Consider the following 57,468-nt stretch of genomic DNA (forward strand, 5'->3'; position numbering starts at 1 on the left):
CACGCGGCGTCACGCGCCTTGATTGGCCCGCCGTGGCAGACCTTCGCGACGCCAGAAATAGGGTGAACAGGCCCTAGGCCAGGAAGTCCTCGATCAGCTGCGCCACGCGCTGCGGCTGGTCGTGGTGCAGCATGTGGCCCGCGTCGTCGAGCTGCGCGATGCGCACCGAGGGCACGGACTTCAGCCGCTCGTGGAATTCGGCGAGCGTGTAGCGCGCCTTCCACCAGCCGTGCAGGCTGTCGTCCGAGGCCTCGATCATCAGCGTCGGCGCGGTGATGCGCGCATAGAGCGCCAGTGTTTCGTCGACGCGGAAGATGTTGGCGTTGACGATCTTGTGCGCGGCCTCGCCGAGGATCTGCCAGCGCGTGCTGCCGTCGGCCTGGGCCTGCGGCGCCGACCAGTGGCCGGCCAGCCAGTCGGCCTTGTCCTGCGTGAGGCGCGGGTTGGTCTTCATGAGGCGGCGCGCCACGCCGTCCACCACCGAATAGCCCGCGAGCGCCTTCTCGCCGCGGTGCAGGCCCTTGAGCTCGTCGATCCACTGGCCGTAGCGCGCGGGCGCCTCGGCGGGCTGGCGCGCGGGCATGCCGAAGCCTTCGAGGTTGACGAGGCGGCGGATGCGCGCCGGGCGCACGCCCGCGTAGTGCATCGCCACATTGCCGCCCATGCTGTGGCCCACGAGGTCGACCGGGCGGGCATCGTCACCTTCGCCGGCGTAGTGGTCGAGCAGCCATTCGAGGTCGGCCAGGTAGTCGGGCAGCCAGTAGTTGTCGACCCCGCCGCCGTCGGTGAGGCCGAAGCCGCGCCAGTCGGGGGCGATGATGAAGCGGTCGTCCTTCAGCGCATCGACCACGAACTGCCAGGAGGCCGCCACGTCCATCCAGCCATGCACCAGCACCAGCGGCGGGCGCTCGCTCGACGGTTGCCCCCAGAGGCGGACGTGGTAGTTCAGGTTGCGCACGGGCACGAATTCGCTGCGCGAGGGGCGGAGGGCTTGGTACATATGGTGCTCGATGATACGGAGAGGCCGCGCCGCGCGCAGTCCGCCACAGGACAGGGCGGCGCTCGGTTTCTCGGGGCCGGGGCAGCGCCTGCCGCGCGGGCGCGCTAGCATTCCGCGCATGAAAAAGATTCCACTCGGTCAGAGCGACCTCCACGTCACCCCGATCTGCCTCGGCACCATGACTTTCGGCGAGCAGGTCGATGAGCCCACCGCCCACGACGTCCTGGCCCGTTCGCTCGAACGCGGCGTCGACTTCATCGACACGGCCGAGATGTACGCGGTGCCGGCAAGCAAGGAAACCTGCGGCGCGACCGAAACCATCATCGGCAACTGGTTTGCGGCCAACCCCGGCACGCGCCAGAAGATCACGCTGGCGACCAAGGTGGCCGGCCCCTCGCGCGGCATGCCCTGGGTGCGCGAAGGCACGGGCATGACGGCGGCCGACATCGAGGCCTCGTGCCACGGCAGCCTGCGCCGCCTGCAGACCGACGTGATCGACCTGTACCAGATCCACTGGCCCGAGCGCCACGTGCCGGTGTTCGGCAACATCCACTACAACCCCGAGAAGGAAACCTCGCAGACGCCGATCCACGACCAGCTCGAGGCGCTGGGCAAGCTGGTGAAGGCGGGCAAGGTGCGCACCATCGGCCTGTCGAACGAGACGCCCTACGGCGTGCACGAGTTCGTGCGGCTGGCCGAGCAGCACGGGCTGCCGCGCGTGGTGTCGGTGCAGAACGTCTACAACCTGGTGAGCCGCGCGCACGAGAACGCGCTCGACGAGACCATGCACCGGCTGGGCGTGTCGCTGCTGGCGTACTCGCCGCTGGCCTTCGGCCTGCTGACGGGCAAGTACGACCAGAGCGGCATCGAGGGCCCCGACGCGCCCAAGGGCGCGCGCATCTCGAGCTACGAGTCGGTGCGCAAGCAGCGCTGGGGCAAGCCCGACGCGCTGCGCGCGGCGCGCCGCTACAACCAGCTCGCACGCGACCACGGCCTGAGCCCCACGCAGCTCGCGCTGGCCTTCTGCTACACCAAGTGGCAGGTGGCGAGCACGATCATCGGCGTGACCTCGGTGGCGCAGCTCGACGAAGACCTGGACGCCTACGGCACCACGCTGTCGGCCGAGGTGCTGGCCGAGATCGACAAGATCCGCCTGGACATCCGCGACCCTGCCGCCTGACCCGAACAAGTGAGCAAGTGAGCAAGAAAGCCCACGTTTCCGAGACGCCCGCCACCCAGCTGCTGCGGGCGAACAAGGTCGCCTTCACCGAGCACCCCTATGAGTACCAGGAGCACGGCGGCGCCCAGCACAGCGCGCAGGTGCTGGGCTTCGACCCGTTCACCGTGGTCAAGACGCTGGTGATGCAGGACCAGGACGCCAGGCCGCTGATCGTGCTGATGCACGGCAACCGCACGGTGTCGACCAAGAACCTCGCGCGGCAGATCGGCGCCAAGTCGGTCGAGCCCTGCAAGCCCGAGGTGGCGCAGCGCCACAGCGGCTACATGGTGGGGGGCACCTCGCCCTTCGGCACGCGGCGCGAGATGCCGGTCTACATCGAGTCGAGCGTGCTCGAACTGCCGAAGATCGCGATCAACGGCGGGCGGCGCGGCTACCTCGTGGGCATCGATCCGCAGGTGTGCGTGACGCTCCTGGGCGCCAAGCCCGTGCAGTGCGCGCTGGCAGAATAGCCGGCGTTTGTCTTTTTCCCGCCGGGCATGCAGGCCGGCGGCGCACAACAACAATCCGTTCCCCGGAGACCGCCTTGAGTTTCGATCTGCCTTCCCTCCTTGCCATCGTGGCGTCGTACCTGATCGGTTCGCTGTCGTTTGCGGTCATCGTGAGCAAGTCGCTCGGCATGGCCGACCCGCGCAGCTACGGCAGCGGCAACCCCGGCGCCACCAACGTGCTGCGCTCGGGCAACAAGGGCGCGGCGCTGGCCACCTTGCTGCTCGATGCGGCGAAGGGCTGGCTGCCGGTGTTCCTGATCCGCCAGTTCGGCGCGCAGTGGGGGCTGGGCGAGGGCGTGGCGGCGCTGGCGGGCCTGGCGGCCTTCCTGGGCCACCTGTACCCGGTGTTCTTCAGCTTCCAGGGCGGCAAGGGCGTGGCCACGGCCGCCGGCGTGCTGGTGGGCATCGCGCCCTGGCTGGGGCTGGCCACGGGCGCGACCTGGCTGATCATCGCGATCTTCTTCCGCTATTCGTCGCTGTCGTCGCTGGTGGCGGCGTTCTTCGCACCGGCCTACTACCTGCTGGGTGGAAACATTGCGTGGCCACTCGACCGCACGGTGCTGATTGCGATCATCATCATGAGTCTGCTGCTGATCTGGCGGCACCGCGAAAACATCCGCCGGCTCGCGGCCGGCACGGAGTCGAAACTCGGCTCGAAGAAAAAGGCTTGAACTCACCATGGCATCCATCACCCGCTTCCACGTCGGCCCGCGTCTGTCCGAGACCGCGGTGCACAACGGCACCATCTACCTCGCGGGCCAAGTGCCCGACGACACCACGCAGGACATCCGCGGCCAGACCGCGCAGGTGCTCGGCATGGTCGACCGCCTGCTGGCCGAGGCCGGCAGCGACAAGTCGCGCATCCTCATGACGCAGATCTTCCTGGCCGACATCGGCGACATCGGCGCCATGAACGAGGTGTGGGATGCGTGGATTCCGGCCGGCAACACGCCGCCGCGCGCGACCGTGGAGGCCAAGATGGCCAACGCGGCTTACAAGATCGAGATCGTGGTGACGGCCGCGCAGGCCTGACCACAAACGGTCAGGTCAGTACCGCTTCTCGAGAATCATCTCGTCGGCATCGCGCCGCATCGAGAAGCGGTTGAGAAAGCTGTTGCCCAGCAAGACGAAGGGCATGGGTTGCTGCGAGACGATGGCGTCGATGTCGTAGACCTCGACGTCGCCCACGCGCACGCTCTGCAGCCGCAGCCTGTAGCCCGCAGCGTTGCCGTTGGCCGTGCGCATCTGCACCGGCTGCCCCTTGCTGTAGTCGAGCCCGATGCGCTGGGCATCGACCGCCGACAGCGCGATGGTGGTTGCGCCGGTGTCGAGCATGAAGGTGACGGCGCGGCCGTTGATCTGGCCCTGCGTCATGTAGTGGCCCCGGCTGTCGGCCTGCAGCACGATGCGGTTGCCGCCGCTGCCGGCAATGCCGCCCCGGCCGATGCTCACGGGCGAATCCATGCGCAGCGAGAAGCGCTTGCCCGCCGATTCGACCACCGCCTGGTCGGCCTGCAGCGACACCAGCTTGACGCCCTGGAAGGTCTCCCCGACCGCCACGGTCTTGGGCGGCGCGCCGTTCACGATGAGGATGGCGCGGCTGCCGATGGAGCCGGTCAGCGTGACCGAGTCGGCGGCGTGCGCCGCCATGGCCGCGGCCGCCCACAGCGCCGCGACGAGGAGCGCCTTCATGCGCGGGTCAGTCGCGGAAGTTGTTGAAGGACAGCGGCATGTCGGGCACGTCCTTCTTGATGAGGGCCATGGCGGCCTGCAGGTCGTCGCGCTTGGCGCCGGTGATGCGCACGGCATCGCCCTGGATCGCGGCCTGCACCTTGAGCTTGCTGTCCTTGACGATGCGGGTGATCTTCTTGGCCTGCTCGCTCTCGATGCCGTTCTTGATCTTGATGACCTGCTTGACCTTGTCGCCGCCCATCTTCTGGACGTCGCCCTTGTCGAGAAAACGCACGTCGACGTTGCGCTTGGTGAGCTTGTTGCGAAGGATGTCCTCGACCTGCACGAGCTGGAACTCGGCGTCGCCGATCATGGTGATCTCCTTGTCCTTGAGCTCGACGGCGGCGGCGGTGCCCTTGAAATCGAAGCGCGTGGCGATTTCCTTGGCGGTGTTTTCGACCGCATTCTTCACTTCGGGCAGATTGGGCTCGCAGACGGTATCGAAAGACGGCATAGGCTCTCCTGGACGCACGGGTACTGAATGCGACAATTCTCCCATGATCGTGGAGTCCAATGTCCCGCTGCAGCCCTACAACAGCTTCGGCATCGTCGCGCGCGCGCAGCACCTGGCGCGCATCACCAGCGAGGCCGACCTGGCCGCGCTGCACGCCGATCCGGCCTGGCGCGACGAACCCCGTTTCGTGCTCGGCGGCGGCAGCAACATCGTGCTCACGGGCGACGTCAAGCCGCTGGTGCTGAAGGTCGAGATCAAGGGTCGCCGGCTGGTCGAAGAGACGCCGCGCGCCTGGATCGTCGAGGCCGGCGCCGGCGAAACCTGGCACGACACCGTCGAGTGGATGGTGCGCAGCGGCTATCCGGGGCTGGAAAACCTGGCGCTCATTCCCGGCACGGTGGGCGGCGCGCCGGTGCAGAACATCGGCGCCTACGGTGTCGAGCTGCAGGACCGCTTCGATTCGCTCGACGCCTTCGACCTCGAAACCGGCCGCGCCTTCACGCTCGACGCGGCGCAGTGTGCTTTCGGCTACCGCGATTCGGTCTTCAAGCACGTGCGCAGCGGTCCGAACGATTTCGGCCTGGCGGGCCGCGCGGTCATTACGCGGGTGCGCTTCCGGCTGCCCAAGCCCTGGAAGCCGGTGGTCGGCTACCTCGACCTCGAGCGCAAGATGGAAGAAACCGGCAATTTCACGCCCAGCGCGGTCGACATCTTCGAGTGGATCTGCGCCATCCGCCGTGCCAAGCTGCCCGACTGGCGCGTGCTGGGCAACGCCGGCAGCTTCTTCAAGAACCCGACGGTCACGCCCGAGCAGTGCGCCGACATCATCGCGCGCGACCCCAAGATCGTTCACTACCCGATGGACGACGGCAGCATCAAGCTCGCGGCCGGCTGGCTCATCGACGCCTGCGGCTGGAAGGGCAAGTCGGTCGGCAACGCCGGCGTGTACGAAAAGCAGGCGCTGGTGCTGGTCAACCGCGGCGGTTCGGCCAACCCGGTGACCGGCGGCGAGGTGATGACCCTGGCCAAGGCGATCCAGACCAGCGTGTACGAGCGCTTCGGCATCCGGCTGGAGCCGGAACCCGTGGTGGTCTGACCCCGCCGACACCCCGCACACCGCCGCGCGCATGGAGCTCGACTTTCTTCACCTGAACTTCCGACGCCGCATCGCGGTTGCCCTGTGGGCCCAGCGGCTCACCGTCGTGGGCGGCATCGCCTGGCTGCTCTTCGGGTGGCACAACGGGGCCGGGTCGGTGGCCTTCGTGCTGTTCGCCGGCTTTGTCTTCGTCGCGACGCTCGCCTGGGTCGAGAAGAGCATGCGCCGCCAGTTCATCCGCGAGGCCCGGCTGCCGCCATTCCTCATCGGCAAGCTGCGCGCTGCGCACCCGCAACTGAGCCGGCGCGACGCCGAGCTGGTGCTGCGCGGCCTGCGGCAGTTCTTCATGGCCCACCTGCGCAGCGACCGCAAGTTCGTGGCCATGCCCTCGCGGGTGGTCGACACGGCCTGGCACGAGTTCATCCTGCACACCCAGGGCTACCAGAACTGGTGCAAGGCGGCCTTCGGCGGCATGCTGCACCACAGTCCGGCCGAGGTGCTGGGCAGGGACGCCCGGCGCAACGACGGCCTGCGCCGCACCTGGTACTGGGCCTGCAAGGAAGAAAGCATCGACCCGCGCAATCCGGCGCGACTGCCGCTGCTGTTTGCGCTGGACATCAAGTTTGCGATTGCGGACGGCTTTCACTACATCCCCGATTGCCGGGCGGTCGAGCGAGAAATCGGCTCTGACGCGCACTGCGGCACGAGCTTCGGCGATTCGTCGTCCGACGGCGGCAGCTCGGGCGATGCCGGGGGCTTCGGCGGCAGCGAGTCGAGCGGGGGCGGCGATGGCGGCTCCAGCGACGGCGGTGGCGCGTCCGATGGGGGCGGTGGATGCGGTGGCGGGTGCGGAGGAGGCGGCGACTGACGCCGGGTGCACCTTCCAAAGAAAAACGGGCCCCGAGGGGCCCGTTGTCATTGCTGCCCTTGCGGTTGGCAAGGGCAGCGAAGGGATCGATCAGCTCGCGTCGCCGTCGTTCGCCAGCTTCGGCAGCGAGGCACCTTCGCCCGACGACAGCAGGCCCACACGGGTGTAGATCGCCAGCTTCTCGCGCGTGTCGACGATGTCCAGATTGCGCATCGTGAGCTGGCCGATGCGGTCCAGCGGCGTGAACGCGCCTTCGACCTTTTCCATGCTCAGGCGCTCGGGCTTGTACGTGAGGTTGGCCGATTCGGTGTTCAGGATCGAGTAGTCGTTGCCGCGGCGCAGCTCGACCGTCACTTCGCCGGTGATGGCGCGCGCGACCCAGCGCTGTGCCGTTTCGCGCAGCATGATGGCCTGCGGGTCGAACCAGCGGCCCTGGTACAGCAGGCGGCCCAGGCGGCGGCCGTTGTCGCGGTACTGCTCGATGGTGTCTTCGTTGTGGATGCCGGTCACGAGGCGCTCGTAGGCGATGAACAGCAGCGCCAGGCCGGGGGCCTCGTAGATGCCGCGGCTCTTGGCCTCGATGATGCGGTTCTCGATCTGGTCGCTCATGCCCAGGCCGTGGCGACCGCCGATGCGGTTGGCTTCGAGGATCAGCTCGACCAGGTTCGTGTAGCGCACGCCGTTCAGCGCGACGGGCACGCCTTCCTCGAAACGCACCGAGACGGTTTCGCGCTTGACTTCGACTTCGTCCTTCCAGAAGGCCACGCCCATGATGGGCTGCACGATCTGCATGCCGCTGTTCAGGTGCTCGAGGTCTTTGGCCTCGTGCGTGGCGCCCAGCATGTTCGAGTCGGTCGAGTAGGCCTTCTCGGACGACATCTTGTAGGCGAAGCCGGCCTTTTGCATGAACGCCGACATTTCGGCGCGGCCGCCCAGCTCGTCGATGAAGACCTGGTCGAGCCAGGGCTTGTAGATCTTCAATGCGGGGTTGGTGAGCAGGCCGTAGCGGTAGAAGCGCTCGATGTCGTTGCCCTTGTAGGTGCTGCCGTCGCCCCAGATGTGAACGTCGTCTTCCTTCATGGCCGACACCAGCATGGTGCCCGTCACCGCGCGGCCCAGCGGCGTGGTGTTGAAGTAGGTCACACCGGCGGTGGTCACATGGAACGCGCCGGCCTGCAGGGCGGCGATGCCTTCGTTGGCCAGCTGCGCGCGGCAGTCGATCAGGCGGGCGTTCTCGGCGCCGTAGAGCATCGCCTTGCGCGGAATCTCGTCGTAGTCGGGCTCGTCGGGCTGGCCGAGGTTGGCGGTGTAGGCGTAGGGGACGGCGCCCTTGAGCTTCATCCAGTGCAGCGCCGCGCTGGTGTCCAGGCCGCCCGAGAAGGCAATGCCGACCTTCTGGCCGGCGGGAACGTTTTGGAGAATGGTCGACATGTCAGGGGTTCCGTTTCAACCGAAGTGGCAGATGTAGCTGTAGGGCTCGCCGCTCACGCGGATCTGGAAGCTGGAGTTGCCCGGGATACTGAACTTCTGGCCGGGGCCCGAGGCGATCCATTCGCTGGTGCCTGCGAGCTGGTATTCGCAGCTGCCGCCGGTGCCTTCCATGATTTCAGGCGCGCCGGTGTTGAAGGTGAGGGTGGAGGGCAGGACCACGCCGACCGATTTCTTGGTGCCGTCCGCCAGGGTGAGGTTGTGGCTCACGCACTTGCCGTCGAAATACACATTGGCCTTGGTGGCCACTGCGGCGCTGTTGATGGTGTCGGTAGTCGTCGTCATTGGATGGATGGCGCCGGCGCCTGCGCGTTCGGCGGATCGAGGGACGCGCCGCGGCAGCAGCACCCCCGGGGTTGGAGAAGCCCTCGATTTTAGGGGCTCGGGCGAGCCGGCCCGCCGTGGGGGAACTCAGTAGCGCCAGCCGTGGCGATGGCCGCCCCATCCGCGATAGCCACGGTAGTAGCCGCCACCGCCCCAGCCGCGCGAATAGCCCAGGTTCAGCGAGATGCCGACCGGCGGGTAGGCGTAGGGCTGTGCATACGGGTAGGTGTAGGCGGGCTGCACGTAGACGGGCGGGGCGTACACCGGGGCCGGCTGCACGTAGACCGGCGCGGGCGCGTTGGACACCACCACGCCGGGTTCGGGCACGACGCTGTCCCAGGGGGAGTTGGCGCCTTGCTGGTACGGGTACTGCCCCTGCTGCGGGTACTGTTCCGGGTACTGCGGGCCGTTGTTGGCCTCGACCGGGTAGGGCTGCAATTGCGACTGGGGCTGGACCGGCGCGGTGGTCACGCCCGACGTGGTCACCCCGTAGCCGCTGGCCTGGATCGGGATGGTGGCGCCCGGCCGACTGGTGGTGCGGGTCGTGTACTGGCGGCCCTGGTACTCGTAGGTGACGTTGTAGCTGACGTCGCTGCCGGTCGTTTCGCGGATCGGCGTGGCGGAAATCACGCGCGCCTGGACCACTTGCTGGGCCTGCACGACGCTGGCGCCCGTGGCCAGCAGGCCGGCCGCCGAAAGCCCCGTGAGGATGCGAAAAACGTGTCTGTTCATGGTGTTCTCTCCTGCAGATCGCGGTTGGAGGCCGGCCGGCGGGACGGGGTTCCGGTGTTTACACGGCGTTCACAGCCCAGCTCGACGCGTCGAAACCGGTCGTTACGCCGGTTTTCGGGCCCCAGTCGACCACCGGCCGCTTGATCAGGCTGGGGTTGGCCAGCAGCACGGGGCGGGCCGAGGCTGCGTCGACCACCGCGTCGCGCGTGGCCTCGTCCAGCTTGCGCCAGGTGGTGCCCTTGCGGTTGACCAGCGCCTCCCAGCCGGGGGCCTGGAGCCAGCGGTCGAGCTCGGTCTCGGGCACGCCCTGTTTCTTGAAATCGTGGAAGGCGTAGGCCACGCCATGGTCGTCGAGCCAGGCGCGGGCGCGCTTGACGGTGTCGCAGTTCGGGATGCCGTATAGGGTTGTCATGGCCGCCATGATGCCGCGAGCGGCGGGTCGGCGACAATGCCGGCCTCCATGGAAACCCTGAACGACTGGCTCGCGCGCGCCGAGCACCTTCATCCCGACAAGATCGAACTCGGGCTCGATCGCGCCAAAGAAATGGCGCAGCGTCTGGGCCTGCGTTTCGACTGCCCCGTCATCACGGTGGCGGGCACCAACGGCAAGGGCTCGACCTGCGCCATGCTCGAATCGATCCTGACGCACGCGGGCTACCGCACGGCCGTGTTCACCTCGCCGCACCTGGTGCGCTTCGAGGAGCGGCTGCGGCTCAAGGGCGAGGCGGTCGATGCTTCCAAACTGATAGCAAGCTTCGAGGTGGTGGAAAAGGCCCGTGGCGACATGGCCCTGACCTACTTCGAGTTCACCACGCTCGGCATCCTGCATTGCATGATCCAGGAGAAGCCCGACGTGGCGATCCTCGAGGTCGGCCTGGGCGGCCGGCTCGACGCGGTGAACATCATCGACGCCGACTGCGCGGTCATCACCAGCATCGACCTGGACCACATGGAGTACCTCGGCCCCGACCGCGAAAGTATCGGCTTCGAGAAGGCCGGCATCCTGCGCGCCGGCAAGCCCGCCATCGTGAGCGACCCGGTGCCGCCGCAAAGCGTCATCGACCACGCCAACGCCATCGGCGCCGACCTGTGGCGCTTCGGGCACGACTTCAACGTCTCGGGCGACAAGCAGCAGTGGGGCTGGTCGGGCCGGGGGCGGCGCTACAGCGGGCTGGCCTATCCGGCGCTGCGCGGCGCCAACCAGCTGCTCAACGCGGCGGGTGTGCTTGCGGCGCTCGAGGCGCTGCGCCCGCAGCTGCCGATCACGGCGCAGGCGGTGCGCAACGGGCTCGCGATGGTCGAGCTGCCGGGCCGCTTCCAGATCGTGCCGGGCGAGCCCACGCTGGTGCTCGACGTGGCGCACAACGCCCACGCCGTCGCGGCGCTGGCCGAGAACCTCGACGCCATGGGTTTTTCGCCCACCACGCACGGCGTGTTCGGCGTCATGGCCGACAAGGACCTCGCGCCCATCCTGGCGCGCATCGGGCCGCTGATCGACCGCTGGTACTTCACCGACCTGCCCACGCCGCGCGCCGCCAAGGCCGCCGATCTGCTGGCCGCGTGGCAGGCCCAGAACACGCGCAAAGACGCCTCGGGCAGCGTGCACGCGAGCCCGATGGACGCCCTGCGCGCGGCCATCGAGCAGGCAGGTGCCACTGATAGAATCGTGGTCTTCGGATCGTTCTTCACCGTGGGTGGCGTCCTCGAAAACGGCACCCCCCGGCTGCAAGCCAAACACCTGCTGCCAGGCGGCTGATCGTCGGGCTGTCCACACCCATCCGGCACCATCGGGCACCACCTCGCTGCACTCCTCCAGGGATCGAACTTCATGGCGTTTTTCAAGTTCCGCGCGCGCGGCCCACAAGGCAACGAAGGACGCAGCGCCCCCGCGGCGGTGCCGGCGGAAAGTGTCGAATCCATGCGCCGGCGTGCGCGCCATCGGCTGCTCGGTGCGGCGGTGCTGGTGCTGGTCGGCGTGATCGGCTTCCCGCTGCTGTTCGACACCCAGCCGCGCCCCGTGCCGGTCGACATCCCGATCGAGATTCCTGATCGCAACAAGGCCAAGCCGCTGCCCGTGCCCGCCACGCCGGCACCCGCGACGAGCAGCGCGCCTTCGTCCTCGTCCGATGGCAGTTCCCGCGTAGCGGCAGCCTCGTCGGCCGGCGGCATGATCACCGAGACCGCCGACGGCACCGTGATCGAACCGGGCGCGACCGTGCCTGCCACCCCGCCGGCGCCCAAGCCCGCCGTGGAGCCGAAGAAGCCCGAACCCAAGCCGGAACCCAAACCCGAGCCGAAGCCCGAACCCAAGCCGGAGCCGAAAAAGCCCGAACCGAAGCCCGAGGCCAAGCCGAAGCCGGAACCCGCCAAGCCCGCCGCGAACGCCGACGACGGCGCCCGCGCCCGCGCGCTGCTCGAAGGCAAGCCGCCCGCCGCCGGGCCCAAGCCGGCCGCCGACGACAACGGCCGCTTCGTCGTGCAGGTCGGCGCTTTCGCCGATGCCGATAAGGCGCGCGAAGTGCGCCAGAAGCTCGAGCGTGCCGGCCTCAAGACCTACGTACACGTCGCCAAGACGACCGACGGCGAACGCACGCGTGTGCGCGTCGGGCCGTTCGCCTCGCGTGCCGAGGCCGAGAAGGCCGCGGACCGGGTCAAGGGCTTGTCTTTGGCCGCAGCCATCCTCACGTTGTAAGCACCGCCGTCGCCCGCTGCCTGTAGTTCATTGCCGTGGCCCTGCTCGACTGGATCGCCATCGCGCTCATCGTGCTGTCGATGCTGTTCGGGCTGGTGCGCGGCCTGGTGTTCGAAGTGATTTCGCTGATCGGCTGGGTGGCCGCCTTCATCGTGGCCCAGTGGGTGGCCTCCGACGTGGCGGCCTGGCTGCCGTTCGGCGACCCGCAGGCCACCTGGCGTTACCCGCTGGCCTTTGTGCTGGTGTTCGTGGCGGTGGCGTTCGGCGTGGGGCTGGCGGCAGCTCTCACGCGCAAGCTGATCGCCGCGGTCGGCCTGCGGCCGGTGGACCGGATTTTGGGAGCAGCGTTCGGCGCGGCACGGGGGGCGGTGGCCCTGCTCGTGCTGGCGGTCGTTGTTCATTTGCTGGCGTTGAGCGACAGTGCCTGGTGGCACGAATCGCGCAGCGCCATTGTTCTCGATGCGGCATTGCAGGGCCTCAAACCCTCGCTGCCTGAAAAGTTGGCAAGCTACCTGCCCTGAGAGGAATCGTTCATGTGTGGAATCGTCGGCGTTGTCAGCAACGCACCCGTCAACCAGCTGCTCTATGACGCGCTGCTGCTGCTGCAGCACCGTGGCCAGGATGCGGCCGGCATCGTGACCTTGCTGGAACGCAAGTTCTTCATGCACAAGGCCAAGGGCATGGTGCGCGACGTGTTCCGCACCCGCAACATGCGCGCGCTGCCCGGCAACGTGGGCCTGGGCCAGGTACGCTACCCGACCGCGGGCAACGCCTACAGCGAGGAAGAGGCGCAGCCCTTCTACGTGAACGCGCCCTTCGGCATCGTGCTGGTGCACAACGGCAACCTGACCAACGCGCACGCCCTGCGCGCGGAGCTGTTCTCCACCGACCACCGCCACACCAACACCGAGAGCGACTCCGAAGTGCTGCTCAACGTGCTGGCCCACGAAGTCGAGCGCTCTTCGCGCGGCGTGCCGCTGCACCCGGCCGAGGTGTTCGCCGCCGTCAAGAACGTCTACAAGCGCCTGCGCGGCTCGTACGCGGTGGTCTCGCTGATCGCCGGCCACGGCCTGCTGGCCTTCCGCGACCCCTACGGCATCCGCCCGCTGTGCATGGGCCGCAGCGCCGACGGCACCGTCATGGTGGCCAGCGAATCGGTCGCGCTCGAAGGTTCGGGCCACGTGTTCGAACGCAACATCGAGCCGGGCGAGGCCGTGTTCATCGACCTCGAAGGCAACGTGCACTCGATGCAGTGCGCCGAAGGTGCGTCGCTCAACCCGTGCATCTTCGAGTTCGTGTACCTCGCACGTCCCGACTCGGTGCTCGATGGCATCTCGGTCTACCAGGCGCGCCTCAACCTGGGCGAAACGCTGGCCAAGCGCGTGGTCTCGACCGTGCCGCCGAACCAGATCGACGTGATCATCCCGATTCCCGAATCGAGCCGCCCGAGCGCCACGCAACTCGCGCACCTCCTGGGCATTCCGTACCGCGAAGGCTTCGTGAAGAACCGCTACGTGGGCCGCACCTTCATCATGCCGGGGCAGGGCGTTCGCAAGAAGTCGGTGCGCCAGAAGCTCAACGTGATCGGCAGCGAGTTCAAGGGCCGCAACGTGCTGCTGGTCGACGACTCCATCGTGCGCGGCACCACCAGCCGCGAGATCGTGCAGATGGCGCGCGACGCCGGCGCGCGCAAGGTCTACCTGGCCAGCGCCGCGCCGCCGGTGCGTTACCCGAACGTCTACGGCATCGACATGCCGACCAAGGACGAACTCGTGGCGCACGACCGCACCGTCGAGGAAATCCGCGAGCTCATCGGCTGCGACGCGCTGATCTACCAGGACGTCGACGCCATGAAGCGCGCCATCGGCTCGCTCAATCCGAAGCTCGCCGGTTTCGATGCCTCGTGCTTCGACGGCGTGTACGTGACCGGCGACATCGACACCGCCGCCATCTCGCGCATGAACGGCAACCGCCCGCGCATCGAGGAAAACGAAGAGGACGCTTCGCGCCTCGCCCTGCCGAATCCGAGCGAGTAAGAGAAAGAAGAGAGGGCCGACGTGAGCCAAGACGAACGCACCTTGCCACCCGGCCTGCACCGCGACACCCTCGCGCTGCGCACCGGCCTGGCGCCCAGCCAGCACGGCGAACACTCGGAGGCCCTGTTCCTCACGAGCGGCTTCGTGCAGCCCGACGCCGAGACCTCGGCTCGCCGCTTTGCCGGCACCGAGGCCGGCTTCACCTATTCGCGCACCTCGAACCCGACGGTCGCCAGCTTCGAGCAGCGCCTGGCCGCGCTCGAAGGCACCGAGGCCGCCATCGGCGCCTCGACCGGCATGGGCGCGATCCTCATGATGTGCATGGGCCTGCTCAAGGCCGGTGACCACGTGATCTGCTCGCGCTCGGTGTTCGGCTCCACGCTGAACCTGTTCGGCAAGGAGTTCGCCAAGTTCGGCGTCGAGACCACCTTTGTCTCGCAGACCGACGTGGCCGAGTGGCGTGCTGCGCTCAAGCCCAACACCAAGCTGCTGTTTGCCGAGACGCCGACCAACCCGCTGACGGAAGTCTGCGACATCCAGGCACTGGCCGACCTGGCCCACGGCGTGGGCGCGCTGCTCGCGGTCGACAACTGCTTCTGCACGCCGATCCTGCAGCGGCCGGCGGAGCTGGGCGCTGACCTCATCATCCATTCGGGCACCAAGTACCTCGACGGCCAGGGCCGCGTGATGGCTGGCGCGATCTGCGGTCCGTCGAAGCTCATCGTCGATGTCTTCGGCCCCGTGGTGCGCACCGCCGGCATGGCGCTGTCGCCATTCAATGCGTGGGTCGTGCTCAAGGGCATGGAAACACTCGGCATTCGCATGAAGGCGCAATGCGCGAATGCGCTGGCCGTGGCGCAGTGGCTCGAGCAGCAGCCCGGCATTGCGCGCGTGTACTACCCCGGTCTTGCCTCGCATGGACAGCACGAACTCGCGATGCGCCAGCAGTCGGGGCAGGGCGGGGCGGTGGTGTCGTTCGACGTGGTCGGCGACACGCCCGACGCCGCGCGCGCCAACGCCTTCCACGTGATCAACAGCACGCGCGTGGTGAGCATCGCCACCAACCTCGGCGACACCAAGACCATCATCACGCACCCCGGCACGACCTCGCACGGCCGCCTCACCGAAGTGCAGCGCCAGGCCGCCGGCATCAGCCAGGGGTTGATCCGCCTCGCGGTCGGCCTCGAATACATCGACGACATCACGGCCGACCTTTCGCGCGGCCTGAGCACCCTGACTTCCTGATTTTTCATTTCATGACCGGCAAAGTTCGCACCCGCATCGCACCGTCTCCCACCGGCTTCCTGCACCTGGGCACGGCGCGCACCGCACTCTATTCGTGGGCCTATGCGCGCCACCACGGCGGCGAGTTCGTGCTGCGCATCGAGGACACCGACGTGGCCCGCTCCACGCAGGACTCGACCGACCAGATCCTCGCGTCGATGCACTGGCTCGGCCTCGACTACGACGAAGGCCCGATCTACCAGATGCAGCGCCTCGAGCGCTACCGCGAAGTCATCGCACAGATGCTCGCGGCCGGCACCGCCTACCACTGCTACTGCACGCCGGCCGAGCTCGACGAGATGCGCGAAGCCCAACGCGCGCGCGGCGAGAAGACGCTGTACGACCGCCGCTGGCGCCCGGCGCCGGGCAAGGTGCTGCCGCCCGTGCCGGAAGGCGTGCCGCCCGTGGTGCGCTTCTGCAATCCGCCCGAAGGCGACGTGACGTGGAACGACCTCGTCAAGGGCGAGATCACCATCAACAACCGCGAGATCGACGACCTGATCATCCTGCGGCCCGACGGTGTGCCCACCTACAACTTCGCGGTGGTGGTCGACGACTGGGACATGGCCATCACGCACGTGTTCCGCGGCGACGAGCACATCAACAACACGCCGTGGCAGATCAACATCTTCCGCGCGCTCGGCGCACCGCTGCCGCAGTTCGGCCACGTGCCCGTGATCCTCGGCGACGACGGGCAGAAGCTCTCGAAGCGCCGCGGTGCCGTGAGCGTCACCGCGTACGAGGACAACGGCTACCTGCCCGAAGCCATGCTCAACTACCTCGCGCGCCTGGGCTGGAGCCACGGCGACGACGAGCTCTTCACGCGCGAGCAGATGGTGAGCTGGTTCGACGGATCGCACCTGTCGAAGAGCCCCGCGCAGTGGGACGCGGCCAAGCTTGCATGGGTGAATGCGCAGTACATCAAGGCCAAGAGCGGCGACGAGCTCGCGCCGCTTGTTGCAGCGCAGTTGCAAAAGCGCGGCATCGTTGCCGACGAGCGTCTGCCTGCGATCTGTGCGCTCTTCAAGGACCGTTGCGACACCACGGTGGCGCTCGCTGGTTGGGCTGCGGCCTTCTATGCGGACATCGAAGTGAGCGATGCAGACCGCGCGCAGCACATCACCGATGCAGTGAAGCCCGCGATCGCAACACTCGTTGAAAAATTGATGACGGTCGCCTGGGAGAGGGCCGAAATCGCAGTTATGATCAAGGAAGTCCTCGCGACACACGCGCTGAAAATGCCCGTGTTAGCGATGCCAGTACGAGTGCTTGTGATGGGAACATCGCAGACACCGTCCCTCGATTCAGTGCTCGAAATTTTTTCCCGCGAAAAAGTTATCGAGCGATTGAAAAAGGCCTGAAAAATCGGGCTATAATTCGAGGCTCGACACCCACACGGGGGTATAGCTCAGCTGGGAGAGCGCTTGCATGGCATGCAAGAGGTCATCGGTTCGATCCCGTTTACCTCCACCATCAAAGTGTCGAGTAGGTTAGAGATGCTGATCGCAGCACGTCCAAGGTTTTGACCCTATCGTCTAGAGGCCTAGGACACCACCCTTTCACGGTGGCTACCGGGGTTCGAATCCCCGTAGGGTCGCCAGTTTCACTTCGGTGAAGTCGGCACGAGTCGTCAACACTCGGTTCCGCAAGGAACGAACGTTGTCTACCAGGAGTGGTAGTTCAGTTGGTTAGAATACCGGCCTGTCACGCCGGGGGTCGCGGGTTCGAGTCCCGTCCACTCCGCCAAACACAAGCCCCAGTAGCAGTTCTGCTACTGGGGCTTTTTGTTTTGCTCCGGGGCTTGGGCGCGGATGGGCACTTGTTCCGGGGATTCCGGCTAACCCCACCACTACCAGCTGGCAGCGTGACATTTGGGAACGTTCTTCACCATGGCGATGTACGCGGCGCCGCCAGGCCAGGCGTTGGTGACACATCAGGGCGATTTCTCGTCCTCCAGGAGATGAAATGATTTTTCCCCGGTCCACTCTCAAGCTCGGTGTCGCAGGTCTCGTGGCTGCCGCCGCCGTTTTCACCGCTGCATCGGCCAGTGCGGCCACCAGCTGGTCCATTGGCGTCAACCTGCCTGGCGTGGTCGTGAGCGAGCCCGCACCGGTCTATTACGAGCCGGCGCCTGTCTATTCGAGGCCTGCCCCGACCTACTACCAGCCCGCGCAGCCGGTCTACTCCGCCCCGGCACCTGTCTACTACGAGCCTGAATCCCGTTGGGAAGAGCGTCGCGCGCAACGCTGGGAGGAACGCCGCGCAGAGCGCCGTGAATGGCGCCGCCGTCAATGGGAGCGTGAGCAGCACCGTCGCTACTACGAGGATCGCGACTGACATCGGGAACGTCGATCCCTGCGAATCTGCCGGGCTTGGCATCAGTGATCTGCTGCCAGGCCCGGCTCGCACGCACGCGCGGTTGACCTGAGCGCAGCCACGCGCTCCCGGCGGTTGCCTGCGCGCCCTGCGCATCCGCAGGGCCGACAGGACTTTCACCGAGCCATCAACACGTGAAGTCCGGGCATACTCGCGCGCCCTCAAGATTTCCAACAACTACGCCAAGAAGAACTTCATGTCAGGACACGGCTTTCACGTGCATGGTCCGCACGATCACGAACTCGAACATGCCGCCTCCGGCGGCCACGACCACGGCCACGGTGATGCAGCCTCTTCAGGCAAGGGCATGAGCACGACGGGAAAGATCGCCGTGAGCACCGCGGCCATTGCGACGGCGGGCGCGATCTTCGCGTACATGGGCGGGGCCACGCAGGCGAACGCCGGCCTCTACAAGAACAACGCGGCCATCAAGAAGACCGAGGCCTCGAACCAGTGGAATTACTTCCAGTCGAAGAGCACCAAGCAGGCGCTGGCGGAGTTCGCGCGCGACACCGCCACCGACGACGGCCGTCGCCAGGGCTGGCAGGTGAAGGTCACCCGCTACGAGCAGGAGAAGACCGAGATCCAGGCCGCCGCCAAGAAGCTGGAGGACGAGGCCAGCCGCTGGGACGCGCAATCCGAGACGCAGATGCACCAGCACCACCGCTGGGCGCAGGCCACCACCGTGCTGCAGGTCTCCATTGCGCTGGCGGCCATTGCGCTGCTCACCCGGAAGAAATGGCTGGAGCGCGCCATGTACGGCGTGGCCGTCGCGGGCGTCGCGATCGGCGCGCTGGCGGCGCTGCACATCTAGTGTGGTGTCCCACAAATAACTGCGCATGAAATCGCGCCTTTCACGCCAGGGCAGCGTTGCAAATCCTCGCGATACCTACGGGTATCGCTGCGGTTTGCGCCTTGCCCTGACGCGAAACGCATCGATTTCATTTTGCGCAGCTATTTGCGGGACACCACACTAGGACTTGGCGGGGCGATTCACCAGCGCGTGAATCCCGCGCAAGTCCAACCGCTCCAGCAAGTCGACAAGCAGAGCCAGGAACGGCGCGTAGGCGGCTTCGTCGGCGTGGCGTTCGATCCAGTGCTCGATGTCCGTGACGCGGCCCTCAAGCGCCAGGCTGGCGAGTTCGTCCAGGGCACGATCTTCCGGCATGGCATGTCGGGGCATCGCGGGCGCCGGTGATGGCTCGCCAGGCGCGGTCTCCCGCTGCGCGACGACGGGCCAGTCCGCGTCGGAGGCATCGACCGGCACCGACAGCGTGAAGGAGAACGTCGCACCCTGACCGGCCATGCTGGCCACGCTCAGCGTTCCGCCCATGGCCGAGACGATGCGCTGTGCGATAAACAGGCCCAGGCCCAGTCCCGTGCTGCCGCTCGCGGGGTGCATCTGCTGGAAGGCGCCGAAGATGTCGATGTTGCGGCTCATGTCGATGCCGATCCCGGTGTCACTGACCGCGAAGCTCAAGACACAGGCGCGCCCCTCTGGCCGGGCCGTGACCTTCAATGTCACCACGCCGTCGCGCGTGAACTTGGCGGCGTTGGACAGCAGGTTCAGCAGCACCTGCTGCATGCGCCTTCCGTCCAGGCCGATCTCTCGGGGCATTCGCTCGGAAGGGCGGTAGCGAAAGCGGTTGTTCCGCTGCGCGCACAGAGCGACGGCGTAGTCGGAAATGTCGTCCAGCAGACGCGGCAGGTCGGTGGTGACGGGGTGGACCGTCAGCGGTTGCAGCTCTGCCTTGGCGTATTCCAGCAGTTCGTCGATCAGGTGGAGCTGGTACTTGACGCTGCGCTGGATGGTCAGCAGATGCTTGCGCTGCGTGTCGTGCGCATCGGCGAGCAGGAGAGACGCGTACCCGCCGATCGTCGCAAGCGGTGCGCGCAGGTCGTGGCCGATGTAGCCCAGGATCTCGACTTTCTGATGGGCCTTGGCCTCGATGTGGGCGAGGGCCGCGCGCAGATCGGCATGCAAGGCGGCGGCGTGCATGTTGCCGAACGCGAGCGCGTAGCCGATGTGGGTCAACTTCAAGCCGAAGGCCAACAGGGTCTGGAAATTGCCCGATGCCAGAAAATCCTGTGGCATGGGAAAGAAGGGCGTGCCGACCAAGCGTGCACCATGGACCAGCAACGCCAGCAAGGCGACGACGACCACTTCGGGGTTGCTGTTTCCCCCGCGCCCACGACCCATCGTGCACAGTGCCTGAAGGGTCATCAGGGCGATCACCGACTGGGCCGCGCCGTACACGTAGACACGCGCCGAGGTGTCGTACCTGACATAGGAGAAGCAGGCCAGCAAGGCCACTTCCACAGCCAGTACCCCTGCCATCCAGGGCAGCCACGCGCGGCGCCGATCGAAGAACAGGCAGATGCCCACGTAGAACAGGATCGAACTCAGTGTCGTGAGGAAATTCCCGAGGAGGATGGAGAAGAAGTCGGGGATCCTGTCCCGCAGGATGAGCAGCAAGGCGCCGACGCCGAAGACAAGGAAGCCGACGCCCCAGACCAGCAGATAGCGCGCGCGTCCCTTCGCCCACAGCGCCAGCATGCCGGCGGCAAGGACAAACTCCGCCAGCGCCGTGAAGAACGCAGCAGTTCCCAGATTCAGATTCATTTGGACTTCGATCGACGCTTGGCGATGCGCGTCGCTCCGAGGGGAGTCCGATTCTGCGGAGGATCTCGTCAGCCGCCTTTGCCTGGCGGTGCGCCGGTTTTGATCGGGCGCCCTGTCCGGTCATTGACCGGTTCGCGCCTTCCCAGGTTGCGCGAGTTCAAGCGCAGCGCTACCCCAGCAGCAAGACCTGCGTGCCGTCGGAAGCCACCATCACGCCCGGCGAGGCCGCATCGATCTCGATGCGGATGCCCATGTGCAAGGCCGGGTCCAGGGGGCGCTGGCGGCCCGCGTTGAAGAGCGCCACGTCGCGCAGGTAGGTGTCGTGCTGCGCAAGGTTCAGCACGAACTTCTCCGGATAGGCGCCGGTCGCGCTCAGGTGGTCCGAGAATTTCTCGGTCATCGTGAAGAAGAGGAACAGCGGGTTGTCGGCCATGCCGCAAATCTAGCCGCGCCGGCCGAAATCCGGCTACCGGGTTTGTGGGAGGGGAAGAGGCGCCCGGCCGCAGCCCTCAGGCCATCCCGTAGCGCAGCAGCCAGTTCCAGATCACCGCCGAGCCGTTCGACATCGCCAGTGCCGACTTCGCGTAACCCATGAGGTCGGCCAGCCGCACCTCGGCGCGGATCACGACGTCGTGGCGCTGCAGGTCTTCTTCCTTCACGTCCGCGCGGCGCCGGTCGAGTTCGTCGCGCAGCACGGTGGCGTAGGCGCGCGGGCTCTTCAGGCGCAGGAACATGATCGGCTCGACCACGGCGTCGAGCGCGGGATCGACGAAGGTGTGGATCTCGGGTTCGCGCGAGACGACCTGGTCGCCGTGCGCGTCCCGGATCAACTGCTGGGCCTCTTCGAGCGCGGCCTCGTTCGCCGCGTAGATCCGGCCGCCGCGTCCTTCGCAGATGAACACGTACTGGTCGGGGCGCGAAAGCCAGTCGACCGGCCCGCGCTGGGCGAAGACGGCCAGACCTTCGGCGCCGGGCAGCAGCGACTGGCGCAACGGGTACTTGGTGAGCGGGTCTTCAGCGAACATCTTGCAGCTTCCTCGAAATGACGAGCGACGGGGTGTCGGCGCGGCGGTCGGCGGGCACGACCAGCACGTCGCCCGTGGCCCAGCACAGCACGCGCTGCGCCACGCTGCCGAACAGGAAGTCGGCCAGCGGATGGGCGCGGCGCTTGCCGACCACCAGCAGCTCGGCGCGCGCATGCTGCTGCTGCACCGTGGCCTGCCGCGCCGGGTCGCCGCGGCCGATGGCCGACAGCACGCGGTTGCGCCGCGCGCTCGACGAGTCGGTGAGCGAGAACAGCCGCTCGCGCGCCTGCCGCATGCTGTCGTGGCGGTAGGTCTTGATGGCGTGCTCGGACACTTCGGCGTAGCGCAGCTTGCTCTCGTGCATCGTGTTGAGCGCGTGGAACAGCTCCAGCGCGGCGTCGGGGTCCAGCCCGTGGGCCAGGCTCACGAGCTCGCGCGAGGCGGGCGTGAAGTCGACGGCCACGAGGATGCGGCTGTAGCGCAGGCGCGTGTCGAGCCGCGTCACGAGCACCGGGCAGCGCAGCTGCCGCAGCAGGCGCTCCACGGGTTGGCCGGTGAAGAAGGCGGCGGGCGAGCGGTCGCGTTCGTGGCTCAGCACCACGAGGTCGACGTAGCGCGCCTCGTCCACGATCTGCGCGAGGCCGCCGCCCGGCCCCGCGACCTGCTTGACCAGCACATCGAAGCGCGAGGCCATGGCGCGGGCCAGCCCCGCGAGGGCGGTGGCCGCTTCGGCGTGCGCGAGCGGCGCCAGGTCCGCGGGCGCGTAGACGAGCTTCAGCAGCGCGCCGTGTTCGGCCGCGAGCAGTGCGGCGCGTTCGACCGCGCGGTTGCCGCGCGCCGTCAGGTCGGTGACGGCGAGGATGGATTGAAAGGACGGCGTGCTGGATGCGACGCCGCCTCCGGGAAGGGCGTGCTCCCGCTGAACCTGATGATGATGCATGACGCACTCCAGTCGAACGCGACCCCGGATGACGGGGGCGCAGCCGCGCGGGGCAGGTGCCCGGCGGTCGATGGTTTGCGCTGAAAAGAGAGAGGGGGAAAGAGGCGGACCGCCGGGCTCAGGAATGTGCGGGCGTCTGCTGGGCCGCCGCTGTCATCCGCGCCCACGCAGGCGTGCAACCGCCGGGGCGGGACGTCGAGGTGTGGAGGAAGGGCTGGGCGTTCATGCGGGGGAGTCTAGGCCGGATGCGGCCGAATCCGTTCAGTACCCGCACAACCTTTGCCAGATTGGAGCCGCGCGGTGCAGGGCGTGCGCGGTGGGGCTTCCCATTTTTCCTTTTCATTTGTCATGCGCAGGAGGGGACGTGTTTCCGTGTCTGTCCCTGTCTTCCTGGAGGTTCACGCATGAGATCCCACTGCCTGGCGCCCGGCCGGGCCGCAGAGATAGCCCATGAGCGCATCGACGATCGAGGCCTCGAGCGCGGCCGGCTCGAACTGCGCGGGCGGCTCGATGACGGCCGCATGCACCAGCGTCTCCATGATCTGCAGCACCACCCAGGTGGCGAGGTCGAGGTTGCGCGGCGCGAGCTCGGGGCGGTGCTCGTCCAGCAGCTGGCGCACGCGCCGGAAGATGTCGTGGTCGGCCGGGCTTTCTTCGCGCGGCGTGTCGAAGAAGGGAAACTCCTTTTCGAGCACGCGATGCAGCGCCGGGTAGAGCGCATGCGCCGCGAGCAGCGCGCGCACCATGGCCTGCACGCGCCCGCGCAGGCTGCGCGCACGCGAGGCGGCCAGCACCTCGTCGATCACCGCGTACATCTGCCCCGCGTGCCGCTCGTGCAGCGCCGTGATCAGCGCGTCCTTGTTCGGAAAGTACTGGTAGAGCGAGCCCACGCTCACGCCGGCGCGTTCGGCCACCACGTTGGTGTTGGTGCCGGCATAGCCGCGTTCTCCCAGAACGCGAGCCGTGGCTTCCAGAATGACTTCGACCATCTGCTGCGAGCGCGCCTGGCGCGGCGCCTTTCTTGGCTGGGGAAGGGATTTCATCGGGCGTTCCGAATGCGAGTTTTCAATGCGAGTGAAGGCTCGTATTCTAAGAGGAGCCGAGCAAATGCTCGCATTCAAGAGTTCGCAACATCCGAATCGATACACACACCATGACAGCCAATGCCTCCGAGGCCCACGCGCCGCGTGCGTTGCCTTCCGCCTTCCAATCCCCGCAACCGAGTGCGGCGGCCCCGCCCGAGCGCGGTGCGCGATTGGAAGCCCACGTCCTGCAGTGCCGCCTCGTGACGCCGCACATGCGCCGCATCACCCTCGGCGGCCCGGACGTCGCGGCCTTCTTGCGCCACGCGGCGGCCGACCAACCCGGCGCCTGGGTGAAGGTGTTCGTGCCCGGCGGCGAAGGGCGGGCCTACACCATTCGCCGCATCGACCGCGTCGCCGCCACGCTCGAGCTGGACTTCGTGCTGCACGGCGACAGCGGCCACGAAGGCCCCGCTTCGGCCTGGGCGGCACGGGCGCAGCCGGGCGAACGCATCGGCTTCGCCGGGCCGCGCGACGGCGGTTTCGCGCTCCCGGACGACGCGCGCTGGGTGATGCTGGCGGGCGACGCGACCGCGCTGCCTGCGATCCAGTCGATTGCCGCGAGCCTCGGGCCGGAGATCCGCCTCAAGACCTATGTCGAAGTGCCCACGGCGGCCGATGTGCAGGAGATCCGCAGCCAGGCTGTGTTGCGCACCTGCTGGCTCACCGGCGATTCGGCCGAGCCGGGGCTGGCGCTTCAACAACAGCTGATGCACCGGCCGCAGCCGGCGGGGCCGGGTTACATCTGGCTGGCGGGCGAGTCGGGCGTGGTGCGCACGTTGCGCGCCCATTTCCTGAACGACCAGGGCCTGGCGCGCACGCGCCTGACCGCCAAGGGCTACTGGAAGCACGGCGAAGCCGATCACCGCGACCGGGCCTGAGCCCGACGCGCCGGGTCAGTGTTCCGCCGGTGCGTGGCGCGTGCGGGTGTCCGAGGGCCGCTCGCCGAAGCGTGCGCGGTACTGGGCGGCGAAATGGCCCAGGTGAAGGAAACCGTATTTTTCCGCCACGTCGCGCACGCCAATCTGCGTGGACGCGGCCTGCAGCTCGGCGCGCACCCGGTCCAGCCGCAGCTCGCGCAGGAACTCCATCGGTCCCTGGCCCGCATGCTGGCGGAACGCGATCTGCAGGGCGCGTGCGCTGCAGCCGGCCTCGCGGCACACGTCGGCCAGCGACAGCGGCTGCTCGGCGTGCGCGGCCATGAACTCCTGCGCCTTGCGCACCGCGCGCGGCAGCAGGTGGCGCTGCGCGTCGCCGGCCAGGGCGCGCGAGTGGTTGTGGCCGGCCGACATCAGCAGGCTCGACATCAGGTACTCCTCGGCATGCTCGGCCAGGCGCCCGCCGCCTTGCAGCGCGTTGCCGGCGTCGAGCGTGAGCCGCAGGTAGTCGATGAAGTGCACCAGCGGCGCGAGCGCGGGATTGTCCAGCGGCACGCCGAGTTCGAACACCAGGTGCTGTCGCACGGGCGCCTGCAGCAGCGCCTCAAGCCGCGACAGCAGCGCCGCGCGCGCAATGCGCACGATCAGGTGCGGGCTGTCGTCGGCCCAGCGCATCGACAGCAATTCGGTGGGCGAGGGCAGCGAGGCGACGCGCGGCGTGGCGTCGACCTGCTGGCCGCCGCAGCGGATGTCGGCGCCGCCGCGCAACGGAATCTGCAACAGGAAGAAGTCTTGCAGGTAGCCCGGGTCGATCTGCACGCCGGGGCCGTACTGCACGTAGTTGAGGCTCACGTCGCGGTGCAGCCGCGCGCTGTGGTGGCAGGCGTCCAGTTCGGTGCGCGGGCGCAGCATCGTGAGGCCGTGGGGGCAGAACACGCGGGCCACGCTCTCGCGCGCCTCGTCCATGTCGTGGCTCTCGAACAAACGGTAACGCTGCAGCGGCAGCCGTGGGGCGGTGGCGGTTTCCATAGGGAAGCGGGCAGACCGTAGCAAAAAGCCTTCCAGCCCACAATTCGGGCCGTCCCTTGGAACCCCCGAAAAAACCTGCGCGGCAAGGACAGCGCCTGCGTTTTCGGGATCGGCCGGCGAGGCCCGGCGCTCTACCTTTGGCCCATTCGCCGAACCGGCGATTCAACCGAGGAGAGCAAGCGTCATGTTCAAGGGACTCGAAGGCAAAAGCGCCATCGTCACGGGTGGTTCGACATTGATAGGCGCCGGCGTGGTGCGCGCCTTCCACGCGGCGGGCGTGAAGGTGGTCATCGCCGACATCGACGCCGACAAGGGCCAGCCGCTGGCCGACGCGCTGGGCGCCGGAGCGCGCTTCGTGCGCACCGACATCACCGACGACGCGCAGGTGAAGGCCTGCGTCGACGAGGCCGCGGCCCGCCACGGCGGCGTGCACTTTCTGGTGAACCTGGCGTGCTCGTACGTGGACGACGGCTTCAAGTCGCCGCGCGCCGACTGGCTCACCTCGTTCAACGTGAATGTGGCCAGCGCCGTCGCGATGCTGCAGGCGGCGCACCCGCACATGGTGGCGGCCGGCGGCGGGGCGGTGGTCAACTTCACCAGCATCTCGTCGCGCGTGGCCCAGACCGGGCGCTGGCTCTACCCCGTGAGCAAGGCCGCGATGGCGCAGCTCACGCGCAACATGGCGATGGACCTCGCCCCCGACCGCATCCGCGTGAACAGCGTCTCGCCGGGCTGGACCTGGTCAGCCGTGATGGACCAGCTCACGGGCGGCGACCGCGCGCGCACCGACCGCGTGGCCGCGCCCTACCACCTGCTGGGGCGCGTCGGCGACCCCGACGAGGTGGCGCAGGTGGTGCTGTTCCTGTGCTCCGAGCACGCGAGCTTCGTCACCGGCGCCGACTACGCGGTGGACGGCGGCTACTCCGCCATGGGCCCGGAGCAGGCCGTGCCCGCGATTCCCCGCCTGATGGAACCCTGATCGGCATCCACAACAACACCCTCACGAGACAACACAGAAGGAGCAAGCCATGAAGCGAATCGCCATCGTCGGCGCAGGCCAGTCGGGTCTGCAACTGGGACTGGGCCTGCTGGACGCAGGCTACGAGGTCACGATGTACAGCAACCGCACGGCGGACGACATCCGCCACGGCAAGGTCATGTCGAGCCAGTGCATGTTCCACACCGCGCTGCAGGTCGAGCGCGACCTCGGGCTCGACCATTGGGCCAGCGACTGCCCCACGGTCGATGGCATCGGCTTCGCCGTGCCGCACCCCGAGCAGAAGGGCGCCAAGGCCATCGAATGGGCGGCGCGGCTGAACTCGAGCGCGCAGTCGGTCGACCAGCGCGTGAAGGTGCCGGCGTGGATGGCGCTGTTCCAGCAGAAGGGCGGCGAGCTGGTCTTCAAGGACGCGGGCATCGACGACCTCGAGGCCTGCACCCGCAGCCACGACCTCACGCTGGTGGCCAGCGGCAAGGGCGAGATCTCCAAGCTCTTCGAGCGCGACGCCGCCAAGTCGACCTACGACCAGCCGCAGCGCGCACTGGCGCTCACCTACGTGAAGGGCATGCGCCCGCGCACGCCGTACTCGGCCGTGTGCTTCAACCTCATTCCGGGCGTGGGCGAGTACTTCGTGTTCCCGGCGCTCACCACCACGGGCCCGTGCGAGATCATGGTGTTCGAGGGCGTGCCCGGCGGCCCGATGGACTGCTGGGCCGACGTGAAGACGCCGCAGGAGCACCTGGCGCGCAGCAAGTGGATTCTCGACACCTTCACGCCCTGGGAGGCCGAGCGCTGCGCCGACATCGAGCTGACGGACGACAACGGCATCCTCGCCGGCCGCTTCGCGCCCACCGTGCGCAAGCCAATCGCCACGCTGCCCTCGGGCCGCAAGGTGCTCGGCCTGGCCGACGTGGTGGTGCTCAACGACCCGATCACCGGGCAAGGTTCGAACAACGCGGCCAAGTGCGCCGACACGTACCTGAAAAGCATCCTGGCGCGCGGCGAGGGCGCGGCCGATGCGCCGTGGATGCAGCAGACCTTCGACCGCTACTGGTTCGGCTATGCGCAGTGGGTCACGCGCTGGACCAACATGCTGCTCGCACCGCCGCCGCCGCACGTGCTCAAGCTGCTCGGCAGCGCCGGCGCCGTGCCGCCGATGGCCAGCGCCATCGCCAACGGCTTCGACGATCCGCGCACCTTCTTCCCGTGGTTCGCCGACCCGCAGGAGGCCGACCGCTACCTCGACACCTGCGCGGCCGCCGCGGCGGCTGCGTAGGCGGAGCCAGCGCATGACACGACGCGTGGCCATCGTCGGCGCCGGCCAGTCCGGCATGCAGCTCGCACTGGGCCTGCGGGCCAAGGGGTACGCCGTGACGGTGTATGCGAACCGCACGGCGCAGGAGATCTTCGACGGGCCGGTGATGTCCAGCCAGTGCATGTTCGAGACCGCGCTGCAGACCGAGCGCGAACTGGGGCTCGACAGCTGGGCCGACACCTGCCCGGTGGTCGAGGGCATCGGCATGTCGGTGCGCAGTCCCGAAGGCAGCCGCGCCATCGCGTGGGAGGCGAAGCTCGACGGCCCCGCGCAGTCGGTCGACCAGCGCCTGAAGATCTCTGCGTGGATGCAGCTCTTTGAAGCGCGTGGCGGTCGCCTCGTGCACCAGGACGCCGACCTCGACACGCTGGGAGACTGCGCGCGCACGCACGACCTCGTGGTCGTCGCGAGCGGCAAGGGCGAGATCTCGGCGCTGTTCCCGCGCGACGCGGCGCGCTCGCCCTTCGATGCACCGCAGCGCGCGCTGGCGCTCACCTACGTGAAGGGCATGCGCCCGCGCGAACCGTTCGCGGCCGTGAGCTTCAACCTCATTCCGGGTGTCGGCGAGTACTTCGTGTTCCCGGCACTGACCACCAGCGGCCCGTGCGAGATCATGGTGTTCGAGGGCGTGCCCGGCGGCCCGATGGATTGCTGGGACGACGTGAAGACGCCGCAGGAGCACCTGGCGCGCAGCAAGCAGATTCTCGAAACCTTCCTGCCCTGGGAGGCCGAGCGCTGCGAACACATCGAGCTCACCGACGACCACGGCGTGCTGCGTGGCCGCGTCACGCCCGTGGTGCGCCACCCGGTCGCGACGTTGCCCTCGGGCCGCCAGGTGCTGGGGCTCGCCGACGCGGTGGTGCTCAACGACCCGATCACGGGGCAGGGCTCGAACAACGCGGCCAAGGCGGCTGACATCTACCTCAAGCGCATCCTCGAACATGGCGACGCGCCGTTCGATGCCGCGTGGATGCAGCAGACCTTCGACCGCTATTGGGAGGGCTACGCGCGCTGGGCCACCGACTGGACGCACAGCCTGCTCACACCGCCCGCGCCGCACCTGCAGAAGCTGCTGCAGAGCGCCACGCACAGGCCGGCCGTGGCGAGCGCGGTGGTCAACGGCTTCGACGATCCGCGCAATTTCGCGCCCTGGTGGTTCGACGCGGCCGAGGCCGATCGCTTTCTCGAAGCCAAGGCGCGCGAGGCCGCGGTCGACCGCTTCGACCGGCGTGACTTCCGCAAGGCGCTCGGCCAGTTCAGCACCGGCGTCACCGTGATCACCACGCGCGCGCTCGACGGGCGCCGCGTGGGCATGACGGCCAACTCGTTCTCTTCGGTGTCGCTCGATCCGCCGCTGGTGTTGTGGAGCCTCGCGCGGCAGGCGCCCAGCGTGGCCGACTTCACCGGCGCGAGCCACTTCGCGATCAACGTGCTGGCCGCGCCGCAGCACCACCTGTCGCGCCAGTTCTCGACACCGCAGGCCGACAAGTTCGGCGGCGTCGACTGCTGCGAGGGCACGGCCGGCGTGCCGCTGCTCAACGGCGTGCTCGCGCGCTTCGTGTGCCGCAACGTGCGGCAGTACGACGGCGGCGACCACCTGATCTTCATCGGCGAGGTCGAAGGCTACGAACGCTTCGACGGCGAGCCGCTGGTTTTTCACTCGGGCTACTACCAGGTCACGACGCGCCATCCGGAATGCGTACAGTGAGGCCCTGGTTCCCCACGTCCACCTTTGAGCATTGAACGGAGTCACACACCCATGCAGAACAAGGCATCCACCTCCTCGTCGCAAGACATCCGCATCCAGGCCGCCGACGGCAGCGGCAGCTTCGGCGCCTACCTGGCCCTGCCGCGCGGCGGCACCGGCCCGGGCCTGGTGCTCGCGCAGGAGATCTTCGGCGTCAACAAGACCATGCGCGACGTGGCCGACTACTACGCCGAGGAAGGCTACGTGGTGCTCGTGCCCGACCTGTTCTGGCGCCAGCAGCCCGACGTGCAGCTGGGCTACACGCCCGACGACTGGCAGCGCGCCTTCGCGCTGTACCAGGGCTTCGACGAAGCGCTTGGCATGCAGGACATGCAGGCCGCCATCACCGCGCTGCGCCAGCGCCCCGAGGTGCCCGGCGGCAAGGTCGGCGTGCTCGGCTTCTGCCTGGGCGGCAAGCTTGCCTACCTGGCGGCCTGCCGCACCGACGCCGACGTGGCCGTGGGCTACTACGGCGTGGGCATCGACGCCGCGCTCGACGAGGCCGACCGCATCCACTGCAAGCTGGCACTGCACGTGGCCGAACTCGACGGCTTCTGCCCGCCCGAAGCGCGCGACCGCATCGTGCAGACGCTGCGCGGCCGGCCGAACGTCGAGGTGCATGTGTACCCCGGCGTCGACCATGCCTTCGCGCGTGTGGGCGGCGAGCACTTCCACCGTGCCTCGGCGCTCATGGCGCACGAGCGCAGCGTGGCCGCGCTGAAGTCGGCCATCGGCCCGAACTACGACCTGGCCGCGCTGTGGGACAAGCACTGCGAGTACGAGTTTGGCACCCGCAATGTCGACGACACCATGGGCACCATGGTGGCCGAGCCCTACGTCAACCACATCCCGACCATGACCGGCGGCGTGGGCTACAAGAACCTGCACGCGTTCTATACGAACCACTTCGTCAACAGCAACCCGCCCGACACCTCGCTGGTGCCGATCTCGCGCACCGTGGGCGCGACGCAGGTGGTCGACGAGATGCTGTTCTGCTTCACCCACACCACCGAAATCCCGTGGATGCTGCCCGGCGTGGCGCCCACCGGAAAGCGCGTGGAGATCCCGCTGCTCGCGGTCATCAAGTTTCGCGGCGACAAGCTCTACCACGAGCACATCTACTGGGACCAGGCGAGCGTGCTGGTGCAGGTGGGCCTGCTCGACGCGGCGCTGCTGCCGGTGGCGGGCGTGGAAACGGCGCGCAAGCTGCTCGACGAGACGCTGCCGTCGAACACGTTGCTGACGCGCGCTTGATGCGAACCTGAGGCGTCCGCGCGGCGCAGCCGCCGCGCGGGACGCGGCGGGCGTCTCAGACCGTCATGCCTTGTTCGACGTCGAGCGTCTTGCGGCGCGCCATGGCCAGGTTCGACTTGGTCTTGTCCAGCACCAGGTAGACGAACAGGCCTTCCTTCTTCTGCATCGGGCGGATGATGTGGTACTGCTTGCCGAGCGTGATCAGCATGTCTTCGATGCTGTCGTTCAGGCCGAGGTCGCGCATGGTGCGCAGCTTGGCGCGGACCACTTCGGTGTTGCCGGCGGCGGCCACCTCGAGGTCGACGCCCGAGCCGATCTGGCCCAGGATCATGCCGCTGCTCGAATCGACCAGCGCCGCGCACAGGGCGCCGTCGCAGGTCATCAGTTCGTCCATGGATTGCTTGATATTTGCCATCGAAATCTTTCCTAGTCCTCGCCCCTGAAAGTCGGCGGCCACCCGGGCGAAGGGAATGGGCGGCTGCCGGTGTCGAATGGGTGTGGTGCGCCGAAGCCCGGCGTCAGGCGTGCTGCAGCAGCTGCGTCGCCTGCTTCGCGAAGTAGAGGACCTGGCCGATGATGGCTTCGCGGCTGGTGACCACGCTCACGATCAGCGTCATCTCGGGATGCCGCGCCTGCAGCATCAGGATGTGGCCATGCGTGGCCTCGATCGCCACGTTGTCGCAGTGGCCCAGCTGGCTTTCCTCGCCGGCCACGGCGCCCAAAGCGGCGAGCGAACTGGCGATGGCCGACAGGCGCGCGACCTGTGCGGTGTTCTCGACGCGCGCGGCCAGCTCCAGGCCGTCTTCGGTCGAGATCACCACGGCCTTCACGCCCTTGATTTCCCGCATCAGGGTGTCGATGGCCGATTCCGCTGCAAGCCTGATTCTTGGAGTGATGTTCATTGCTGCCTGAATGGAAGGAAGAGGAGAAAAAGAGGGGCGTCCTGCGTTCAGACCTCGAGCTGGAGCAGGAGCAGTTCCAGCAGCTGCACGACCTGCTGCGCATCGGTGACGTTGGCCGGCAGCACCGGGCACACGACGCCCTTGGCCTCCATGCGCCGGGCGTAGGCGTCGATGCCGGGGCTCGGGTGCGTTTCCATGCGGCCCACCGCCACCACGCAGGCGGTCTGCGCAATGAGTTCGGCAAAGCCGTCCAGGTAGATGTCCAGGTCGGCCAGCGGATCGGGGCGGCTGTTGTCCACCAGGATCACCACGCCGAGCGCGCCGCGCCCCAGGATGCGCCACATGAAGTCGAAGCGCATCTGGCCGGGCGTGCCGTACAGGCGCAGCTTCTCGCCGTTGTCGAGCGTGAGCTCGCCGTAGTCCAGGCCGACCGTGGTGGTGGCCTTGGCGACCGAGGTGTCGCTGTTGCGCACATCGGTGCTCACGGGCGGGATCTCGCTCACGCCGGCGATGGCCGTGGTTTTGCCGGCGCCCATGGTGCCGGTGAAGAGGATCTTGTGTTCTACGGTCATTGAGGGCCTGACGGCAGCAAGCCGAGTCGGTTCCTGATGCGTGCGAGCAGGCCGGGCTGCACGGTGTCGCGGGCGGGTGCCGGGAAGCGGCTGTCGGGAAAGACGCTGTCGGGGGCCGAGGCCGCCACCAGCGCGCCGGGGGGCGCGGCGCGTTCGAGCAGGCCGGCGCGCTGCAGGTCGGCCAGGAAGTCCGCGCACTCCTGGCGCGTGGCGGGCGAGCGCTGCTGCAGCGACAGCACCGACGCCGGCCGGTTGGACATCAGCGTGGCCAGCCGCAGGCGGATCGGCGCCTCGAGCACGGCCGCGGGCGGCCAGCGCAGCATGCGGAATTCTTCGTGCTCGCCGATCGGCACCTCGGTCGTAGCCAGCCCCAGGCCGCGGGCGTGGACCACCATCGCGCCGAGGCGGTTGAGCGCCACTTCCAGCGCATCGGTGTGCAGCGGCAGGGCCAGGAAAGGGCCGCGTTGCGGGTCGGCATGGGCGACGGTCAGCGTGGGCACCGCCGGTTGGGGCGAGGCGGCGGCGAGGGCGACCTGGTCGCCGACGACCCGCAGGTCGGCCTGTTCGGCCTTCCACGACCAGTTCTGGTGCGTGCGGTGGTCGAGCAGCCGGATCAGCGACTTGAGCAGCACTTCTTCGCGGTGCGGCAGCCCTTCGACGCTGTAGCTCAGCAGGGCGCGTTGACTTTTGGGAACGGTGTTAACGGCCGTCATGCAGCCTCCGCACCACCGTGCCCATCGGCCGGCCGCTGTGGGATGTTGCGTTCAACCGCATCGAAAACACCGATTGGAGGCGGCATCGCCGTTCTTTTTGCAACTTAAGCACTCACTGTAAGAAGTTGGACGGAGACGCCGATCGCAACGCTGGCTGGGAGAACTAAAGTGTTTGTTTGGAGGTGGCGTCAAAAATATAACACTTGTTGCAAATAAAAACACAAGATTACGAACAACTGTTTTCAGTGGGTCGCGGACGCGACAAAGCCTCGCGGGCCGCAGTGCGGCGCGCGAGGTTTCAGGGAGGGGCGGTGAAAGCGGCGGGCGGGGAGAAGGGCGCCCGCCGGGGCGTCAGTGCGCCAGTTGCGCCTGCAGCTCGGCCACTTGCCGGCGCAGGTCCGCGTTCTCGGCCGTGAGTTCGGCCACGCGCTGTTGCAGTTGCTGCACGGCGTCCAGCGCCGCCGGTTCGGCGCCTTCTTCGGTTTCGGGCGCCGCTTCGCGCGGCTTGCGCTTGGCCTCGCGCACACGCTTGGCGGCCTGCTTGAGCTCGTCCTTGCCGGCGTTGGCGGCCGTCACCTGCTCTTCGGCGGGCAGCGAGGCGACGGCCGCGGCCGTGTTGATCGAGATCACGCCCGACTTCACGGCCGCCACCAGCTCGGGCGCGGCCTGCTTCTGGATCTTCTCGATCATCACAACCTGGCTGCTGCTCAGGCGCGCGGCGCGGGCGATGGCCTCGCGGCTGTTCAGCGGCACGGGCGGCGGCAGGGCCTCGTCGGAAGCGGGAGCCGAAGTCGAAGCGGGCGCATCGTCGACGTCGAAGGGCGGGTCGTCCGCCGTGGTCGGGGTGGTCGGCGTGGCGGCGCTGCTGCGGGCGCGGCGCTCGTCCACGATGTCCTTCTTGCGCAGCGCCAGCACGCCGCGCAGGTAGTCCGAGATGCTGCGGCGGCCCAGGTGCTGGTCGATCATCCACAGGTGCACGTCCTGCAGCGTCTTGAAGCGCGTGTTCTGCACCGTCTGGAAGGGCAGGCCGTGCTTCTGGCAGATGCCGTAGCGGTTGTGGCCGTCCACCAGCACGTCGCCCCACAGCACCAGCGCGTCGCGGCAGCCTTCGGTGAGGATGCTGCGTTCGAGGGCTTCGTACTCCTCCGGCGTCAAGGGATCGATATAGGCTTTGAGTTCTTCGTTGACGACGATGTTCATGGGTACGGGTGCGATGTAAGGGGCGGAATTTTAGGTGTCTCGGTTTCGGCCGCTCGAACGTCTAGACAGGGAGAGAGACGAGAAGGCGCCATCGGGAAAAACAGGGCCCTTTTGCGTCATCAAATGGTAATAGTTCTTATTTGCATCTTTGCCCTTGAACACTTCAGGAGTACCCATGGATCTGTCGCTTGCCCCGTCCGCGCCCACGCTGGGGGAGGTCTTCATCGCGAACCGTGCCCAGCTCCAGCGCGTCGCGCAAAAGATCGTCCGCACCGCTGACCTCGCAGACGAAGTGCTGCAGGACGCCTACCTGAAGCTCGCCGACGGCGCTTTGGTGCGCGATGTCCGCAAGCCGCTCGGCTATTGCTGCCAGGTTGTGCGCAACGTGGCGGTCGACTACCACCGCCACCATTCCGTGGAGGCGAGCTACCGCACCTACTGCGACGACGTCGAACTCGTGAGCCCGCCCAGCAGCAACGACGCGCCCGACCGCGTGCTCGGCGGCCGGCAGGCGTTGGTGGCCATCGACCGCGTGCTCGAAGCGCTGCCGCCACGCACCCGCCTCGCGTTCGAACTCAACCGCCTGAGTGGCCTGACCCAGCGCGAGATCGCCACGCGCCTGGGCTGCTCCGCCACGCTCGTGAACTTCATGATCAAGGACGCCGACGCCGCCCTCGAAAGCTGCCGCTACCTCGTGCAGGCCGCCTGAGTTTTCCGACGCACCGCATCGGCGCTACGATGGCCGCCGATGAGCAACAGCCCCAACGACAAGCAAAGCGACCCCACCTGGCAGACCGCCTGGGCGTGGGTTCGCCGCCAGCACGCCGGCGAGGGCGAGCTCGATGCCGCCGCGAGCGCCGAGCTCGCGCACTGGCTCGCCGCCGATCCCGCCCATCGCCAGGCCTACGCCGAGGCAGGCCGCCTCTGGCTGCTCGTCGGCCTGGTGCCGCCCGCGCACGACGTCCCTTCGCCGGACGCCGAAGACGCGGCCCGCTAGCCCGCTCCCTCTTTTTTCGCAGCTCCTGCAGCGGCCCTCGCCGCGGCGCAGCCGTGCACGGTCTGGATGCATGCGGGACTAAACACCCAGCCTCGCGGCGCGTCTTGTATCGCAAGGGCAAACCCTGCCCGTCATTGCACTTACCAAGAGGACCGCCCATGTCTACCAGCTGTTTCGACCGCGAGGACGAGACCTTCATCGTGCTCGTCAACCACGAAGCGCAGTACTCCATCTGGCCGCACTGGAAGGCCGTGCCCGGCGGCTGGACCGCCGTCGACGGCGTGAAGGGCGACAAGAAGACCGTGCTCGACTACGTCGAAGCCCAGTGGACCGACATGCGCCCCAAGTCGCTGCGCGACTGGATGGCCGCGCAGCAGCAGAGCGACAACGCGTCCGCCTCCGCCTGACGCACATGCAGGCCTCGCTGCCCCTGCTGTGCCTGCCCTGCGCGGGCGCCAGCGCCACCATGTACCTGCGCTGGCGGCGTGCGCTGCCGCGCTGGATCGAGGTCGTGCCGGTCGAGCTGCCGGGCCGCGGCGGGCGCCTGGGCGAACGCTTCGTCGACGACTTCGACCGCATGGTCGCGCAGCTGTGCGCCGAGCACGAAGGCCTGCTGCGCGGCCGCTACGCGCTCTTCGGCCACAGCATGGGCGCACTGCTGGCCTGGGGCATGGCGCAGCACCAGCGGCTACAGCACCGGCCGTTGCCGGACGCGCTGATCGTCTCCGGCAGCTCGGCACCGTCGCAGCGCGACCCCGACCGCTTTCTCGACAAGACCGACGACGCGGCCCTCATCGCCGACCTGCGCAAGCAGGGCGGCACGCCCGACGAACTCTTCGACAGCCCCGAGCTGCTGCGCATGACGCTGGACACCCTCGGCGCCGACTACCGCCTGTGCCGCAGCTTCGTGCACACCGACCCCACACCGCTGCCCGTGCCGCTGCATGTGCTGGCCGGCCGCCAGGACGACATCGCCCCGTGGCGCATGCGGGCCTGGGCCGCCGAGACCGCGCATGCGCGCTTCACGCTCGACTGGTTCGAGGGCGGCCACTTCTTCATCCGCCAGCACGAGACCTCCGTGCTGGCTGCGCTGGCGCGGCACCTCGCGCCGGCGGTGATGGCGGGAGGCGTCGATGCGGCTCGTGCCCTGGCATGACCCGTTGCCGCCGGGCATCGCGTTGCACCGCCTGGACCTCGACCTTGCGACGGAGGACGGCGATGCCTGGGCCGATCTCACGCCCGACGAACACGCACGCGCCCACCGTTTCGCCCGCCGCGCCGACCGCGTGCGCTTCGCCCACACCCGCGCCGCCGTGCGCCGCCTGATCGCGCAGCGCCTCGCCTGCCGTCCGGCGGACGTGCCACTGCGCGCCGACGCGCACGGCAAGCCCTTCGTCGAAGCCGCAGGTGACAAAGCAGTACCGCTCTTCAACATCTCGCACGCCGGCGATCACGCGCTCATCGCGCTGGCCGACCCGGCGCGCGTGCGCTGTGTCGGCGTCGACATCGAAGCCTGCGCGCGCGACCTCATGGCCGACGCCGATGCACTGCTCGCCATGGCCTTCACCGCACGCGAGCAGCGCGAAATCCGCAGCGACGCCGACCTGCCACGCGCCTTCTACCGACGCTGGGTCGGCAAGGAGGCTGTGTTGAAAGCCGCCGGCGTCGGCATGGCCGAACACCTGCAAAGCATCGGCATTCACCCCGACGCCCATGGCGCGCTTGCCGTCGACTGCGCCGTGCCCGCGTGGGCCGGCATCGAAGCGATGGCGCTGTCCGCGCCGCCGGGCTACGCCGCCGCGCTGGCCTGGCACACCAAGGAACAACCCCTGTGAACCCGATGCATCCCGTGGACTTCGTGACCCACCTGCGTGGCCTCGCCGCGCAGCGACCTGACGACATCGCATTGATCGCCATCACCGACCGCGACGGCGCCGCACTCGACACGCCCATCAGCTACCGCGCCCTCGACGCGCGCGTGCGCGGTCTCGCGGCGCACCTGCAGCGGGCCTTCGCGCCCGGCGGCCGCGCGCTCATCATGCTGGACAACAGCGACGACTACGTTGTCAGCTTCTTCGCCTGCCTCTACGCGGGCCTCGTCGCCGTGCCGGTGTTCCCGCCCGAGTCCACGCGCAAGCGCCACCTGGGCAAGCTCGAGGGCATCGCCGCCGACGCGGGCGCCTGCTGCGTGCTGACCCACGCCGCCATCCGCGATGCGATGGCAGGCGTGGCCGACGCCTTCGCGCAGGCCGCGCTCATCGCCGTGGACGAGATCGACGCCACCGGCGCCGACGCATGGCGCCCGCACACGCCGGCCGCCACCGACATCGCCTTCCTGCAATACACCTCCGGTTCCACCTCGGCACCCAAGGGCGTCATGGTCACGCACGCCAACCTGATGGCGAACATGCGCGCGATCGAGGAGGGCCTCTCGGTCTGCACGAGCGACACCTTCGTCACCTGGCTGCCGCTGAACCACGACATGGGCCTCATCGGCGGCCTGCTGCAGCCGATGCATCGCGGTGCGGTCGTGGCGCTGATGTCGCCGCGCTACTTTCTCGAGCGGCCCGTGCGTTGGCTCGAAGCCGTGTCGCGGCTGCGCGCCACGGTCAGCGGCGGGCCCGACTTCGCCTACCGCCTGTGCCTGGACCGCGTGTCCGACGCGCAGTTGCAAAGGCTCGACCTGTCGTCCTGGCGCCTCGCGTTCTCCGGCGCCGAGCCGGTGCGCGCCGACACGCTGCGGTCGTTCCAGCAACGCTTCGCGCCCACGGGCTTTCCGGCCGAGGCGGTGTACCCCTGCTACGGCCTGGCCGAATCGACGCTGTTCGTCACGGGCGGGCACCGCGGCGCCGGCATGGTCGCGCACGCCTTCGACAAGGCGCGCCTGGCGCAAGGCGCCGTGGTGCGCGACGAGGGCGGCGCGATGCTCGTGGGCTGCGGCCGCAGCGTCACGCACCACGCGGTGCGCATCGTCGACACCGCCACGCTGAGCGTGTGCGCCGATGGCGCCGTCGGCGAAATCTGGGCCTCGGGCCCGAGCCTGGGCAGCGGCTACTGGAACAAGCCCGAGGTGTCGCAGCAGACCTTCGTCGTGCACGACGGCACGCGCTGGCTGCGCACCGGCGACCTGGGCTTCGTGCACGACGGCCAGCTCTATGTGGCGGGCCGCATCAAGGACATGATCATCGTGCGCGGCCACAACCTCTACCCGCAGGACATCGAACGCGAAGTGGAGCGCGAGGTGGAAGCCGTGCGCAAGGGCCGCGTCGCGGCCTTCGCGGTCGAGGGGCCGGAAGGCGAGGGCATCGGCCTCGCGGCCGAGGTGTCGCGCAGCATCCAGAAGCTGGTGCGGCCCGAGGTGCTGGTCGAGGCGCTGAGCGCCGCCGTGAGCGAGCAGTGCGGCGAGCCGCTGTCGGTCGTGATGCTGCTCAACCCCGGCGGCATGCCCAAGACCACGAGCGGCAAGCTGCAGCGCGGCGCCTGCCGTCAGGGCTGGATCGACCGCACGGCGGATGCCTACGCGATCTACGCGCACGGTGCGTTCGTGCTCGGCGGCAGTGCCCCGGCAGTCGACGCAACCGAAGCCGCGCTCGACGACGTCGAGCAGGCCCTCGCCACGATCTGGCACGAGGTGCTGCGTCGCCCTGTCGAACGGCCGCTGGCGCGCGACGCGCACTTCTTCACCCACGGCGGCAACTCGCTCGCCGCCACGCAGGTGGCCGCGCGCATCGGCGAGCGCTGGGACATCGACTTTCCGCTGCGCGCGCTGTTCGAACAGCCGCGCCTGGGCGACCTCGCGCGCGAACTGCGGCGCGTGCTCGCGCTCGGCCAGCGCCGCGCGCACCAACCGATTCAGGTCTTGCCCGCCGAGCGCCGCACGGGGTTGCTCGCGCTGTCGCATGCGCAGGCGCGCCAGTGGTTCCTGTGGCAGCTCGATCCGCAGAACAGCGCCTACCACGTGGGCGTGGCGCTGCGCCTGTCCGGCGCGCTGGATGCCGACGCACTGAAGGCGGCGCTCGAAGGCCTGCTCGCGCGCCACGAGAGCCTGCGCACCGTGTTCCGCACCGCGGCCGACGGCACGGTCGGGCAGCAGGTGCTGCCGACGGCGCCGCTGGCGCTCGCTCACATCGACCTGCGCGCGCTGCCGGACAGCGACCGTGAAGGCGCCGCCGCCGCGCAGGCGCGCGCGCTGCAGGCCGAGCCCTTCGACCTCGTGGCCGGCCCCGTGCTGCGCACCGCGTGGCTCCAGCTCGGCGACGCGCACCACATCCTCGCGATCGTCACGCACCACATCGTGTCCGACGGTGCCTCGCTGCAGGTGCTGCTCGACGAGTTCGGCGTCGCCTATGCCGCGCACGCGAAGGGCGACGTGCCATCGCTCGCTGCGCCGCTGATCCAGTACGCCGACTACGCCGCGTGGCAACGCGACTGGCTCGCCGCGGGCGAGGCCGAGCGGCAACTGACCTACTGGCGCGCCCAGCTCGGCGACACGCATCCCGTGCTGGCCTTGCCCACGGACCGCCCCCGCCACGCGGTCGCGAACTACCGCGCGGCCTCGCATGCCTTCGACCTCGACGCGGCCCTCGTCGCCCGCCTGCACGCCACCGCGCAGGCGCATGGCGCCACGCTGTTCATGGTGCTGCTCGCGGGCTTCCAGGCGCTGCTGCATCGCTACACGGGTCAGCCCGATGTGCGTGTGGGCGTGCCGGTCGCCAACCGCCACCGCCCCGAGACCACGGGCCTCATCGGCTTCTTCGTCAACACGCAGGTGCTGCGCGCCACGCTGAACGGCCGCACCCCGTTCGCGCAACTGATGGCCCAGGCCCGCGAGGCCGCGCTCGGCGCGCAGGCCCATCAGGACCTGCCGTTCGAGCAGCTCGTGGACGCCCTGCAGCCGCAGCGCAGCCTTAGCCACAACCCGCTGTTCCAGGTGATGTTCAACCTGCTGCGCGAAGACACGGCCGTGCTGCGCGGCCTGCCGGGCCTGGCGGTCGACGAGTACCGCATGGACGACAGCGCCGCGCAGTGCGAACTCGCGCTCGACATCCGCGAGCGCGCCGACGGCCAGGTGCGCGTGGTCTTCACCGCGGCGGCCGAGCTGTTCGACGAGGAGACCGTCGCGCGCATGGCCGTGCACTACCGTGCGTTGCTCGACGCGCTGACGGCCGACCCGGCCCGCGCCATCGGCGATGCGCCGTGGCTCGCTGCCGAAGAGCAGGCGCAACTGCACACTTGGGGCACGGGCCCATCGCCCGCATCCGCCGCGACACCCGCGCATCGCCTGTTCGAGGCGCACGTCCGCCGCGCACCCGATGCCATCGCGCTGATAGCCGGCGACACCGAACTTTCCTACGCCGCCCTCGACCGCCGCGCGAACCGGCTCGCGCACCGCCTGCTGCGCCAGGGCGTGCGGCCCGATACGCCAGTCGCCGTGGCCGTCGATGCCCCAATCGACCGCGTAGTCAGCCTGCTCGCCGTGCTGAAAGCCGGCGGCACCTACCTGCCGATGGACCCATCGCACCCGCCGCAACGGCTGTCACAGCTGTTGGCCGACAGCGGCGCCGCGCTGCTGCTGACCGGCAGCCGCAGCTCAGTGAACGAAACCGTCATGCGCCTCGCAGTCGATGACGCATCGCTCGACGACGAACCGAACGAGGCCCCGCAAGTCGCGCTGCACGACCACCACCTGGCCTACGTGATCCACACCTCGGGCACCACCGGCCGCCCCAAGGGCGTGGCGGTCGCGCACGGCGCGCTGTCGATGCACCTGCAGGCCATGGCCGAGGCCTGCGGCTTCACGGCGGACGACCGCTCGCTGCAGTTCGCGCTGCCGCACGTCGACGCGGCCATCGAGCAGTGCCTGCTGCCGCTGACCACCGGCGCCGCGCTGGTGCTGCAGCCGCAGTGGTGCTCGCTCGCCAGCGAACTCGATGCCCTGCTGCAGCGCCACCGCGTCAGCGTGGTCGACCTGCCGCCGGCCTACGCGCGCCAGCTGCTGCAGGACGAGCCGCCGTTCCACCACGCCGTGCGCCTCGCGCTCTTCGGCGGCGAGGCCTGGACCGGCGAAGACCTCGCGCTGGTCCGCCGCGTGCTGCACCCTGCACGCATCGTGAACGCCTACGGCCCGACCGAAGCCGTGATCACGCCGACCCTGTGGTCCGCCGACGCCGAGGCCATCGTGCAGGGCTACGCCCCCATCGGCCGCCCGGTCGGCCAGCGCACCGCCCATGTGCTCGACGCCGACCTGCAGCCCGTGCCGCGGGGCGTGCCCGGCGAGCTGTACCTCGGGGGCGAAGGCCTCGCACGCGGTTACCTCGGGCGCGCGGCCCTCACGGCCGAGCGCTTCGTCGCCGACCCCTTCGATCCATCAGGCGGGCGCCTGTACCGCACCGGCGACCTCGTGCGGTGGCGCGCCGACGGCCAGCTCGAATACCTGGAGCGGCTCGACCACCAGGTGAAGGTGCGGGGCTTCCGCATCGAACTCGGCGAAGTCGAGGCGCGCTTGCGTGAGCAGCCCGGCGTGCGCGAGGCGCTGGTGTGCCTGCACGAGGGCGCAGCGGGCCCGTCGCTCGTGGCCTACGTCGCACCCGCTGCAGGCGCATCGCTCGACGCGACCACGCTCAAGACGCAGCTGGCGCAGGCGCTGCCCGACTACATGGTGCCGTCCGCGTTGATGGTGCTCGACAGCTTCCCGCTCGGCGCCAACGGCAAGGTCGACCGCCGCGCGCTGCCCGCACCGGTGGCCGTCGGCGCGCCAGGCTACGAAGCCCCCCACGGCGACGTCGCGCAGACGCTGGCCGTGATCTGGGCCGAGCTGCTCAAGGTCGCGCAGGTCGGCCTGCACGACAACTTCTTCGACCTCGGCGGCAACTCGCTGCTCGTGATCCGCATGCACCGGCTGGTGGAAGACCGCCTGCAGCCGGGCCTGGCGGTGGTCGACCTCTTCAAGTACCCGACCGTCGGCGCGCTCGCCCGCCACATCGAGCAGAAGGGGCGCGGCCCTGCCGCTGCCGCCACCGACGACGCGGCGCAGGCGAAGCAGCGCGCGCAGCAACAGCGCGCCGCCCTGCTGCAACGCCGCCGACCCACGGAAAGAACCCTCTGATGCACGCGCAAGACGACACCCCGCTTTTTGCCCCCGACACCACGGGCCTCGAGATCGCCATCGTCGGCATGGCCGGCCGCTTCCCCGGCGCGCCCGACGTGGACGCCTTCTGGCGCAACATCCGCGACGGCGTCGAGTCGGTCACCGTCTTCAGCGACGACGAACTGCGCGCGCGCGGCGTGCCCGAGCGCGCGCTGGCCGATCCCGACTACGTGAAGGCCGGCGTGCTGTTCGACGGCTTCGACCGCTTCGACGCCGGCTTCTTCGGCTACTCGCCGCGCGAGGCCGAGCACCTCGATCCGCAGCAGCGCATCTTTCTCGAATGCGCCTGGGAGGCGATGGACCATGCGGGCTGGCCAGTGGGGCGTGATGGCCCGAAGGGCGGGGCGCCGGTCGGCGTCTACGCGGGCGACGGCCCCAACCTCTACCTCATGAAGCACCTGCTGCCCGCCGTCGGCATCGACGCGGGCACCGGCATCGCCGACATGCTGGGCCTCATGAGCGGCAACTCCGCCGGCTCGCTGTGCACGCGCGTGGCCTACAAGCTCGACCTGCGCGGCCCGGCCCTGAGCGTGCAGACCGAATGCTCGACCTCGCTGGTGGCCGTGCACCTGGCCTGCCAGGGCCTGCTGAGCCACGACTGCGACATGGCGCTGGCCGGCGGCGTGTGGCTCAACCTGCTGCAGGACGGCGGCTACCGCTACCAGAACGGCGCGATCCTCTCGCCCGACGGCCATTGCCGCGCCTTCGACGCCCGGGCCGCGGGTACGGTGATCGGCAGCGGCGCGGGCATCGTCGTGCTGCGCCGACTGGCCGATGCGCTGCGCGACGGCGACACCATCCACGCCGTCATCAAGGGCACGGCCGCCAACAACGACGGCGCCGACAAGATCGGCTTCACCGCACCGAGCGTGCAGGGCCAGGCCGGCGCGATCCGCGCGGCGCAGCTGATGGCCGACGTGCCCGCGCACACCATCGGCTATGTCGAGGCGCACGGCACGGGCACCACGCTGGGCGACCCGATCGAGCTGGCCGCGCTCACACAGGCCTTCCGTGCCGATGGCGGCGATGGCGGGCGTTGCGGCTACTGCGCCATCGGCTCGGTCAAGACCAACATCGGCCACCTCGATGCGGCGGCCGGCGTGGCGGGGCTCATCAAGGCGACGCTGGCGCTGCGCCACCGCACGCTGCCGCCGAGCCTGCACTTCGAGCAGCCGAACCCGCAGATCGATTTCGCGAACAGCCCGTTCCGCGTGAACACCGAGGCGCGCCCGTGGCCCGAGGGCGACACGCCGCGCCGTGCGGGCGTCAGCTCTTTCGGCATCGGCGGCACCAACGTGCACGTCGTGCTCGAAGAGGCGCCGCCCGTGGTCGCGGCCACCGCATCGGTCGGCTGGCAGGTGCTGCCGCTGTCGACCCGCGGCGCATCCGCGACGCGGCAGGCCGCACAGCAACTAGCCGATCACCTGCGCGCGCACCCCGCGTTGCCGCTCGCCGACATCGCCCACACCCTGCAAGCGGGCCGCCGTGTCTTCGAGCACCGCAGCGCCGTGGTGGCCGACCATGCCGAAGGGGCCGTGCAGCTGCTCTCGGCGGGCGAGGGCCTGGCCGTGCGCGCCGCGCCCGCGCAGGCGCCCGAGGTGGTCTTCCTCTTCCCCGGCGGCGGCACGCAACACGCGCAAATGGGCCGCGCGCTCTACGAGGACGACGCGGCCTTCCGCGACGACATCGACCGCTGCTGTGCGCTGCTGGAACCCGAGCTGGGTTTCGACCTGCGCACCGTGCTGTTCCCCGCGCCCGGCGGTGAAGCCGAGGCCGACGCGCGGCTGTTCGACATCGCGCTCGCGCAGCCCGCGCTCTTCGTCGTCGCGTACGCGATGGCGCAATGGTGGATGCGCCGCGGCGTGCGGCCCGCGGTGATGATGGGCCACAGCCTGGGCGAGTACGTCGCCGCCTGCCTGGCGGGCGTATTCCGCCTCGAAGACGCGCTGCGCGTCGCGGCTCTGCGCGGACGCCTGCTGCAGTCGATGCCGCCCGGCGCGATGACCGCCGTGCCGTTGTCGCAGGCCGCGCTCGCGCCCTTCCTGGCGCCGGGCTGCGACCTCGCTGCCGCCAACGCCGAGCAGCTGAGCGTGATCTCCGGCCCGCGCGAGGCGGTCGAGGCCGCCGAGGCGCGGCTGCGCGCGGCGGGCCACCTGCCGCGCCGGCTGCATGTGTCGATCGCCTCGCACTCGGCGATGACCGAGCCGCTGCTGGCGCCGCTCGAAGCGCTCATCGCCTCGGTGCCGCGCCGGCCGCCGACGATCCCCTTCGTTTCGAACGTCACGGGCCAGTTGATCACGCCCGAAGAGGCCATGAGCCCCGCCTACTGGGCGCGCCACCTGCGCGGCACCGTGCAGTACGCCGACGGCGTGGGCACCTTGCTGCAGGTGCCGGGCCGCGTGCTGCTCGAAGTCGGTCCCGGCGAAACGCTGGCGGGCCTGGCGCGCCAGCATCCGCTGGCCGACACCGCCGCTGGCGTGCTCGCCAGCCAGGCGCATCCGCAGCAGCAGTCGCGCAACGCGCAGCAGATCGCGCAGACGCTGGCCCAGCTGTGGGTCGCGGGCGTGGACATCGACTGGGCCGCCTGCCGTGCGGGCGCCGCGCGTCGGCGCGTGCCGCTGCCGGCGTATCCGTTCCAGCGCCGCCGCTACTGGGTGGATGCGCCTAGTGGTGCGAAGGCACCGCAACACATCAACGCCGGCGCGTTCTACGTGCCGTCGTGGCAGCGCACGGAGCCGCTGGCGCTTGCGCCTTCGATCAATGCCGATGGTTGCCTGCTCGTGCTCGGCGACAGCCGCAGCCTCACGGGCCACCTCGTGCGCCAGCTGCGCGCGCAGGGCCGCACCGTGGTGCTGGCCGAGCGCGGCAGCGCCTTCGCACGCACGGGCCACGGCCACTGGACGCTGCGTCCCGGCGCGCGCGACGACCACGCCCGCTTGCAGACGGAGATCGCGGCCGACTTCGGCGCCATCGCCGGCATCTACCACCTCTGGAGCCTCGACGAGGCGCTGCCCGCGCAGCAACCGCAGGCCGGGCTGCTCGAGCGCAGCTTCTTCAGCCTGCTCGCGCTCGTGCAGTCGCTCGACGCGGGCGAGCGCACGCTGCCGCTCGCCGTGGTTGCCAACCAGCTCGAAGACGTCACCGGCACCGAGCCGCTGTGCCCCGAGAAGGCCACGCTGCGCGGCATCGGCAAGGTGATCGGCCAGGAGTACCCGCGCGTGCATTGCCGCGTGATCGACGTGGTGCTGCCCGCGCCCGAAAGCGATGCCGAAGGCCGGCTGGTCGCGCAGATCGTGGCCGAGGCCGCGGCTCTGCAGGCCGAGCCTGGCGAACCGCTGGTGGCCTGCCGTGGCGCGCACCGCTGGATCAAGACCTATGAGCCCGCAACACTGACCGCTGCGGCGCAACCGCGCCTGCGTCGTGAGGGCGTTTACCTCGTCACCGGCGGCTTGGGCGGTGTCGGTCTCGCGCTGGCGAAGCACCTGGCTGTGCACTGGCAGGCGCGGTTGGTGCTGCTGGGCCGCACCGCACTGCCGCCGCGCACGGAATGGCTCGCACTGGTTGCGGCCGACAGCACACCCGCCGATCTGAAGGCGCGGCTGCAGCAACTGCTCGAACTCGAAGCGCTCGGCGCACAGGTGCTCACCGTGTCGGCCGACGTGTCCGACGCCGACGCGGTGCGTGCCGCCCTCGCACAGGCGAACGCCCGCTTCGGCCCGCTGCACGGCGTCGTGCACGCGGCCGGTGATGCGGGCGGCGGCATGATGGCCGGGCGCACGCGCGCGCAGGTCGACACCGTGTTCGCAACCAAGGTGCGCGGCACGCGTGTGCTGTTCGACGCGCTGCGCGGCCAGCCGCCGGACTTCGTGCTGCTGTGCTCGTCCATCTCCAGCGTGGCCGGTGGCCTGGGCATGAGCGACTACGCCGCCGCCAACGCCTACCTCGACGCCGTGGCCGTCGCGCACGAACGGCTCGGCGCGTTCCCGGTGTTCTCGGTCAACTGGGACGCCTGGCGCGGCCTGGGCATGGCCGCGCACATGGACGTGCCCGACGACATCGGCATGGACGGCCCCGAGGGCGCGCGCGTCTTCGAGCGCATCGTCAACGGCCCGGCGCGGGCGCAGACCGTGATCTCGACCACCGACCTGGCCACGCGCCTGGGCCCGCTCGACAACGGCATGCTCGACCTGCTCGGCGACGAGGCACCGGCCGCTGCCGCGGGCGCGGCCCATCCCCGGCCCGCGCTGCAGACCCCGTTCGTCGCGCCGCAGGGCGAGGTCGAGACCGCGCTCGCCGCGCTGTGGACCGAGCGCCTGGGCATCGCGCCCATCGGCGTGGACGACAACCTGTTCGAACTCGGCGGCGATTCGCTCGTTGCCATCCAGTTGCTGTCGCGTGTGCGCAAGCGCTACGCGACCGAGCTGCACCCCAGCGAGTTCTTCAAGGCGCCGACCATCGCCGGCCTGGCCGCGCGGCTCGGCGTCGTCTCGACCGCCGCCGCGCCGCAGCGCAGCGCGATGGAGATCACGCCCGTGGCGCGCGGCGGTGCGCTGCCGCTGTCGCCGATGCAGCACCGCCTCTGGCTGGTCGACCGCCTCACCGACACCGCGAACCGCAGCGGCCGCGCGGCCTACAACATGTCGGCCGGCCTCGCGCTGCACGGCGAGCTCGACATCGGCGCGCTGCGCGCCGCCATCGACGCCATCGTGGCGCGCCACGAGGTGCTGCGCACCGTGTTCACCGAAGACGACGACGGCGAGCCCATGGCCGTCGTGCGCCCCGGCGCGCCGCTCGACATTCCGGTCATCGCACTCGACGACGGCGCGCGCTACGGCCCATTGTTCGACGAACTGGTGCGCGCACCGTTCGCGCTGGCCGAGGGCCCGCTCATCCAGGCCACCGTCGTGCGCATGGCGGCGCGCGAGCATGTGCTGGTGCTCGTGGTGCACCACATCGTGTTCGACGGCTGGTCGATCGCCGTGTTCGCACGCGAGCTGGCCGCGTTCTATGAGCGCGCGCGGCGCGGTCAGCCGCTGGCACTGGCACCGCTGCCCGTGCAGTACGCCGACTACGCCGCCTGGTATGCGCGCGCACTCGCCTCCGACGGCTTCGCGCCGAAGGCCGCGTTCTGGCGCGAGCGGCTGGCGGGCGCACCGCAGGCCTCGGGCATCAAGACCGACCACCAGCGCCCGGCTGTGCCCACGCACGCCGGCGATTCGGTGCGGCTCACGCTGTCGCCCGCGCTGTCGCAGTCGCTGGCCGCGCTCGCGCGGGCGTCGGACACGTCGCTGTTCACGCTGCTGCTGTCGTCGTTCTTCCTGTTCTTCCACCAGGCCTCGGGCGCCGACGACATCGTCATCGGCACCGACGTCGCGGGCCGCGGCCACCCGGACCTCGAAGGGCTGCTCGGCTTCTTCGTCAACGTGGTGCCGCTGCGCTCGCGCCGTGCGAAGACAGGTGCCGACTTCGCGCAATGGCTGGCCGCCACCAGGGCCGACACGCTGGCCGCGATGGACCATCAGGACGTGCCTTTCGACCGCATCGTCGAGCTGTCGGGCGTGCCGCGCGCACGCGACCGCAACCCGCTGGTGCAGGTGCTCTTCGTGCTCCAGAACACGCCCGAGATCCGGTTCGCCATCGAAGGCGCCGAGGTCCAGGTGCTGCCCCAGCAGATGAACGAATCCAAGTTCGACCTGGCGGTGTTCGCCAGCGAACACGACGGCGCGCTCACCGCCGAGTGGGTGTTCGCCACCGACCTCTACCGGCGGGAGACCGTCGAAACCTTCACCGCTTCGTGGCATGCGCTGCTGGAGCGGATCGTCGCCACACCCGGCCAGCCGATCGACGCGCTGGCCCCCATGCCCTCGGAGGAATCCATCGCCATGACAAACGCTCCCAACGTCCGCCCGGCCTCGAAACTGGACAAGCTCGGCAAGCTCGACGCCCTGGGCGCCGGCCGCGCGCCCGTGCGCGCCGCCGCCCGGCCCGCCGTGCAGACCTCGTTCCTGAAACCCGGCGCGGAATTTCCCATCGTGCTGCAGGCCACCAGCCCCGAACTCGACACCGTGGCCTGGGCCAAGGGGCAGGCCGACTACATCGAGATGCTGGTGGCGAAGCACGGCGGCATCCTGTTCCGCGACTTCGGCCTGAAGACGCCGCAGGACTTCGAAGCTTTTGCCGAAGCCATCGAGCCCGAGCTGTACGGCAGCTACGGCGACCTGCCGAAGAAGGAGGGTGGCAAGAAGACCTACCGCTCCACGCCGTACCCCGAGCGCCAGATGATCCTGTTCCACAACGAGAGCGCGCACCTGGACCGCTGGCCGCGCAAGCAGTGGTTCTTCTGCGAGCTGCCGTCGCCCGTGGGCGGCGCCACGCCCATCGTCGACTGCCGCGAGATGCTGCGCCGCCTGCCCGCCGAGGTGGTGGCCGGCTTCGAGCGCAAGGGGCTGCAGTACGTGCGCACCTTCACGCCCGGCCTGGACGTGAGCTGGCAAGATTTCTACAAGACCGATCGCCGCGAAGACGTCGAGGCCCGCCTGGCCGCCGCCGGCATCGAATGGCGCTGGTTCGACGGCGACACGCTGCAGACGCGCACCCGCTGCCCCGCCGTGATCCGCCACCCGCTCACCGGCGAGCGCGTGTTCTTCAACCAGGTGCAGCTGCACCACGTCGCCTGCCTCGAGGCACAGGTGCGCGAAGACCTGCTGGCCATGGGCGGCGTCGAGCGCCTGCCGCGCCACGTGACCTACGGCGACGGCTCGCCCATCGCCGACGACACCATGGCCATCGTCGGCGAGGCCTACGAGGCCTGTGCCGTGCGCTTCGACTGGCGCCAGGGCGACGTCGTGATGCTCGACAACATGCTCGCCGCCCATGCACGCGACCCCTTCGAGGGCCCGCGAAAGATCGTGGTGGCGATGGGCGCGATGTTCGACCGCGCCGCGCTCGACGACGGCGCGCGCGGCGCCGATGCCCGCCTCGCCGACGCGCAAGGCGCCTGAACGAAATGACGACCATGACCGACCACTTCGACGACACGACCTTCCCGCTGAGCCCCGAACAACGCGCGGTGCCGGCCGATGCGCCGTGCCTGCTGCTGCGCGCCGACATCGAGGGCACGCTCGACGCAGACCGCTTGCGCGACGTGGTGGCGCATGTGCTGGGCGCGCACGGCGCGCTGTGCAGTGCCATCCGCGCGGTGCCGGGCTATCGCGGTCTGCGCCAGCAGTACACCGACGGGATGACGCCGCTGGCTTGGGCGGACGCAGACCTGCGCGATGCGCCTGAAGCCGCACTGGCCGAATGGCTGGCGAACCTGCAGGCCGCGCCGCTGGACATTGCGCGTGGCGAGATGGTCCATGCCGGGCTCGCACGCACCGGGGAGGCACGCCACACGCTGGCGCTTTCGGTCCATGCCTGGGTCGGCGACCGCGGCAGCCTGCAGCACCTGTTCGACCAGATCGCCGCGGCGTTCGCGAACGCGAACAGCTTCGATGCCGCCGAGGTGTTCCCCTACGCACGCTTCGTGACCTGGCGCCAGGACCTGCTCGACGGCGAAGACGCCGCCGAGGGGCGCGCCTACTGGCAGCGCTACCTCGCGCAGGCGTCCTCGCTCACGCCGCCGCGCCTCGTCGGCCGGCAAGCGGCTGCCTCCCAGCAGGCTGTGCGCGTGCGTGCTGAAGAATCCGTCGACGCCACTTTCGCGAGTCGCATCGCCGCCTGCGCCGACACGCTGGGCGCGCAGCCCGACACGTTGTTGCAAGCCGTCTGGTGGCTGCTGCTCGCGCGCCTGGACGGCACCGGCCGTTTCGTCGCCGGCTGGCAGCACGACTGCCGCCGCGACTACCCGCCGATGCAGGGTGCGGTCGGCGTGTTCGACAAGGTGCTGCCGCTCATCGTCGAGACCGCGCCCGAGACGCGCTTTGCCGACTGGTTCGACAACGTCGACGGCACGCTGGCCGCGCATGTCGAGGCGCAGGAGTACTGGGCTGTCGAGGCACCGCCCATCGCCGCGCACCTCGCGGTCGGCTTCGCGTGCCATGACCGGCCGCTTCCCCATGGTGTCGATCCGCAATGGCAACTGGCTGCGCTGCCGGGGCCGTTGCCGGCTTTCGAACTCGCGCTGCAAGTCGCATGGGACTCGGACGGTGCCGCGCTCTCGGTGCATGCCGATGCCGCACGCCACAGCGAGGTGGCGGCGCAGCGCCTGCTGATGCAATACCTCTGCCTGCTGGACGCCATCGTCGAACGCCCCGACGCCGCGCTCGGCGCGTTGCCGCTGGTCGGTGCGCGTGAGCGCGACCTGCTGCTGCAGTCGCAAGAGGCCGTGGCCGATGTCGGCACGCAGACGGTCACCCAGCGCATCGCCCACTGGGCCGTCGAAACGCCCGAAGCGCCCGCACTCGAAGCGGGCGAGCAGCGCCTGAGCTACCGCGAACTTGACCAGCGCACCGGCCGTGTCGCCCGCTGGCTGCAAGGGCGGGGCGTGACGCCCGGCGCCATCGTCGCGCTGAACCTGCCGCGCGCGCTCGACCTGCCGGTGGCGATCCTCTCTGTCTGGCGCGCGGGCGCCGCCTACCTGCCGCTCGACCCCGACTGGCCCGAGGCGCGCCGCGCGGCGGTGCTGGCCGATGCGAAGCCCATCTTCACCATCGACGCGGCATTGCCCGATGCGAGCACGCTGCCCGAAGCGCAAGCCGCATCGCACATCGCCGCACCGGGCGACCTCGCCTACGTGCTCTACACCTCCGGCTCCACCGGCACGCCCAAGGGCGTGGCCGTCGAGCAGGGCCAGCTGCAGAACTACGTGGCAGCCGCATCGGCCGCGATGCAGCTCGACACCTGCCGCCGCTGGGCGCTCACCAGCTCGGTCGCGGCCGACCTGGGCAACACCGCGCTGTTCGGCGCGTTCTACAACGGCGCCTGCCTCGTCGTGGCGGCGCCGCACGAGGCAAAAGACGCCGAGGCTTTCGCGCGCTTCATGCGCACACACGCCATCGACGCGCTGAAGATCGTGCCCTCGCACCTCGAAGCGTTGCTTGAAAGCGCCACGCCCTGCCTGCCGCGCACGCTGGTGCTGGGCGGCGAGGCCGCGCCGCGCGCGCTGGTCGAGCGCATCGCGCGGCTGGCGCCGCAGTGCGCCATCTACAACCACTACGGGCCGACCGAGGCCACGGTCGGCGTCATGGTGCATGCCGTCGAACCCGGTGCGCCCGTTCCCGAGCAGCTGCCGCTGACGCGCGTGCTCGCGAGCAACCGCGTGCGCGTGCTCGATGCGTCGCGCGGCCTCGTGCCGGCCGGCGGGCTGGGCGAGGTCTGCATCGGCGGTGCGCAGCTGTGCCGCGGCTACCTGAACCGCGCGAACGCTGACGTGTTCGTCGCCGATCCGTTCCGTTCTGGTGAGCGGCTCTACCGCACGGGCGACCTCGCGTGGGTGCTGCCCGAAGGCGGCCTGCGGCTTGCGGGGCGCGCCGACCACCAGGTGAAGGTCCACGGTTACCGCGTCGAGCCGGCCGAGGTCGAGGCGGCGCTGCTGGCGCGGCCCGGCGTGCGCCAGGCGGTCGTGCTCGCCGTGCCCGATGCAGCCGGCGCGACCATGCTCGCCGCCTTCTTCGTCGGCGACAGCGAGGCGGCCGACGGCCGCGCGCTGCGCGAGCAACTCGCCGCGTTGCTGCCCGCACACATGGTGCCCGCGAGCTGCACGGCCGTGAGCGCCTTCGCGCGCCTGCCGAACGGCAAGATCGACCGGCTCGCGCTGGCGGCCTCGGCTCCGGTCGAAGCGCCGCAGCGTGCAGTGAAGGCCCCGCGCGACGCGCTCGAAGCGCTGCTCGCCGATGGCATGGCCACGCTGCTGGGCAGCGGACCGGTCGGCGTGGAAGACGACTTCTTCGAACTCGGCGGCCATTCGCTGCAGGTCATCAAGCTGGTGGCGCGCATCCGCAAGCTGCTGCAGGTCGAGGTGGCGGCCGGCGTGGTGTTCGACCACCCGACACCCGCGGCGCTGGCCGCCGTGTTGCGCGAGGCGAGCGCCGACGCGGTCGCACTCGAAAATCTGGCGCAGACGCACCGGCAGCGCGACCTCGCCGACGAATCCGTGGGCGAGGCCGCATGAGCAGGGCCATGGACGAGATCACCCGCACCGTGCACGACGGCCAGGCGGTGCCGCTGTCGTATGCGCAGGAGCAGCTGTGCTTCCTGCAGAAGCTCGAGCCCGGGCTCACGGCCTACAACCTGCCGCGCGTGTTCCGGCTGACCGGCGCGCTCGACGCCGATGCGCTGGAACGTGCGTTCCAGGCGGTCGTTGCGCGCCACGCGATCCTGCGCACGCACTTCGTCGAGCACGACGGCGTGCCGATGCAGGTGGTGCAGGCCGAGGTGCCGTTCGCGCTGGAGTGCATCGACCTCTCGGGCCAGGGCGCCGAAGCGCAACAAGCCGCTGTCGATGCGCTCGTGCGCCGCACCGCGACGCATGTGTTCGACCTGGGCCGCGCGCCCGCATTGGTGGCCCGGCTCGCGACGCTGGCCGACGACCGGCATGTGCTGACCGTCTGCCTGCATCACATCGTCTCCGATGCCTGGTCGAACCCGATCCTGGCGCGCGACCTCGGCGCGGCCTACGCGCTGGCGCTGCGCAGCGACGGCCCGGTGCAGCTGCCGCCGCTGCCCGTGCAGTACGCCGACTTCGCCGTGTGGCAGCGTGCCCGCGTGCAGGGCGGGGCGCTCGCGCCGCAGCTCGCGCACTGGAACCGCCACCTTGGCGACGAGGTGCCGTCGCTCGATCTGCCGACCGACCGTGCGCGCCCCGCGCAGCAGACCTTCGCCGGCACCGCGCTCGGCTTCGAGCTGCCGCCGGCCCTCGCGGCGGCGCTGCAGGCCTTTTGCCGCGCCGAACGCTGCACGCCGTTCGTCGTGCTGCTCGCGGCCTGGCAGGTGCTGCTGTCGCGCTGCAGCGGGCAGGACGACTTCGCCATCGGCGTGCCTAACGCAGGCCGTCACCGCGAGGAGGTGCAGGACCTGCTGGGCTTCTTCATCACGACGCAGGTGTTCCGCGCGCGGCTCGCTCCCCGGCGCACGCTGCGCGAGGTGTGCCGCCAGGTGCGCGCCGACGCGCTGGCCGCGCTCGACCATGCCGACCTGCCGTTCGAGGTGCTTCTGGCCAGCCGCAAGGACCGCCGCGACCCCGCGCGCAGCCCGCTGTTCCAGGCCATGTTCGGCGTGCAGATGGCCGGCGAGGCCGTCGCGCTGGACTTCGCGGGCGTGCGCGCCGAGCTCGAAGAGTTCGACGACGCCGGTGCCAAGTTCGACCTGTCGCTGGACTTCTACATCGACCCGCACGGCGTGCGCGGGCGGCTCGAATACAACACCGACCTGTTCGACGCCACGACCGCGCAGCGCCTGGTGCGCGCCTACCAGCGCGTGCTGCAGGCGATGTCGGACGACCCCGACCGCGTGCTCGCGAACCTCGTGCTCACCGACGCGGACGACGAGGTGCGGCTGCGCGCATGGAGCGAGAACCTGCCGCACCGCCCGTACACGCAGCCCGTGCACCGGCTGATCGAAGCGCAGGCGCGCGAGCGACCCGAGGCGGTCGCGCTGGTGTTCGGCGACACGGTGCTGCGCTATGGCGAACTCGACGCGCGCGCCAACGCGCTGGCCCACCGCCTGATCGGCCTCGGTGTGCGGCCCGACATGCCCGTGGGCATCGCCGCCGAGCGCAGCCTCGAGATGGTCGTGGGGCTGCTGGCGATCCTGAAGGCCGGTGGCGCGTATGTGCCCATCGACCCCGAGCTGCCGCGCGAGCGCATCGCCTACATGCTGGAAGACAGTGGGGTGACGCTGCTGCTCACGCAGTCGCACCTGCGCGAGGCGCTGCCTGTGGCGGCGCATGTGCAGTTGCTGGCATTGGATGCGCTCGACCTGTCGGCCGAATCCACTGCCTGCCCGCAGGTCGCGCTGCATGGCGAGAACCTCGCCTACGTGATCTTCACCTCCGGCTCCACGGGCCGCCCCAAGGGCGCGGCCAACCGCCACAACGCGCTCTACAACCGCCTGGCCTGGATGCAGGACGCCTACGCGCTGGGCGACGCCGACACCGTGCTGCAGAAGACGCCGTTCGGCTTCGACGTGTCGGTGTGGGAGTTCTTCTGGCCGCTGATGCAGGGCGCGCGCCTTGTCGTCGCCGCGCCTGGCGATCACCGCGAACCGGCATGCCTGGTCGAGCTGATCCGCACGCACGGCGTGACCACGCTGCATTTCGTGCCCTCGATGCTGCAGGCCTTCCTGGCGCACGACGGCATCGAGGCCTGCACCAGCCTGCGGCGCATCGTCTGCAGCGGCGAGGCGCTGCCCGCCGAGGCGCAGGCGAAGGTGTTCGAGCGCCTGCCGGGCGCGGGGCTGTACAACCTCTACGGCCCGACCGAGGCGGCCATCGACGTGACGCACTGGACCTGCCGCGCCGACGAGCTGAACCACGTCGCCATCGGCCGCCCCATCGCGGGCTGCAAGACCTACGTGCTCGACGCGGGCCTGAACCCCGTGCCGCCGGGCGTGGGCGGCGAGCTGTACCTGGGCGGCATCGGCCTGGCGCGCGGCTACCTGCACCGGCTGGGCCTCACGGCCGAGCGCTTTGTCGCCGACCCGTTCAGCGAGAGCGGCGAGCGCCTGTACCGCACGGGCGACCTCGTGCGCTGGCGCGACGACGGCCAGCTGGCCTACCTGGGCCGCATCGACCACCAGGTGAAGGTGCGGGGCTTCCGCATCGAGCTCGGCGAGATCGAGGCGCAACTGCTGGCACAACCGCAGGTGCGCGAGGCCGTGGTGGTAGCCGATGAAGGCCCGGGCGGCACGCGGCTGGTCGGCTACGTGTCGCCGCAGCCCGGTGCGGCGGTGGATGCGGCCGCGCTCAAGGCGCGGCTGGCCGAGGTGCTGCCCGAGTACATGGTGCCGTCGCTGCTGTGCGTGCTGCCGGCCCTGCCGCTCAACGCCAACGGCAAGATCGACCGCAAGTCGCTGCCCAAGCCCGAACGCAGCGGGGCGCAGGCCTACGAGGCGCCCGAGGGCGCGGTCGAGCAGGCGCTCGCCACGGTCTGGGCCGAGGTGCTCGGCCTGCCGCGCGTGGGTCGGCAGGACAACTTCTTCGAACTCGGCGGCGATTCGATCCTGAGCCTGCAGATCGTGTCGCGGCTGCGCACGGCGGGCTGGAAGCTCACGCCGCGCCAGATGTTCGAGCGCCAGACCGTGGCCGGGCAGGCGGCCGTGGCCGAGCCCGTGGGCGCGGCGGTGCAGGCCGAGCAGACCGCAGCCGAAGGCCAGGTGCCGCTGCTGCCGTTCCAGTCCGCGTTCTTCGAGGCCGACATGCCCGAGCGCCACCACTGGAACCAGTCGCTGCTGCTGCAAGGCCGCGAGCCGTTGGCGGTGCCCGCGCTCGAAGCCGCGCTGGCGGCCGTGGTGCAGCACCACGACGCCTTCCGCTTGCGCTTCCATCGCGCGGCCGATGGGCGTTGGCAACAGACCTACGAGGAACTGCCGGCGCGCTGGCGCGAGGAATGGCTCTGGGTGCGCGATGCAGCGAACCCGGCGCAGATCGCCGCGCTGTGCGATGAGGCGCAGCGCAGCCTCGACCTCGCGCACGGGCCGCTGCTGCGTCCGCTGGTCATCCGCCTGCCCGGCGGCGACTGGCGCCTGCTGCTGGCGGCGCACCATCTCGTGGTCGATGGCGTGTCGTGGCGCATCGTGCTCGACGACCTGGCCACCGCGTACGCGCAGTGCCGCGACGGCCAACCGGTCGCGCTGCCGCCGAAGAGTGCCAGCCTGCAAGCCTGGGCGCATGCGCTGCAGGGCGAGGCCGCCGCGATGGACGGTGAACTCGCGCACTGGCAGGCCTTCGCCGACGTGCCGGTCGCGCTGCCCTGCGCGCGGCCCGACGGCGTGAATACGGTGGCACGCCGCGCCAGCATCGCATGGCAGCTCGACCGCGAGCGCACACAGGCGCTGCTCAAGGCGGCGCCGGCCGCCTACCGCACGCAGGTCAACGACCTGCTGCTCACCGCGCTCGGGCGCGCGCTGTGTGGCTGGAGCGGGCATGCGCAGCTCGCGATCCTGCTCGAAGGGCACGGCCGTGAAGACATCCTCCCCGCGCAGAGGGCGCTCGACCTGTCGCGCACCACGGGCTGGTTCACCAGCCTGTTCCCCGTGCGGCTCGATCCGCTGGGCGCGTGGGGCGACGCGATCAAGCGCGTGAAGGAAGACCTGCGCCGCGTGCCGCAACGCGGGCTCGGCCATGGCGTGCTGAGGCACCTGGGCACGGACGCACAGCAGCAGGCGCTGCGCGCATTGCCGCGCCCGCAGCTGGTCTTCAACTACCTGGGGCAGGTCGATGGTGCGGCCGAGGCTGCGTGGTCGCTCGCGCCCGAAGACGCGGGCGAGCCCGTCGCGGCGAGCGCGCCGCTGCTGCACGAATTCAGCGTCAACGCGCAGGTGCGCGACGGTGCGCTGCAGCTGACGGTGGACTTCAGCGCGGCGCGGCATGCGCAGGAGGATGTGCAGGGCTGGGTGAACCGTTTCGGCGACGAGCTCGAAGCGCTGATCGCGCACTGCACCTCGGGCGCTTGCGGCGTCACGCCGTCGGACTTCCCGCTGGCCGGCCTCGAAGCCGCGCAGCTCGACGCGCTGCCGCTGCCCGTGGCGCAACTCGAAGACCTCTATCCGTTGTCGCCGATGCAGTCCGGCATGCTGTTCCACAGCCTGGTCGATGCCCAGGGCGAGGCCTACATCAACCAGCTGTGCATGGACATCGACGGCCTCGATGCCGAGCGCTTCCGCGCCGCATGGCAGCGCGTGCTCGCGCGCCATGAGATCCTGCGCAGCGGCTTCCTGGCCGACGGCGCCACGCCGCTGCAATGGGTGGCGCGCAGTGCCGAGATGCCGTGGGTGATGCAAGACCTGCGCGAGAGCGTCGACGTGCCCGGCGCACTGGCGCGGCTGGCCGCGTCGCAGCGCGCGAGCGGCTTCGACCTCGCTCGCCCGCCGCTGATGCGCATCGCCCTGGCGCGCACGCAGGCGCAGCGGCACCACCTTGTCTGGACCTACCACCACCTGCTGCTCGACGGTTGGAGCGTGGCGCAGCTGCTGGCCGAGGTGCTGCGCAGCTATGCGGGGCAGGCCGGCGAGCCCGCACCCGGACGATTCCGCGAGCACATCGCGTGGCTCGCAACGCGCGACGCGCAGGCCGGCGAGG

Annotated in this window: 45 protein-coding genes, 3 tRNA genes and 2 pseudogenes (1 of these 50 only partly in view); 32 read left to right on the top strand and 18 right to left on the bottom strand. The window is 69.6% G+C overall.

The genetic code is table 11. The features are described 5' to 3' along the window. Positions 1-73 precede the first annotated feature (73 nt). The gene (locus AC07OX_RS29940) at positions 74-1,000 is read right to left on the bottom strand and encodes an alpha/beta fold hydrolase (protein WP_495263108.1); all 927 of its coding nucleotides are present in this window, start codon (positions 998-1,000) and stop codon (positions 74-76) included. 118 nt (positions 1,001-1,118) lie between these two features. Between AC07OX_RS29940 and AC07OX_RS29945 the strand changes: the two genes are divergently transcribed. The 4 genes from AC07OX_RS29945 to AC07OX_RS29960 all read left to right on the top strand — a co-directional run bounded on the left by AC07OX_RS29945 (position 1,119) and on the right by AC07OX_RS29960 (position 3,760). Continuing rightward, the gene (locus AC07OX_RS29945) at positions 1,119-2,180 is read left to right on the top strand and encodes an aldo/keto reductase (RefSeq protein WP_495263109.1); all 1,062 of its coding nucleotides are present in this window, start codon (positions 1,119-1,121) and stop codon (positions 2,178-2,180) included. Positions 2,181-2,197: 17 nt separating this feature from the next. Then, positions 2,198-2,689 carry a Cys-tRNA(Pro) deacylase gene (ybaK, locus tag AC07OX_RS29950; protein WP_159273307.1) on the top strand — a complete coding sequence of 164 codons (492 nt, stop codon included), beginning with the start codon at positions 2,198-2,200 and terminating at the stop codon, positions 2,687-2,689. Between the two features lie 74 nt (positions 2,690-2,763). Further along, the gene (gene plsY, locus AC07OX_RS29955; protein ID WP_070062403.1) at positions 2,764-3,399 is read left to right on the top strand and encodes a glycerol-3-phosphate 1-O-acyltransferase PlsY; all 636 of its coding nucleotides are present in this window, start codon (positions 2,764-2,766) and stop codon (positions 3,397-3,399) included. 7 nt (positions 3,400-3,406) lie between these two features. Next, positions 3,407-3,760: a RidA family protein gene (locus AC07OX_RS29960; protein WP_070062404.1), complete on the top strand. Its 354-nt coding sequence runs from the start codon at positions 3,407-3,409 to the stop codon at positions 3,758-3,760. 15 nt (positions 3,761-3,775) lie between these two features. On the opposite strand, the gene AC07OX_RS29965 is transcribed toward AC07OX_RS29960, so the two are convergent. Further along, positions 3,776-4,420 (bottom strand): retropepsin-like aspartic protease family protein, encoded by a 645-nt coding sequence (locus tag AC07OX_RS29965; RefSeq protein WP_095746333.1) that lies wholly within the window; start codon positions 4,418-4,420, stop codon positions 3,776-3,778. Positions 4,421-4,427: 7 nt separating this feature from the next. After that, positions 4,428-4,913, bottom strand: coding sequence for a YajQ family cyclic di-GMP-binding protein (locus AC07OX_RS29970; protein WP_493193539.1), 486 nt, complete (start codon positions 4,911-4,913; stop codon positions 4,428-4,430). Between the two features lie 43 nt (positions 4,914-4,956). Here AC07OX_RS29970 and murB point away from each other — a divergent pair, with 43 nt between their 5' ends. After that, complete coding sequence (gene murB, locus AC07OX_RS29975) at positions 4,957-6,009, top strand: UDP-N-acetylmuramate dehydrogenase (RefSeq protein ID WP_307588747.1); 1,053 nt, start codon at positions 4,957-4,959, stop codon at positions 6,007-6,009. Positions 6,010-6,040: 31 nt separating this feature from the next. Then, positions 6,041-6,877 carry a glycine-rich domain-containing protein gene (locus AC07OX_RS29980; protein WP_495263110.1) on the top strand — a complete coding sequence of 279 codons (837 nt, stop codon included), beginning with the start codon at positions 6,041-6,043 and terminating at the stop codon, positions 6,875-6,877. 90 nt (positions 6,878-6,967) lie between these two features. Here the strand turns inward: AC07OX_RS29980 and argG are convergent, their stop codons facing one another. The 4 genes from argG to AC07OX_RS30000 form a co-directional block, all read right to left on the bottom strand. Then, positions 6,968-8,308: an argininosuccinate synthase gene (argG, locus tag AC07OX_RS29985; RefSeq protein ID WP_159273312.1), complete on the bottom strand. Its 1,341-nt coding sequence runs from the start codon at positions 8,306-8,308 to the stop codon at positions 6,968-6,970. A 15-nt stretch (positions 8,309-8,323) separates the two neighbouring features. Beyond that, positions 8,324-8,650 (bottom strand): pyrimidine/purine nucleoside phosphorylase, encoded by a 327-nt coding sequence (gene ppnP, locus AC07OX_RS29990; RefSeq protein ID WP_062469962.1) that lies wholly within the window; start codon positions 8,648-8,650, stop codon positions 8,324-8,326. A gap of 126 nt (positions 8,651-8,776) precedes the next feature. Beyond that, the gene (locus AC07OX_RS29995; RefSeq protein WP_495263111.1) at positions 8,777-9,421 is read right to left on the bottom strand and encodes a hypothetical protein; all 645 of its coding nucleotides are present in this window, start codon (positions 9,419-9,421) and stop codon (positions 8,777-8,779) included. Positions 9,422-9,479: 58 nt separating this feature from the next. After that, positions 9,480-9,833: an ArsC family reductase gene (locus AC07OX_RS30000; protein ID WP_495263112.1), complete on the bottom strand. Its 354-nt coding sequence runs from the start codon at positions 9,831-9,833 to the stop codon at positions 9,480-9,482. A 36-nt stretch (positions 9,834-9,869) separates the two neighbouring features. On the opposite strand from AC07OX_RS30000, the gene folC reads away from it, so the two are divergent. The 11 genes from folC (at position 9,870) to AC07OX_RS30055 (ending at position 18,623) form a co-directional block, all read left to right on the top strand. Further along, positions 9,870-11,177 (top strand): bifunctional tetrahydrofolate synthase/dihydrofolate synthase, encoded by a 1,308-nt coding sequence (folC, locus tag AC07OX_RS30005; RefSeq protein WP_095950847.1) that lies wholly within the window; start codon positions 9,870-9,872, stop codon positions 11,175-11,177. A 72-nt stretch (positions 11,178-11,249) separates the two neighbouring features. Continuing rightward, complete coding sequence (locus tag AC07OX_RS30010) at positions 11,250-12,113, top strand: SPOR domain-containing protein (protein ID WP_495263113.1); 864 nt, start codon at positions 11,250-11,252, stop codon at positions 12,111-12,113. Positions 12,114-12,148: 35 nt separating this feature from the next. Continuing rightward, positions 12,149-12,634, top strand: coding sequence for a CvpA family protein (locus AC07OX_RS30015; RefSeq protein ID WP_070062414.1), 486 nt, complete (start codon positions 12,149-12,151; stop codon positions 12,632-12,634). Between the two features lie 12 nt (positions 12,635-12,646). Next, positions 12,647-14,149 carry an amidophosphoribosyltransferase gene (purF, locus tag AC07OX_RS30020; RefSeq protein ID WP_070062415.1) on the top strand — a complete coding sequence of 501 codons (1,503 nt, stop codon included), beginning with the start codon at positions 12,647-12,649 and terminating at the stop codon, positions 14,147-14,149. Positions 14,150-14,170: 21 nt separating this feature from the next. Next, the gene (locus AC07OX_RS30025; RefSeq protein ID WP_070062416.1) at positions 14,171-15,394 is read left to right on the top strand and encodes an O-succinylhomoserine sulfhydrylase; all 1,224 of its coding nucleotides are present in this window, start codon (positions 14,171-14,173) and stop codon (positions 15,392-15,394) included. Positions 15,395-15,405: 11 nt separating this feature from the next. Continuing rightward, entirely contained in the window at positions 15,406-16,794 is a 1,389-nt protein-coding gene (gene gltX / locus AC07OX_RS30030; protein WP_369646198.1) for a glutamate--tRNA ligase, read from the top strand. Between the two features lie 36 nt (positions 16,795-16,830). Then, positions 16,831-16,906, top strand: a tRNA-Ala gene (locus tag AC07OX_RS30035). A gap of 51 nt (positions 16,907-16,957) precedes the next feature. Further along, positions 16,958-17,033 (top strand) — tRNA-Glu (locus tag AC07OX_RS30040). 69 nt (positions 17,034-17,102) lie between these two features. After that, positions 17,103-17,179 (top strand) — tRNA-Asp (locus AC07OX_RS30045). A 219-nt stretch (positions 17,180-17,398) separates the two neighbouring features. After that, entirely contained in the window at positions 17,399-17,770 is a 372-nt protein-coding gene (locus tag AC07OX_RS30050; protein WP_159275861.1) for a hypothetical protein, read from the top strand. Between the two features lie 235 nt (positions 17,771-18,005). After that, positions 18,006-18,623, top strand: coding sequence for a DUF4337 domain-containing protein (locus tag AC07OX_RS30055; protein ID WP_139702098.1), 618 nt, complete (start codon positions 18,006-18,008; stop codon positions 18,621-18,623). A 159-nt stretch (positions 18,624-18,782) separates the two neighbouring features. Here the strand turns inward: AC07OX_RS30055 and AC07OX_RS30060 are convergent, their stop codons facing one another. The 5 genes from AC07OX_RS30060 to AC07OX_RS30080 all read right to left on the bottom strand — a co-directional run bounded on the left by AC07OX_RS30060 (position 18,783) and on the right by AC07OX_RS30080 (position 23,440). Further along, a complete protein-coding gene (locus AC07OX_RS30060; RefSeq protein ID WP_495263114.1) occupies positions 18,783-20,432 on the bottom strand; it encodes an ATP-binding protein in 1,650 nt (549 codons plus the stop codon). 169 nt (positions 20,433-20,601) lie between these two features. Next, positions 20,602-20,865 (bottom strand): hypothetical protein, encoded by a 264-nt coding sequence (locus tag AC07OX_RS30065; RefSeq protein WP_070062421.1) that lies wholly within the window; start codon positions 20,863-20,865, stop codon positions 20,602-20,604. Between the two features lie 76 nt (positions 20,866-20,941). Then, a complete protein-coding gene (locus tag AC07OX_RS30070; RefSeq protein ID WP_062469933.1) occupies positions 20,942-21,457 on the bottom strand; it encodes a hypothetical protein in 516 nt (171 codons plus the stop codon). After that, entirely contained in the window at positions 21,447-22,397 is a 951-nt protein-coding gene (locus AC07OX_RS30075; RefSeq protein ID WP_095746320.1) for a universal stress protein, read from the bottom strand. The genes AC07OX_RS30070 and AC07OX_RS30075 overlap by 11 nt, the downstream gene beginning before the upstream one ends. A gap of 398 nt (positions 22,398-22,795) precedes the next feature. Next, complete coding sequence (locus tag AC07OX_RS30080) at positions 22,796-23,440, bottom strand: TetR/AcrR family transcriptional regulator (protein WP_495263115.1); 645 nt, start codon at positions 23,438-23,440, stop codon at positions 22,796-22,798. Positions 23,441-23,550: 110 nt separating this feature from the next. On the opposite strand from AC07OX_RS30080, the gene AC07OX_RS30085 reads away from it, so the two are divergent. After that, the gene (locus AC07OX_RS30085; protein ID WP_495263116.1) at positions 23,551-24,360 is read left to right on the top strand and encodes a siderophore-interacting protein; all 810 of its coding nucleotides are present in this window, start codon (positions 23,551-23,553) and stop codon (positions 24,358-24,360) included. A gap of 15 nt (positions 24,361-24,375) precedes the next feature. Here AC07OX_RS30085 and AC07OX_RS30090 read toward each other — a convergent pair whose 3' ends face one another. Continuing rightward, positions 24,376-25,386 (bottom strand): AraC family transcriptional regulator, encoded by a 1,011-nt coding sequence (locus AC07OX_RS30090; protein WP_495263117.1) that lies wholly within the window; start codon positions 25,384-25,386, stop codon positions 24,376-24,378. Between the two features lie 184 nt (positions 25,387-25,570). On the opposite strand from AC07OX_RS30090, the gene AC07OX_RS30095 reads away from it, so the two are divergent. From AC07OX_RS30095 to AC07OX_RS30115, 5 genes and pseudogenes are all read left to right on the top strand, one after another. Further along, entirely contained in the window at positions 25,571-26,365 is a 795-nt protein-coding gene (locus AC07OX_RS30095) for an SDR family oxidoreductase (RefSeq protein ID WP_492728105.1), read from the top strand. 49 nt (positions 26,366-26,414) lie between these two features. Continuing rightward, positions 26,415-27,662 (top strand): styrene monooxygenase/indole monooxygenase family protein, encoded by a 1,248-nt coding sequence (locus AC07OX_RS30100; RefSeq protein ID WP_070062425.1) that lies wholly within the window; start codon positions 26,415-26,417, stop codon positions 27,660-27,662. A 13-nt stretch (positions 27,663-27,675) separates the two neighbouring features. Then, positions 27,676-28,911: pseudogene (locus tag AC07OX_RS30105) on the top strand (styrene monooxygenase/indole monooxygenase family protein); the annotation flags it as partial. A 9-nt stretch (positions 28,912-28,920) separates the two neighbouring features. Next, a pseudogene (locus AC07OX_RS30110) lies at positions 28,921-29,409 on the top strand (flavin reductase family protein); the annotation flags it as partial. A gap of 51 nt (positions 29,410-29,460) precedes the next feature. Further along, the gene (locus AC07OX_RS30115) at positions 29,461-30,702 is read left to right on the top strand and encodes a dienelactone hydrolase family protein (RefSeq protein WP_495263118.1); all 1,242 of its coding nucleotides are present in this window, start codon (positions 29,461-29,463) and stop codon (positions 30,700-30,702) included. Positions 30,703-30,757: 55 nt separating this feature from the next. On the opposite strand, the gene AC07OX_RS30120 is transcribed toward AC07OX_RS30115, so the two are convergent. The 5 genes from AC07OX_RS30120 to AC07OX_RS30140 form a co-directional block, all read right to left on the bottom strand. Continuing rightward, a complete protein-coding gene (locus AC07OX_RS30120) occupies positions 30,758-31,117 on the bottom strand; it encodes a hypothetical protein (RefSeq protein WP_070062428.1) in 360 nt (119 codons plus the stop codon). Between the two features lie 103 nt (positions 31,118-31,220). Then, positions 31,221-31,604, bottom strand: a complete 384-nt coding sequence (locus tag AC07OX_RS30125; protein ID WP_062469906.1) for a roadblock/LC7 domain-containing protein — start codon at positions 31,602-31,604, stop codon at positions 31,221-31,223. A 47-nt stretch (positions 31,605-31,651) separates the two neighbouring features. After that, positions 31,652-32,176, bottom strand: a complete 525-nt coding sequence (locus tag AC07OX_RS30130; protein WP_062469903.1) for a GTP-binding protein — start codon at positions 32,174-32,176, stop codon at positions 31,652-31,654. Then, positions 32,173-32,889, bottom strand: a complete 717-nt coding sequence (locus tag AC07OX_RS30135; RefSeq protein WP_070062429.1) for a hypothetical protein — start codon at positions 32,887-32,889, stop codon at positions 32,173-32,175. Before AC07OX_RS30135 ends, AC07OX_RS30130 begins: the two co-directional genes overlap by 4 nt. Before the next feature lie 351 nt (positions 32,890-33,240). Then, positions 33,241-34,089: a ParB N-terminal domain-containing protein gene (locus AC07OX_RS30140; RefSeq protein WP_495263119.1), complete on the bottom strand. Its 849-nt coding sequence runs from the start codon at positions 34,087-34,089 to the stop codon at positions 33,241-33,243. A gap of 175 nt (positions 34,090-34,264) precedes the next feature. On the opposite strand from AC07OX_RS30140, the gene AC07OX_RS30145 reads away from it, so the two are divergent. The 9 genes from AC07OX_RS30145 to AC07OX_RS30185 form a co-directional block, all read left to right on the top strand. Continuing rightward, positions 34,265-34,798: a sigma-70 family RNA polymerase sigma factor gene (locus AC07OX_RS30145; protein ID WP_495263120.1), complete on the top strand. Its 534-nt coding sequence runs from the start codon at positions 34,265-34,267 to the stop codon at positions 34,796-34,798. A 39-nt stretch (positions 34,799-34,837) separates the two neighbouring features. Continuing rightward, complete coding sequence (locus AC07OX_RS30150; RefSeq protein WP_495263121.1) at positions 34,838-35,086, top strand: FecR/PupR family sigma factor regulator; 249 nt, start codon at positions 34,838-34,840, stop codon at positions 35,084-35,086. Positions 35,087-35,244: 158 nt separating this feature from the next. Next, positions 35,245-35,493: an MbtH family protein gene (locus AC07OX_RS30155; protein ID WP_070062433.1), complete on the top strand. Its 249-nt coding sequence runs from the start codon at positions 35,245-35,247 to the stop codon at positions 35,491-35,493. A gap of 5 nt (positions 35,494-35,498) precedes the next feature. Then, on the top strand, positions 35,499-36,242 hold the full coding sequence (locus AC07OX_RS30160; RefSeq protein ID WP_495263122.1) for a thioesterase II family protein: 744 nt from the start codon (positions 35,499-35,501) through the stop codon (positions 36,240-36,242). Then, positions 36,220-36,921, top strand: a complete 702-nt coding sequence (locus AC07OX_RS30165) for a 4'-phosphopantetheinyl transferase family protein (RefSeq protein WP_495263123.1) — start codon at positions 36,220-36,222, stop codon at positions 36,919-36,921. The genes AC07OX_RS30160 and AC07OX_RS30165 overlap by 23 nt, the downstream gene beginning before the upstream one ends. A gap of 5 nt (positions 36,922-36,926) precedes the next feature. Next, positions 36,927-42,191, top strand: a complete 5,265-nt coding sequence (locus AC07OX_RS30170; RefSeq protein WP_495263163.1) for an amino acid adenylation domain-containing protein — start codon at positions 36,927-36,929, stop codon at positions 42,189-42,191. Further along, the gene (locus AC07OX_RS30175; RefSeq protein ID WP_495263124.1) at positions 42,191-49,234 is read left to right on the top strand and encodes an SDR family NAD(P)-dependent oxidoreductase; all 7,044 of its coding nucleotides are present in this window, start codon (positions 42,191-42,193) and stop codon (positions 49,232-49,234) included. The genes AC07OX_RS30170 and AC07OX_RS30175 overlap by 1 nt, the downstream gene beginning before the upstream one ends. Before the next feature lie 14 nt (positions 49,235-49,248). Continuing rightward, a complete protein-coding gene (locus AC07OX_RS30180) occupies positions 49,249-52,344 on the top strand; it encodes a non-ribosomal peptide synthetase (protein WP_495263125.1) in 3,096 nt (1,031 codons plus the stop codon). Positions 52,345-52,352: 8 nt separating this feature from the next. Continuing rightward, positions 52,353-57,468, top strand: the 5' portion of a protein-coding gene (locus tag AC07OX_RS30185) for an amino acid adenylation domain-containing protein (protein ID WP_495263126.1). The gene runs 2,636 nt beyond the window's last position; only the first 5,116 of its 7,752 coding nucleotides appear in the window; its start codon is at positions 52,353-52,355; its stop codon lies beyond the right edge, outside the window.

The organism is Variovorax sp. GW821-FHT09D07 (genome assembly GCF_059416345.1).

Excerpts from the sequence above, each read along its gene's own strand:
- AC07OX_RS29940 (WP_495263108.1), bottom strand. The coding sequence starts at position 1,000 with ATGTACCAAGCCCTCCGCCCCTCGCGCAGCGAATTCGTGCCCGTGCGC.
- AC07OX_RS29945 (WP_495263109.1), top strand. The coding sequence starts at position 1,119 with ATGAAAAAGATTCCACTCGGTCAGAGCGACCTCCACGTCACCCCGATC.
- AC07OX_RS29960 (WP_070062404.1), top strand. The coding sequence starts at position 3,407 with ATGGCATCCATCACCCGCTTCCACGTCGGCCCGCGTCTGTCCGAGACC.
- AC07OX_RS29965 (WP_095746333.1), bottom strand. The coding sequence starts at position 4,420 with ATGAAGGCGCTCCTCGTCGCGGCGCTGTGGGCGGCCGCGGCCATGGCG.
- AC07OX_RS29970 (WP_493193539.1), bottom strand. The coding sequence starts at position 4,913 with ATGCCGTCTTTCGATACCGTCTGCGAGCCCAATCTGCCCGAAGTGAAG.
- murB (WP_307588747.1), top strand. The coding sequence starts at position 4,957 with ATGATCGTGGAGTCCAATGTCCCGCTGCAGCCCTACAACAGCTTCGGC.
- AC07OX_RS29980 (WP_495263110.1), top strand. The coding sequence starts at position 6,041 with ATGGAGCTCGACTTTCTTCACCTGAACTTCCGACGCCGCATCGCGGTT.
- argG (WP_159273312.1), bottom strand. The coding sequence starts at position 8,308 with ATGTCGACCATTCTCCAAAACGTTCCCGCCGGCCAGAAGGTCGGCATT.
- ppnP (WP_062469962.1), bottom strand. The coding sequence starts at position 8,650 with ATGACGACGACTACCGACACCATCAACAGCGCCGCAGTGGCCACCAAG.
- AC07OX_RS29995 (WP_495263111.1), bottom strand. The coding sequence starts at position 9,421 with ATGAACAGACACGTTTTTCGCATCCTCACGGGGCTTTCGGCGGCCGGC.
- AC07OX_RS30000 (WP_495263112.1), bottom strand. The coding sequence starts at position 9,833 with ATGACAACCCTATACGGCATCCCGAACTGCGACACCGTCAAGCGCGCC.
- folC (WP_095950847.1), top strand. The coding sequence starts at position 9,870 with ATGCCGGCCTCCATGGAAACCCTGAACGACTGGCTCGCGCGCGCCGAG.
- AC07OX_RS30010 (WP_495263113.1), top strand. The coding sequence starts at position 11,250 with ATGGCGTTTTTCAAGTTCCGCGCGCGCGGCCCACAAGGCAACGAAGGA.
- purF (WP_070062415.1), top strand. The coding sequence starts at position 12,647 with ATGTGTGGAATCGTCGGCGTTGTCAGCAACGCACCCGTCAACCAGCTG.
- gltX (WP_369646198.1), top strand. The coding sequence starts at position 15,406 with ATGACCGGCAAAGTTCGCACCCGCATCGCACCGTCTCCCACCGGCTTC.
- AC07OX_RS30050 (WP_159275861.1), top strand. The coding sequence starts at position 17,399 with ATGATTTTTCCCCGGTCCACTCTCAAGCTCGGTGTCGCAGGTCTCGTG.
- AC07OX_RS30055 (WP_139702098.1), top strand. The coding sequence starts at position 18,006 with ATGTCAGGACACGGCTTTCACGTGCATGGTCCGCACGATCACGAACTC.
- AC07OX_RS30060 (WP_495263114.1), bottom strand. The coding sequence starts at position 20,432 with ATGAATCTGAATCTGGGAACTGCTGCGTTCTTCACGGCGCTGGCGGAG.
- AC07OX_RS30065 (WP_070062421.1), bottom strand. The coding sequence starts at position 20,865 with ATGGCCGACAACCCGCTGTTCCTCTTCTTCACGATGACCGAGAAATTC.
- AC07OX_RS30070 (WP_062469933.1), bottom strand. The coding sequence starts at position 21,457 with ATGTTCGCTGAAGACCCGCTCACCAAGTACCCGTTGCGCCAGTCGCTG.
- AC07OX_RS30075 (WP_095746320.1), bottom strand. The coding sequence starts at position 22,397 with ATGCATCATCATCAGGTTCAGCGGGAGCACGCCCTTCCCGGAGGCGGC.
- AC07OX_RS30080 (WP_495263115.1), bottom strand. The coding sequence starts at position 23,440 with ATGAAATCCCTTCCCCAGCCAAGAAAGGCGCCGCGCCAGGCGCGCTCG.
- AC07OX_RS30085 (WP_495263116.1), top strand. The coding sequence starts at position 23,551 with ATGACAGCCAATGCCTCCGAGGCCCACGCGCCGCGTGCGTTGCCTTCC.
- AC07OX_RS30090 (WP_495263117.1), bottom strand. The coding sequence starts at position 25,386 with ATGGAAACCGCCACCGCCCCACGGCTGCCGCTGCAGCGTTACCGTTTG.
- AC07OX_RS30095 (WP_492728105.1), top strand. The coding sequence starts at position 25,571 with ATGTTCAAGGGACTCGAAGGCAAAAGCGCCATCGTCACGGGTGGTTCG.
- AC07OX_RS30100 (WP_070062425.1), top strand. The coding sequence starts at position 26,415 with ATGAAGCGAATCGCCATCGTCGGCGCAGGCCAGTCGGGTCTGCAACTG.
- AC07OX_RS30115 (WP_495263118.1), top strand. The coding sequence starts at position 29,461 with ATGCAGAACAAGGCATCCACCTCCTCGTCGCAAGACATCCGCATCCAG.
- AC07OX_RS30120 (WP_070062428.1), bottom strand. The coding sequence starts at position 31,117 with ATGGCAAATATCAAGCAATCCATGGACGAACTGATGACCTGCGACGGC.
- AC07OX_RS30125 (WP_062469906.1), bottom strand. The coding sequence starts at position 31,604 with ATGAACATCACTCCAAGAATCAGGCTTGCAGCGGAATCGGCCATCGAC.
- AC07OX_RS30130 (WP_062469903.1), bottom strand. The coding sequence starts at position 32,176 with ATGACCGTAGAACACAAGATCCTCTTCACCGGCACCATGGGCGCCGGC.
- AC07OX_RS30135 (WP_070062429.1), bottom strand. The coding sequence starts at position 32,889 with ATGACGGCCGTTAACACCGTTCCCAAAAGTCAACGCGCCCTGCTGAGC.
- AC07OX_RS30140 (WP_495263119.1), bottom strand. The coding sequence starts at position 34,089 with ATGAACATCGTCGTCAACGAAGAACTCAAAGCCTATATCGATCCCTTG.
- AC07OX_RS30145 (WP_495263120.1), top strand. The coding sequence starts at position 34,265 with ATGGATCTGTCGCTTGCCCCGTCCGCGCCCACGCTGGGGGAGGTCTTC.
- AC07OX_RS30150 (WP_495263121.1), top strand. The coding sequence starts at position 34,838 with ATGAGCAACAGCCCCAACGACAAGCAAAGCGACCCCACCTGGCAGACC.
- AC07OX_RS30155 (WP_070062433.1), top strand. The coding sequence starts at position 35,245 with ATGTCTACCAGCTGTTTCGACCGCGAGGACGAGACCTTCATCGTGCTC.
- AC07OX_RS30160 (WP_495263122.1), top strand. The coding sequence starts at position 35,499 with ATGCAGGCCTCGCTGCCCCTGCTGTGCCTGCCCTGCGCGGGCGCCAGC.
- AC07OX_RS30165 (WP_495263123.1), top strand. The coding sequence starts at position 36,220 with ATGCGGCTCGTGCCCTGGCATGACCCGTTGCCGCCGGGCATCGCGTTG.
- AC07OX_RS30170 (WP_495263163.1), top strand. The coding sequence starts at position 36,927 with ATGCATCCCGTGGACTTCGTGACCCACCTGCGTGGCCTCGCCGCGCAG.
- AC07OX_RS30175 (WP_495263124.1), top strand. The coding sequence starts at position 42,191 with ATGCACGCGCAAGACGACACCCCGCTTTTTGCCCCCGACACCACGGGC.
- AC07OX_RS30180 (WP_495263125.1), top strand. The coding sequence starts at position 49,249 with ATGACCGACCACTTCGACGACACGACCTTCCCGCTGAGCCCCGAACAA.